Source organism: Pseudomonas sp. IB20, from assembly GCF_009707325.1.
In the GTDB taxonomy this organism is placed as follows: domain Bacteria; phylum Pseudomonadota; class Gammaproteobacteria; order Pseudomonadales; family Pseudomonadaceae; genus Aquipseudomonas.
This window is the reverse complement of record NZ_CP046103.1, coordinates 4,401,847-4,459,517: the sequence shown is the minus strand read 5'-3', so window position 1 is coordinate 4,459,517 and position 57,671 is coordinate 4,401,847. Positions and strand designations below refer to the sequence as shown.

Sequence of the window (57,671 nt, the reverse complement as noted above, 5' to 3'; positions counted from 1 at the left end):
TGAACACAAAGTGAAGATTGCCTTCCAAGGCATGTCCGAAAAGGATGGCTTCGTCGTAGTGGTGTTTATCGAATAACTCGATCAAGCGGTTCACGCCGATGGCCAGTTGCTCGACCGGGAAGGTCACGTCTTCGATGATCACCGTGGTGCCGGTTTTACGCACGGCGCCGACGGCGGGGAAGGTGTCTTTGCGGATGGCCCACAGGCGTGCGTTTTCGACCGGGTCTTCGGTGAAGTCGACCTGTTTTTCCACTGGGAAGGGCGCCAGGGCCGCCATGATCAGCGCCAGTTGCTCGTGCAGCAAGGACGACGATGCTGCGCGGGATTCGATCAATAGCGCGCAGGCATTTTCCGATAGCTGCTGTACGAAAGCAGGCATGCCCGGCTTGTCCTGTACCGAACGCATGCTGCGCCGGTCAAGCAACTCGACGGCCGAGACCGGTTGGGATTTCAACACGGTCACGGCGTTGCAGCAGGTCTCGACATCAGGGAACACGATCAGCGCCGAGGCTTTGTTCGGGTGATCGATCACCGTGTCGTAAGTCACTGCGCTGATGAATCCCAGAGTGCCTTCGGAACCCACAAGCAGGTGGCTGAGGATATCCAGCGGCTCATCGAAATCGACCAAGGCATTGAGCGACAGGCCGGTGGTGTTTTTCAGACGGTATTTGTGGCGGATTTTGGCGGCTAATTCAGCGTTTGCCCGCGTCTCGCGGCCCAGTGTTGCCAAGCGCTCAAGCAGCGCACAGTGCTGTTCACGAAAGGCAGCGACGCTGGCTGCATCTTCGGTGTCCAGGCGGCTGCCATCGGCCAGTACCAAACGGATACCCGCGAGGGTGTGATAGGTATTTTGCGCGGTGCCGCAGCACATGCCGCTGGCGTTGTTGGCGACGATGCCGCCAATTTTGCAGGCATTGATCGACGCCGGGTCCGGCCCGATCTTGCGCCCGAACGGTGCGAGCCACGCATTGGCCTGGGCGCCAATCACGCCAGGTTGCAGGCGGATCTGTGTGCCTTGCCCGCGAATCTCACGGCCGTTCCAATTGTCACCCAGCACGATCAGCACCGAGTCGCTGATGGCTTGGCCGGACAAGCTGGTGCCCGCCGCGCGGAAGGTCACGGGCACGCGATCACGCTGGGCCAGTTGCAGCAGCGCCACCACTTCGTCTTCCGACTCCACGCGAATCACCAGCTGTGGGATCAGTCGGTAAAAGCTGGCGTCGGTGCCGAAGGCGAGGGTGGAAAGTGGATCGTCGAAGCGACGATCTTTCGGGATCAGTTGTGCGGCGTCGCTCAGGAAAGCAGCAGGCAGGCTCATCGGTCCTCCAGAAATAGCTGACGCCGGCATGGTTGTCCGGCGTCGATTCTTACCCTATTACGTGCAGGTTTTTAGTGCACCAGCATACCGGTGAACCAGTAGGCCTGCGCCAGCGTGATCAGCCCGACGATAGTGGCAAAAAACAGGCTGTGCTTGAGGGTAAAGCGGAACAGATCGGATTCCTTGCCCACCAGCCCGGTGGCGGCGCAGGCGACGGCGATCGACTGCGGCGAGATCATCTTGCCGGTCACGCCGCCGCTGGTATTGGCGGCGACCAACAGCACATCGCTGACGCCGATCTGATGTGCAGTGGTGGCTTGCAGCGAGCTGAACAGTGCGTTGGACGAGGTGTCGGAACCTGTCAGGAAAACCCCCAGCCAGCCGAGGAAGGGCGAGAAGAATGGGAAGGCAGCGCCGGTGCCAGCCAACACCAACGCCATGCTCGAGGACATGCCGGAGTAGTTGGTGACGAAGGCGAACGCCAGCACCATGCCGATGGACAGGATCGGCCAGCGCAGCTCGTAGACGGTCTCTTTAAAAGTGGTCAGACCAGTTTTTATGTCGATCTTCAACACCAACATTGAAACCAGCGCGGAGAAGAAAATCGCGGTGCCGGTGGCTGAAATCGGATCCAGCTTGAACACCGCTGGAATCGCCGTCGGGTTGGTGACGATGGGGGCGACCTTGATCACCAGTTGGTCCAGGTGCGGGATCGCGAAGTTGAACACCCAGCTGTACATCGAACCGCCCGCCGCGAACATCGCCTTGAACGGCTTGAGGGTCCAGATGGTAACCAGCACGGTCAGGATCAGGAACGGCGACCAGGCTTTGAAAATCCGCCCCAGGCTGTAGGGCGACGCGACGGTTTGGCGTGGTTGACCGAAGCCGCCGACACTGGCGGTAACCGTTGTACTTGAGGTGGCGCCGGCAATCTGTGCGCCTGCGGTGCGCTTGGGCTGCCAGACTTTCAGGAACAGGGTCAGGGAAATCAGGCTGGCCAGGGCCGAGGTGATGTCCGGCAGTTCCGGGCCGATGAAGTTGGAGGTGAAGTACTGAGTGATGGCGAAGCTCAGGCCTGCCACCAGGGCTGCCGGCCAGGTTTCGCGAACGCCGCGCAGGCCGTCCATCATGAACACCAGCCAGAACGGCACGAACAGCGACAGCAGCGGTAGCTGGCGGCCGGTCATGGCGCCGATCTTGAATGCGTCAATGCCGGTGACTTGCCCGGCGACGATGATCGGGATGCCCAGCGCGCCGAAGGCGACGGGCGCGGTGTTGGCGATCAGGCACAGGCCTGCGGCGTACAGCGGGTTGAAACCCAGGCCGACCAGCAGTGCGGCAGTGATCGCAACGGGTGCACCGAAACCGGCTGCACCTTCCAGGAAGGCGCCGAAGCAAAAGCCGATCAGCAAGACCTGTAAGCGTTGGTCGTCGGTGATCGACAGGACCGAGCTGCGGATGATCTCGAACTGGCCGCTCTTGACCGTCAGTTTGTAGAGGAACACGGCCGCGACGATGATCCACGCGATAGGCCACAGGCCATAGGCAAACCCATAACCGGCGGCGGCCAGCGCCATGTCCACGGGCATTTGGAAGGCGAAGATCGCTACCAGGATCGACAGCGCCAGGGTGATGCTACCGGCGACGTGGCCTTTGAGGCGAAACACAGCCAAGGCCAGGAAGAAGAAAACGATCGGAATAACCGCGGCCAATGCGGACAGGCCGAGGCTGCCGAGAGGGCTGTAGAGCTGTTGCCAGGTTTGCATATGGGGTGGCCCCTGATTGTTGTTGTTTGGTCAGCTTGGATAATTGGTAATACCAATTTACAGTCGCTGTCGGCTAGAGTAAAAGCCTTGGATGGGGTGTGTCAATTTGCCGCTCGCGAAACTTTGGTCTTAGGTCGCGGGTGGAGTGTTCTGGTCTGATCAATCGAAGGCGTTCTGATAGGTGCCGCAAGCGCGGCGATAGGCCAGAATAGAGGGCCCGGCGAGTGGTCGGGATTGTGGAGAGTGAGTTATGGGGTTTGATCAGGTGCGTCAGCGCCGTTTGTCTGACGATATTGTCGAGCAGCTTGAGGGCATGATCCTTGAGGGTACGCTCAAGTCAGGCGAGCGCTTGCCGGCCGAGCGCGCTTTGGCTGAGCGGTTTGGCGTGTCGCGCCCGTCGTTGCGCGAGGCGATCCAGAAGCTGGCGGCCAAGGGGTTGCTGGTCAGTCGCCAGGGCGGCGGTAACTATGTGGCGGATTCCTTGGGGTCGACGTTCAGCGATCCGCTGCTGCACCTGCTGGAAAATAACCCCGAGGCCCAGCGTGATTTGTTGGAGTTTCGCCAGACCTTAGAAGCTTCGTGTGCTTACTACGCGGCGCAGCGCGCCACCGAGGTTGACCGTGAGCGGCTGACCGCCGCCTTTGAGGCGTTGCAGGATTGCTACACGCGGGTTGATGAGGTCAGCCGGGTGGAGGAGGGCGCGGCGGATGCGCGGTTTCACTTGGCCATTGCCGAGGCCAGCCATAATGCAGTGTTGCTGCACACCATTCGCGGCCTGTTTGATCTGCTCAAGCGTAACGTGGTGACCAACATCGGCGGCATGTACCAGCAGCGTACGGAAACCCGCGACATGCTGATCAGTCAGCACCGGGATTTGTACTTGGCGATTATCGAGGGGCGGGCCGAGCAGGCACGCGAAGTTTCAACACGTCACCTGCTGTATGTGCAGGAAGTGTTGGAGGAGGTGCGTCAGGAAGTTCAGCGCGTGGCGCGGGCGGAGCGACGTAAAGGCATGTAGCCTGGGGTGAGCCACCCAAGGCTACATTGTCACAAGGATTACTCTTCCTTGCCCTTGTTACGCACGGCGCGATGCAGCTCACGGTTGGAGTCGCGTTCACGCTCGGTATCGCGCTTGTCGTATTCCTTCTTGCCCTTGCCCAGTGCGATCTCGCACTTGACCAGGTGCTTGCTCCAGTACCAGGACAGGCAGATGCAGGCATAGCCTTTCTGCTGTACGGCGGCAGCGAGCTTTTCCAGTTCGCGCGCGTTGAGCAACAGCTTGCGCGTGCGCACCGGGTCGGCAATCACGTGGGTGCTCGCGGTGGTCAGCGGGGTGATATGACTGCCGAGCAGCCATGCCTCGCCATCTTTGAGCAATACGTAACTGTCGACCAGTTGCAGTTTGCTGGCGCGCAGACTTTTTACTTCCCAGCCGGCCAGGACCAGACCAGCCTCGAACCGATGTTCGATGAAGTAATCGTGTCGCGCCTTTTTATTTTGCGCGATGGTCCCTGTGGGGTGTTTCTTTTGTTTAGCCATAGGGGCGGCATTATAGGGAGTTGCGAGCGTGTCGGCTACGGTCAACCTGCGTGCTTGAGCGTGTTGGACGAATCCCGGACAATACCGGCAGTTCTTTGGTTTTTTTCTCTCGCGGATTGGGCTGTTCTTTCGCGATGTTTGCCTCAGCAGTGGAAGTAACGCTCACATGACGACGCATATTCAACGTTCGGCTTTATTGCCTTATCCGGCGCAGGCGCTCTATGACCTGGTCAACGACGTGGCGCGTTACCCGGAATTCCTGCCGTGGTGCAACACCGCCGAGGTGCTGGAGAGCAGTGATGAGCACATGGTTGCCAGTGTCGGGGTGGCCAAGGGCGGTCTTAGTCAGCATTTTGTTACGCGCAATGTGCTGGTGCCTGGGCAATCTATCGAAATGAATCTGCAGGAAGGCCCGTTTACCCAGTTGCATGGGGTGTGGGTCTTCAAGGTGTTGACTGACAAGGCCTGCAAAATCAGCCTGGACCTGTCCTTTGATTACGCGGGGCCGATTGTGCGGGCAACGTTGGGACCTTTGTTCAATCAGGCTGCCAACACCTTGGTGGACGCATTCTGTCAGCGGGCCAAACAACTGCATGGTTGAGATTGAAGTGGTGTACGCCGCCGAGGATCGCCAGGTCTTGCTGGCGGTGACGGTGCCGTCGGGTTCAAGCCTGAGGGCGGCGGTGCAGGCGTCGGGAATAGCCGCGCAATTTCCGCAGTTGGTGTTGGCTGAATGTCCATTGGGGATATTCGGCAAGGTAGTCGCCGACGCAGATGTGCGCGCTGTGCAGCCGGGTGACCGCATTGAGATTTACCGGCCCTTGCTGGCAGACCCTAAAGAGGTGCGCCGGCTGCGCGCGGCCAAGGCGGCGATGGCCAGGCAGCAAAGTTCATAAGCCTGCCAATCGGCAGGCAACAAAAAGCCCGGCACGCCGGGCTTTTTATCGAGCACCGCAAAATTACTGCGGGCTGGTGTCCAGAGGCTGAGGCGTCGGGACTGGAACGGTTTGCACGCCGTCGACGTCTTTCTGGATCTGATCCAGCAACGAACCTGGCTTGGCAGGTACTTCGGACTTCGGCTTCTGCGCTTCCTGAACAGGCGCAGTCACGTTGGTGCCGTTGTCCTTGCCCAGCAAGGCTTCATCGCGGCTTACGCCGGGCATGAAGTCGCCGGACAGGCTGACAAGCTGGTCACTGCCATTGAAGATGACACTAACGCGTTCCTGCTGGCGTTCACCGCCGCCTGGCTGGATGCTGTAGAGATAATCCCAGCGATCGGCATGAAAAGTGTCGGTCAGCAGGGGGTTACCCATAATAAACCGTACTTGCCGTCGGGTCATTCCCGGACGTAACTGGTCTATCATGTCCTGCGTGACGACATTGCCCTGCTGGATGTCGATTTTGTAAACCCCGGGGAATGAACAACCGGCGAGTGCGAGCAGTCCCACAAGGGTGAAACTGGTTAGCAAGAGCTTGGTGTTTTGCATCGGTGGGCGACTTCCACTATCTTGGCTGGGACAACGTAAACGCCGATCATACCCGTATTAAGAGAAGCTGCGAAGCAGCATCCGCGAGAAAGCTAACCATGGTTGAAAATAGCGAACTACGCAAAGCCGGTCTTAAAGTGACTCTGCCACGAGTCAAGATTCTACAAATGCTCGATTCTGCTGAGCAGCGCCACATGAGTGCCGAGGATGTTTACAAGGCACTGATGGAGTCTAACGAGGACGTTGGCCTGGCCACGGTTTACCGTGTGCTGACCCAGTTTGAAGCCGCAGGGCTGGTGGTTCGTCATAATTTCGACGGCGGTCATGCGGTGTTCGAATTGGCTGACGGTGGTCATCACGACCACATGGTTGACCTGGATACCAATGAGGTTATCGAGTTCACCAGTCCGGAAATCGAGAAGCTCCAGCACCAGATTGCTGAGGAGCATGGATTCGATTTGGTGGACCATAATCTGGTTCTTTACATCCGTAAGAAAAAGTAAAAATCGACACAGATTCGCTCTGTGAAACGATAGAAGGCGACCCTAGGGTCGCCTTCGTGCTTTCTATAAGGCAGAAAAATGCTCGATTCAGGCCTTGGCGGCCACGACCATTTTTTTCGCGTGAGCCAGGGACTCTTTCGTCAGGTCGATACCGCCCAACATCCGTGCCACTTCCTCCACGCGTTCCGATTTGTTCAGCTTGGATACGGCCGTGTGCGTCGCATCGCTGCCGCGTACTTTATGTACAAACAAATGCTGATGCCCTTGGGCGGCCACTTGCGGCAAGTGAGTCACCGTAAGCACCTGGCCGCGATCCCCGAGTCGGCGCAACAACTGGCCAACAATCTCGGCAGTCGGCCCGCCGATACCCACGTCCACTTCATCGAATACCAGTGTGGGTACCCGTGAGGTCTGGGCGGTGATTACTTGGATCGCCAGGCTGATCCGCGACAGCTCGCCACCGGACGCCACTTTCGCCAGCGCCTTGAGTGGCTGGCCAGGGTTGGCGCTGACCAGCAGTTCCACCTGTTCCAGGCCGTGTGGTTGCAGTTCGTTGCTGGTGTTGGCGTGCAGCTCGATAGTGAAGCGCCCGCCAGGCATGCCCAGGCGCTGAATCTCCTGCTCTACGGCGCTGGCCAGGCTTGTAGCCGCTTGTTGGCGCAGGTCGCTCAGTTCGCGGGCCTTTTCTTGGTAGTGCCGGGCAAACGAGGCGAGTTCGTCGCCCAGCCGCTCAATGGATTCGTCGTTGGCGTTGAGGGTTTCGATTTCATCCAGGAGTTTTTGCTGCATCGTGGCCACTTCGGTGGGCTGGATGCGGTGCTTGCGCGCCAGGGTGTAGATGGTATCTAGGCGCTCCTCTATTTCCTGCAAGCGGGCAGGGTCGGCGTCGAAGTGGTCGAGAAAGCGATTCAACTCTCCCACGGCTTCTTCGACCTGGATCTGTGCACTGGTCAGCAGGGTCGTGGCCTCGCTCAATGAGCCTGATCCACTGTTCACGCTGGACAGGCGATTGAGGCTGGCGGTCAGTGCATTGAGCACGTTGCCTGAATCACTTTCGCTGCATTGCTCCACCACCTGGCGGCAGATACCCAGCAGGGTCTCGGCGTTGGTGAGGTTCTTGTGTTCCTGCTCCAGTTGCTCCAGCTCGGTCTCGCCCAGGCCGAGGCTTTCCAGCTCTTCCAGTTGGTAGCTGAGCAGTTGATGACGGGCGCGCTGCTCATCGCCGGAATTGGAGAGGCGTTCCAGCTCCTGGCGTGTCTGCCTCCAGCGCTGGGCGGCAAGCTGTACCTGCCGGGCCAGATCGGTGGCGCCGGCGTATTCATCGAGCAGTCGGCGATGGGTGTCGGTTTTCAGCAGGGATTGGTGTTCGTGCTGGCTGTGGATATCGATCAGCAGCTCGCCCAGGGCTTTCAAGTCGCCAAGGGGGCAGGGCGTGCCGTTGATGTAGCCGCGCGAGCGCCCTTCTGCGGTGATGACGCGGCGCAGGATGCACGGGCCTTCATTATTAAGGTCGCGCTCGGCCAGCCAGGTTTCGGCTTCGGGAATGTCTGCCAGGTCGAAGGTGGCCAGGATATCGGCCTTGTCCGCCCCGGGGCGCACCACGCCGCTGTCGGCACGGTCGCCGAGCGTCAGGCCCAGCGCGTCGAGCATGATCGACTTGCCGGCACCGGTTTCGCCTGTGATTACGCTCATCCCGCGATCCAGTTCGAGGTCCAGATGTTCAACGATGGCGTAGTTATGTACAGACAGGTGCACGAGCATAGCGGCCGCTCCGAGGCGTTAGGTCTGGTTATTTATACAGTGTTTTGTTTGGAGCTGACAATCCTGGTGCTTAGCTCGATTTGCTTGATCGAATCGCTTTTTTAGCTCAGTAGGGAATGAGGGCGCAGGAATTGATCTACGGCAAGCGAAAGACTTTTGGTAACGCTTGCGCTCTTGAACCTGGAAATTGTGGCCCCATATACCGGAACAGAAGCGCGAGTTGAGTTCGCGCATGATTTTGAAAGGAGAAATCTATGGCTGACGAACAGACGCAGGATACGCAAACTCCAGACGCCAATTCGGCTGTCGGTGATGAACTGGCGACTCGTGTGCAAGTGCTCGAAGAGCAATTGGCTGCTGCGCAGGATCAGTCTTTGCGTGTTGCCGCCGATCTGCAGAACGTCCGCCGCCGCGCCGAGCAGGATGTTGAGAAGGCTCACAAGTTCGCGTTGGAAAAATTCGCCAATGACCTGCTGCCGATTATCGACAGCCTGGAGCGTGGCCTTGAATTGTCCAACCCGGACGATGAAAACATCCGCCCAATGCGCGAAGGGATTGAACTGACCCTGAAAATGTTCCAGGACACCCTGAAGCGTTATCAGCTGGAAGCCATCGATCCGCAAGGCGGCGAGCCGTTCAATGCAGAGCATCACCAAGCCATGGCCATGCAGGAAAGCCATGACCTGGAGCCCAATAGCGTATTGAAAGTGTTCCAGAAGGGTTATCAGCTCAACGGTCGTTTGTTGCGCCCGGCAATGGTGGTGGTGAGCAAAGCTCCTGCACCCGTTGCACCTTCTATTGATGAGCAGGCTTGAAATCCGCCGCAAGGCCCCCATTTATAAGTCAAGCGTTTAAGTGCTACCGCAGTTAGCCACCACTGCTGCGGCATCCAAATTAAAGTTTCGGGAGAGTAAATCATGGGCAAAATTATCGGTATCGACCTGGGGACTACCAACTCCTGCGTCTCCGTGCTGGAAAACGGTGTTGCTAAAGTTATCGAAAACGCCGAAGGCGCGCGTACCACGCCGTCGATCATTGCTTACGCCAACGACGGTGAAATCCTCGTCGGTCAGTCGGCCAAGCGTCAGGCTGTGACCAATCCGCATAACACCCTGTACGCGGTGAAGCGTCTGATCGGTCGTAAGTTCGATGAAGAAGTCGTACAGAAAGACATCAAGATGGTCCCTTACAAAATCGCCAAGGCTGACAACGGTGACGCCTGGGTTGAAGTAAACGGCCAGAAAATGTCGCCGCCGCAAATCTCGGCTGAAATCTTGAAAAAGATGAAGAAAACCGCCGAAGACTACCTCGGTGAAGCAGTGACTGAAGCGGTGATCACCGTTCCGGCCTACTTCAACGACAGCCAGCGCCAGGCGACTAAAGACGCCGGCCGCATCGCGGGCCTGGACGTAAAACGTATCATCAACGAACCCACTGCAGCTGCACTGGCTTACGGTATGGACAAGGCCAAAGGCGACCACACTGTGATCGTTTATGACCTGGGTGGCGGTACGTTCGACGTCTCCGTGATCGAGATCGCTGAAGTTGACGGCGAGCACCAGTTTGAAGTGTTGGCCACTAACGGTGACACCTTCCTGGGTGGTGAAGACTTTGACATTCGTCTGATCGACTACCTCGTTGAAGAATTCAAGAAAGAAAGCGGCATGAACCTCAAAGGTGACCCGCTGGCGATGCAGCGCCTGAAAGAAGCCGCTGAGAAAGCCAAGATCGAGCTGTCTTCCGCTCAGTCGACCGACGTGAACCTGCCGTACATCACTGCAGACGCCACCGGTCCTAAGCACTTGAACGTGAAGATCTCGCGTTCCAAGCTGGAAGCGCTGGTTGAAGACCTGGTTCAACGCACCATCGAGCCTTGCCGCATCGCGCTGAAAGACTCTGGTATCGACGTTGGCGCGATCAACGACGTGATCCTGGTTGGCGGTCAGACCCGTATGCCACTGGTTCAGAAGCTGGTTACCGAGTTCTTCGGCAAAGAAGCGCGTAAAGACGTGAACCCGGACGAAGCTGTTGCCATGGGTGCTGCTATCCAAGGTGCGGTACTGGCCGGCGACGTGAAAGACGTGCTGCTGCTGGACGTCAGCCCGCTGACCCTGGGTATCGAAACCATGGGCGGCGTGATGACCGCGCTGATCGAGAAAAACACCACGATTCCTACCAAGAAATCGCAAGTGTTCTCGACTGCCGACGACAACCAAGGCGCAGTGACTATTCACGTGCTGCAAGGTGAGCGTAAGCAAGCTGCTCAGAACAAGTCCTTGGGCAAGTTCGACCTGGCTGAGATTCCGCCAGCACCACGTGGCGTGCCACAAATTGAAGTGACCTTCGACATCGACGCCAACGGCATTCTGCACGTAGGTGCTAAAGACAAGGCCACTGGCAAAGAGCAGAAGATCACCATCAAGGCCAACTCCGGTCTGTCTGATGAAGAAATTCAACAGATGATTCGTGATGCTGAAGCCAATGCTGATGCGGATGCTAAGTTTGCTGAGCTGGCCGGCGCCCGTAACCAAGGCGATGCCCTGGTTCACTCGACGCGCAAAATGGTCTCCGAAGCGGGCGACAAAGTGACCGCTGAAGAGAAAACCGCAATCGAAGCGGCAGTGGTTGCCCTGGAAACCGCCATTAAAGGCGACGACAAGGCTGCCATCGAAGCTAAGGTTGAGGAGCTGTCGAAAGTCTCCGCACCGGTTGCTCAGAAAATGTACGCCGAACAAGGCCAGCCGGCAGAAGGCGCTGCACAACACGCAGAACCTGAAGCCAAGCACGACGACGTTGTCGATGCCGAGTTCGAAGAAGTTAAAGACCACAAGTAAGTTGGTCGCCCGGTTGACCGCTATCAAGCGGTGACTGGTAGGATGTCGCCGCGCGGGAGCTTGCTCCCGCGTTGGCGTGTCTGGGGTATGCGAATTTTTACAACATGCGACAAGGTTCGGGTGTTGGCGGTGTGACTGGGAATGCTCCTGCTTCCTGGCGGCAGTCACCGCGTTTTTGGCCGGGTCCCTGGCTAAAAGCAGTAATGACCAGGATCGTTGAATTGACGTGAGTTGGGTCCGGGCCTGTATTGGGGCTCAACGAGTTTGGCAAGGCTCAGGAGGGTCTGGCCGAACGTCCTTAAGAGTGCAAAAACTTATGGCAAAGCGTGACTATTACGAAGTATTGGGTGTGGAGCGCGGTTCCAGCGAGGCGGACCTGAAAAAGGCTTACCGTCGCCTGGCGATGAAGCACCACCCGGACCGTAATCCGGATAGCAAAGAATCCGAAGAGATGTTCAAAGAGGCCAACGAAGCCTATGAATGCCTGAGTGATCCGAACAAGCGTGCGGCCTACGACCAGTATGGCCATGCCGGTGTCGACCCAAGCATGGGTGGCGGCGGTGCCGGTTTTGGTGGTCAGAACTTCTCCGACATTTTTGGCGACGTATTCAGCGACTTCTTCGGCGGCGGTCGTGGCGGTCAGCGTGGCGGTGCCCAGCGTGGCAGCGACTTGCGCTACACGCTGGAGCTGAACCTGGAAGAAGCCGTGCGCGGCACTACCGTGAATATACGTGTGCCGACGCTGGTCAATTGCAAGCCATGCGACGGTTCGGGGGCCAAGAAGGGTTCCTCGCCGATCACATGCCCCACCTGTGGTGGTATCGGCCAGGTGCGCATGCAGCAGGGCTTCTTCTCGGTGCAGCAGACTTGCCCGCGTTGCCATGGCCAGGGCAAGATCATTTCCGATCCGTGCGACTCCTGCCATGGCGAAGGCCGCGTCGAAGAGTACAAGACCCTTTCGGTGAAAGTGCCGGCGGGTGTGGATACCGGTGATCGCATTCGCCTGTCGGGCGAAGGCGAGGCGGGGGCTCAAGGTGGCCCTACGGGCGACCTGTACGTGGTGATCAATGTGCGCGAGCATTCGATCTTCCAGCGCGACGGCAAACACCTGTTCTGCGAAGTGCCTATCAGCTTTGTCGACGCGGCCCTGGGTGGCGAGTTGGAGATTCCGACGCTGGACGGTCGAGTCAAGCTCAAGATCCCGGAAGGCACGCAGACCGGCAAACAGTTCCGTATCCGTGGCAAGGGCGTTGCGCCTGTGCGTGGTGGCGGTGCTGGCGACCTGATGTGCCGCGTAGCGGTGGAAACGCCAGTTAACTTGGGTCGCCGTCAGCGCGAACTGCTGGAAGAGTTCCGCAGCTCGTTGGAAGGCGATGACTCGCATTCGCCGAAAACCACCGGCTTTTTCGATGGTGTGAAGCGCTTCTTCGGCGACCTCTAAGGAAGTGAGTATGCGACGTATAGCCGTAATGGGCGCTGCCGGGCGCATGGGCAAGACCTTGGTTGAGGCGGTGCAGCAGGGCTCGCCGGCCTCCGGGCTAACGGCGGCGATTGTTCGCCCCGGTAGCACGTTGATCGGTGCGGACGCCGGTGAGCTGGCCTCGTTGGGGCGCATCGGTGTTTCGCTGTCGGGCAACCTTGAGCAGGTGGCTGACGAGTTCGACGTGCTGATCGATTTCACATTGCCGGAGGTGATGCTGAAAAACCTGGCGTTCTGCCGCAAGGCGGGCAAGGCCATGGTGATCGGTACTACGGGCTTGAGTGCTGAGCAGAAGCAGTTGCTGGTGGAGGCGGGCAAGGATATTCCGGTCGTCTTCGCTGCCAATTTCAGTGTCGGCGTGAACCTGTCGCTCAAGTTGCTGGACCTGGCGGCGCGTGTGCTGGGTGATGAAGCGGATATCGAGATCATCGAAACCCATCACCGGCACAAGATCGACGCGCCGTCGGGTACTGCGTTGCGCATGGGTGAGGCAATTGCCGATGCGCTGGGGCGGGACCTGTCGAAAGTCGCCGTGTATGGTCGTGAAGGCCACACCGGTGCGCGTGCACGTGACACCATCGGCTTTGCCACCGTGCGCGGTGGTGATGTGGTCGGTGATCACACTGTGCTGTTCGCCACCGAAGGCGAGCGCCTGGAGATCACGCACAAGGCATCCAGCCGCATGACGTTCGCCAAGGGTGCGGTGCGTGCCGCGCTTTGGTTGGAAGGTCGTGAGGCGGGGCTGTATGACATGCGTGATGTGCTGGATCTGCACTAATCAGTAGCTAAAACGGGGCCTCAGGATTATCCTGAGGCCCCGTTTTTACCCGCTAAGCGACGTCCTGTCGCATTCCCCTGCCTTTAAGGCTCATTAGCGGTGGACCAAAAAAGCCTTTTTCTGTAAGCTACAGCTTTAGTGTGTCCACTAAAAGCGCGCAGAATAATTCAGTGAAGAAGCGGGGTGACGTGTCCATACGTCACTCCGCTTTTTTACAACCTGCGATCGCCCTTTCAGGCTTTATTTACGGGAGGTCTTCTTGACTAAGCCAGCCATACTCGCCCTTGCTGATGGCAGCATTTTTCGCGGCGAAGCCATTGGAGCCGACGGTCAAACCGTTGGAGAGGTAGTGTTCAACACTGCCATGACCGGCTATCAGGAAATCCTTACCGATCCTTCCTACGCCCAACAGATCGTTACCCTGACCTATCCGCACATCGGCAACACCGGTACTACACCGGAAGACGTCGAGTCTGATCGTGTCTGGTCGGCCGGCCTGGTCATTCGTGACCTGCCACTGGTTGCGAGCAACTGGCGTAACACGATGTCGCTGTCCGATTACCTGAAAGCCAACAACGTTGTGGCGATCGCCGGTATCGATACGCGCCGCCTGACACGCATCCTGCGTGAAAAAGGCTCGCAGAACGGCTGCATCATGGCGGGTGACAATATTTCCGAAGCAGCGGCAATTGCCGCAGCGCAAGGCTTCCCTGGCCTGAAAGGCATGGACCTGGCGAAAGAAGTCAGCACCAAAGAGCAGTACGAGTGGCGCTCCACTGTCTGGGACTTGAAGACCGACAGCCACGAGACCATCGCTGCTGCTGACCTGCCTTACCACGTAGTCGCCTACGACTACGGCATCAAGTACAACATCCTGCGCATGCTGGTCGAGCGCGGTTGCCGCGTGACCGTGGTGCCAGCGCAAACCCCAGCCAGCGACGTGCTGGCCCTGCAGCCGGACGGTGTGTTCCTGTCCAACGGCCCGGGTGACCCGGAGCCTTGCGACTACGCCATCAAGGCGATCAAGGAAGTGCTGGAAACCGAGATCCCGGTATTCGGTATCTGCCTCGGTCACCAGCTGCTGGCCCTGGCTTCCGGTGCCAAGACCCTGAAAATGGGGCATGGCCACCACGGTGCCAACCACCCGGTGCAAGACCTGGACACTGGTGTGGTGATGATCACCAGTCAGAACCACGGCTTTGCGGTGGATGAAGCGACCTTGCCGGCTAACGTTCGCGCAATTCACAAGTCGCTGTTCGACGGTTCCTTGCAAGGCATCGAGCGCACTGACAAGAGTGCGTTCAGCTTCCAGGGCCACCCTGAAGCAAGCCCGGGCCCGAACGACGTAGCGCCGCTGTTCGACCGTTTCATCAATGAGATGGCCAAGCGACGCTGACTGAGTGGCTTGCGGGCGGCCCCGAACCTCGGTGGCCCCCGCAGGCTCTTCAAAGAGTGTTCAAGACGGCTTGCCGACTGACCTGCGGATTTGAGTGACAAACCCATGCCAAAACGTACAGACATAAAAAGCATCCTGATTCTCGGCGCTGGCCCGATCGTGATCGGCCAGGCCTGCGAGTTCGACTACTCCGGCGCCCAGGCTTGTAAAGCCCTGCGCGAAGAGGGTTACCGCGTCATCCTGGTGAACTCCAACCCGGCCACCATCATGACCGACCCGGACATGGCCGACGCCACCTACATCGAACCGATCAAGTGGCAGACCGTTGCCAAGATCATCGAGAAAGAGCGTCCGGACGCACTGCTGCCGACCATGGGCGGCCAGACTGCATTGAACTGCGCCCTGGACCTGGAGCGCGAAGGCGTCCTGGAAAAATTCGGCGTAGAGATGATCGGTGCGAATGCCGACACCATCGACAAGGCTGAAGACCGTTCGCGTTTCGACAAAGCCATGAAGTCCATCGGCCTTGACTGCCCGCGTTCCGGTATCGCCCACAGCATGGAAGAGGCCAACGCGGTTCTCGAAAAGCTCGGCTTCCCGTGCATCATTCGTCCATCCTTCACCATGGGCGGCACCGGTGGCGGTATTGCTTACAACCGTGAAGAGTTCGAAGAAATCTGCGCGCGTGGTCTGGACCTGTCGCCGACTAAAGAACTGCTGATCGACGAATCCCTGATCGGCTGGAAAGAGTACGAAATGGAGGTTGTCCGCGATAAGAAGGACAACTGCATCATCGTTTGCTCCATCGAAAACTTCGACCCGATGGGCGTGCACACGGGTGACTCGATCACCGTTGCTCCGGCACAGACCCTGACGGACAAGGAATACCAGATCATGCGTAACGCCTCGTTGGCGGTATTGCGTGAGATCGGCGTTGAAACCGGCGGTTCCAACGTTCAGTTCGGTATCTGCCCGGACACCGGTCGTATGGTTGTGATCGAGATGAACCCGCGTGTATCGCGTTCTTCGGCGCTGGCATCGAAAGCGACCGGTTTCCCGATTGCGCGCATCGCTGCCAAGCTGGCGATCGGTTACACCTTGGACGAACTGCAAAACGAAATCACTGGCGGCGCTACACCGGCCTCCTTTGAGCCGTCTATCGACTACGTTGTGACCAAGCTGCCGCGCTTTGCATTCGAGAAATTCCCGAAAGCCGACGCACGCCTGACCACTCAGATGAAGTCGGTTGGTGAAGTCATGGCCATCGGCCGGACCTTCCAGGAATCCCTGCAGAAAGCCCTGCGTGGTCTGGAAGTAGGCGTTTGCGGCCTGGACGAGAAGCTCGACCTGAGCAACCCGGAAAGCATGAGCGTGCTCAAGCGCGAGCTGACCGTGCCGGGCGCCGAGCGCATCTGGTACGTAGCCGATGCTTTCCGCGCCGGCATGACCGTCGAAGATATCTTCGGCATGAACATGATCGACCCGTGGTTCTTGGTGCAGATCGAAGATCTGATCAAGGAAGAAGAGAAGGTCAAGACCCTCGGTCTGTCCTCTATCGACCGCGACCTGATGTTCCGCCTCAAGCGCAAAGGTTTCTCCGACATGCGCTTGGCCAAGCTGCTGGGTGTGACCGAGAAGAACCTGCGCACGCATCGCCACAAGCTGGACATCTTTCCGGTCTACAAGCGCGTTGACACCTGCGCCGCCGAGTTCGCAACCGACACCGCGTACCTGTACTCCACTTACGAGGAAGAGTGCGAAGCCGCGCCGTCGGGCCGTGACAAGATCATTATCCTGGGTGGCGGTCCAAACCGTATCGGCCAAGGCATCGAGTTCGACTATTGCTGCGTACACGCCGCCCTCGCCCTGCGCGAAGACGGGTACGAGACCATCATGGTCAACTGCAACCCGGAAACTGTTTCCACTGACTACGATACTTCCGACCGTCTGTACTTCGAGCCAGTAACGCTGGAAGACGTGCTGGAAATCTGTCGCGTCGAGAAGCCTAAAGGCGTGATCGTCCAGTACGGCGGCCAAACCCCGCTGAAACTGGCTCGCGCCTTGGAAGCCGCTGGTGTGCCGATCATCGGCACCAGCCCTGACGCCATCGACCGTGCCGAAGACCGTGAGCGCTTCCAGCAAATGGTTGAACGCTTGAACCTGCGTCAGCCGCCAAACGCCACTGTGCGCAGCGAAGACGAAGCCATCCGTGCAGCCAGCAAGATCGGCTACCCGCTGGTCGTGCGTCCGTCCTACGTACTGGGCGGCCGGGCGATGGAAATCGTCTACGAAGAAGAAGAGCTCAAGCGTTACCTGCGTGATGCGGTGAAAGTGTCCAACGACAGCCCGGTGCTGCTGGACCACTTCCTCAACTGCGCCATCGAAATGGACGTGGACGCGGTGTGCGACGGTACCGACGTGGTGATCGGCGCGATCATGCAGCACATCGAACAAGCGGGCGTTCACTCCGGTGACTCCGCCTGCTCGCTGCCACCGTACTCGCTGCCGGCGCACATCCAGGACGAGATGCGTGAACAGGTCAAGAAAATGGCCCTGGAACTGGGCGTTGTCGGCCTGATGAACGTTCAGTTGGCGCTGCAAGGCGAAGACATCTACGTCATCGAAGTCAACCCGCGCGCTTCGCGTACCGTGCCATTTGTTTCCAAGTGCATCGGTGTGTCCCTGGCCATGATCGCCGCGCGCGTGATGGCGGGTAAGACCCTGAAGGAAATCGGCTTCACCAAGGAAATTATTCCGAACTTCTACAGCGTGAAAGAGGCGGTGTTCCCGTTCGCCAAATTCCCTGGTGTGGACCCGATCCTGGGCCCAGAGATGAAGTCCACCGGTGAAGTGATGGGTGTGGGCGATACCTTCGGTGAAGCGTTCGCCAAGGCGCAGATGGGTGCCAGCGAAGTGCTGCCAACCGGTGGTACCGCGTTTATCAGCGTGCGTGATGATGACAAGCCACTGGTTGCAGGCGTAGCCCGTGATCTGATCAACTTGGGCTTTGAAGTCGTGGCCACTGCCGGGACCGCTAAGCTGATCGAAGCTGCCGGCCTGAAAGTGCGTCGCGTGAACAAGGTGACGGAAGGCCGTCCGCACGTGGTCGACATGATCAAGAATGACGAAGTCACGCTGATCATCAACACCACAGAGGGTCGCCAGTCGATCGCGGACTCCTACTCCATTCGTCGTAATGCCTTGCAGCACAAGATCTACTGCACCACCACTATTGCTGCTGGCGAAGCCATCTGCGAAGCGCTCAAGTTCGGTCCAGAAAAGACCGTGCGTCGCTTGCAGGATCTACACGCAGGATTGAAGGCATGATCAAATACCCAATGACTGTCCAGGGCGCCAAGGCCCTGGAAGAGGAACACGCCCATCTGACCAAGGTCGTCCGTCCGAAGCTGAGCCAGGACATCGGTACGGCCCGCGAACTGGGTGACTTGAAGGAAAACGCTGAATACCACGCTGCTCGCGAGCAGCAGGGTATGGTCGAGGCGCGGATCCGTGACATCGAAGGCCGTATGCAGAATGCGGTGGTCATCGACGTCACGACCATCCCGAAGACCGGCAAAGTGATTTTCGGCACCACCGTGGAAATCGCCAACGTCGAGACTGATGAGCGCGTTGTTTACCACATCGTGGGTGAAGACGAAGCCGACTTCAAACTCGGCAAGATCTCTGTTGGTTCCCCACTCGCCCGTGCCTTGATTGCCAAGGAAGAGGGTGACGTGGTGGCTGTGAAAACGCCCGGTGGCGTTATCGAGTACGAGATTGTTGAAGTTCGTCACATCTGAAAGACGGCGCCCGCTTCATGCGGGCGCCATGCTTTGGCAGCTTGCCCAGATGCTTTGGGTGGGCGGCGTGTGGTTGTTACACATTGGTATATTACCGACGCTGGGCCTGATTGGCCTGGCGCCGTTGCTGATCGATGAGATCGACGGATTGCTAAGTGCGCTGCTGGTGGTTTTTGCGGCGGCGTGCGTGACGCTCCAAGTGCTGGTGCTGATCAAGGCCGAAGGCTTGGAGAGTTTGTGGCGGGATATTCGCGGCCAGCTGCTGTTGATGGCGCTGTATGCATGTGCAATGTTCTGCGTGGTGCATGTGTGGCTGCCGCAAGCGTTGCGCTGGCAGCTATTCAGCTATCTTGTGCTAGGGTTCTCCGGCCTGGTGCTGGTTATACAGCCGGCGCCTGGGTGGAGTGGCGGGGCGCGCGAAGCGCGCCCGTGACCCTTGTTGTCATTTGAAAGCTACTTGAAGCGGTGTACGTTCGACAGTTGCTTGTTGACGCTGAAGTTCTTGCGATACAGCAGCGCCATCTTGCCGATGACCTGAACCAGGTCCGCTTTGCCGACCTTGCACAGTTCTGCAATGGCGGCCAAACGCGCTTCGCGGTCAAGGATGTTGACCTTGATCTTGATCAGTTCGTGATCGCCCAATGCGCGTTCAAGTTCGGCTAACACACCTTCAGTCAAACCGTTGTCTGCCACAATCAGAACTGGTTTCAGATGGTGGCCAATGGATTTGTACTGTTTCTTCTGCTCTTGAGTGAGCGGCATAATCTGACCCCTGCGTCTGATCTTGTAAAAAGCGGCGGCCAGTTTACCCGAGCGAGTCCGGGACCGCCCAGTTAATCACGACCCGTTTTATTTTTCGAGGTGGCCCGTGGCCCGTTCCAAAACTAGTCTTAAGTGGCTGCAAGAGCATTTCAACGATCCTTACGTCAAAAAGGCGCAAAAGGACGGCTACCGTTCGCGGGCCAGCTACAAGCTGCTGGAGATCCAGGACAAGGACAAATTGATTCGTCCGGGCATGAGCGTTATTGATCTTGGCGCGGCCCCCGGTGGCTGGTCCCAAGTGACCAGTCGTCTGATTGGTGGGCAGGGCCGCTTGATTGCTTCCGACATCCTGGAAATGGACAGCATCCCGGATGTGACCTTTGTTCATGGTGACTTCACCCAGGACACCGTGCTCGCAGAGATCCTCGAAGCCGTGGGAAATTCGCAGGTAGACCTTGTGATTTCCGACATGGCCCCCAATATGAGTGGATTACCGGCCGTCGATATGCCGCGAGCGATGTTCCTTTGTGAATTGGCTCTGGATCTGGCAGGTCGGGTTTTGCGTCCTGGTGGTGATTTTCTGGTGAAAGTCTTCCAAGGCGAAGGTTTTGACGAGTACCACAAGAACATCCGCAAGCTGTTCGATAAGGTGCAGACGCGTAAACCTGACTCTTCACGGGACAGGTCTCGAGAGCAGTACCTGCTGTGCCGTGGGTTCCGCGGTGTCGAAGGCGCGGCGAGCGAAGAGCGTTTTTGAGAAATTCGAGGAGGGCGATAGGTTTTTTTATGTCGCTTTCGTCACGAAGCTTTACGAATATTGTGTAGTCAAAGTTTCACAAAGGGTTACAGACGGCGCCTGCCAGAGTTGTAGGTAATGTAGTAAGTTAGGCCGGTGAATATCATGCGAAGCGCGCGCCAGTAGCGGAGCTTGCTTCAGAGGGTAGTTAATTGAACGATATGGCAAAGAATCTGATCCTGTGGTTGATCATCGCGGCTGTCCTGGTGACGGTGATGAACAACTTCTCCAGCCCTAATGAGCCGCAGACCCTCAACTATTCCGACTTCATCCAGCAAGTTAAGGATGGCAAGGTCGAGCGCGTAGCGGTTGATGGCTACGTAATCACCGGCAAGCGCAGCGATGGCGATAGCTTCAAGACCATTCGTCCGGCAATCCAGGACAACGGTCTGATCGGCGACCTGGTGGATAACCACGTAGTCGTTGAAGGCAAGCAGCCTGAGCAGCAGAGCATCTGGACTCAACTCCTGGTGGCCAGCTTCCCGATCCTGGTGATTATCGCCGTGTTCATGTTCTTCATGCGCCAGATGCAAGGTGGTGCGGGAGGCAAGGGCGGGCCGATGAGCTTCGGCAAGAGCAAGGCGCGCCTGCTCTCCGAAGATCAGGTGAAGACCACCCTGGCTGATGTTGCAGGTTGCGATGAAGCCAAGGAAGAAGTGGGCGAGTTGGTTGAATTCCTGCGCGATCCGGGCAAGTTCCAGCGCCTGGGTGGCCGTATTCCTCGCGGTGTGCTGATGGTCGGTCCTCCGGGTACCGGTAAAACCTTGCTGGCCAAGGCAATTGCCGGCGAAGCCAAGGTGCCTTTCTTCACCATTTCCGGTTCTGACTTCGTCGAGATGTTCGTCGGTGTGGGTGCCAGCCGCGTTCGCGATATGTTCGAACAGGCCAAGAAGCACGCGCCATGCATCATCTTCATCGATGAAATCGACGCCGTTGGTCGCCATCGTGGTGCCGGCATGGGCGGTGGTCATGATGAGCGTGAACAGACCCTCAACCAGTTGCTGGTAGAGATGGACGGCTTCGAAATGAATGACGGCATCATCGTCATCGCTGCGACTAACCGTCCTGACGTACTCGACCCAGCGCTGCTGCGTCCAGGTCGTTTCGACCGTCAGGTTGTGGTTGGCCTGCCGGATATCCGTGGTCGCGAACAGATTCTGAAAGTGCACATGCGCAAAGTGCCAATGGGTGACGACGTTGCGCCGGCCGTGATTGCCCGTGGTACTCCAGGTTTCTCCGGTGCCGACCTGGCCAACTTGGTGAACGAGGCTTCGTTGTTCGCAGCCCGTACCGGCAAGCGCATCGTGGAAATGAAAGAGTTCGAGTTGGCGAAAGACAAGATCATGATGGGCGCCGAGCGCAAATCGATGGTCATGTCCGAAAAAGAGAAGCAGAACACCGCTTATCACGAAGCTGGTCACGCCATTGTGGGTCGCGTTGTGCCTGAGCATGACCCGGTCTACAAAGTGTCGATCATCCCTCGTGGTCGGGCGCTGGGTGTCACTATGTTCCTGCCGGAAGAGGACCGTTACAGCCTCTCCAAGCGTGCACTGATCAGCCAGATCTGCTCGCTGTACGGTGGTCGAATTGCTGAAGAAATGACCCTGGGCTTTGACGGTGTAACCACCGGTGCCTCCAACGACATCATGCGTGCCAGCCAGATTGCACGGAACATGGTGACCAAGTGGGGCTTGTCGGAAAAACTTGGCCCATTGATGTATGCCGAGGAAGAAGGCGAAGTGTTCCTGGGTCGTGGCGGTGGCGGTCAAGCCGCCAGCTTCTCCGGTGAGACAGCTAAGCTGATCGACTCCGAGGTGCGCAGTATCATTGACCAGTGCTACGGCACGGCCAAGCAGATCCTGACCGACAACCGCGACAAGCTGGATGCCATGGCTGATGCGCTGATGAAGTACGAAACCATTGAAGCCGACCAGATCGACGACATCATGGCAGGTCGTACACCTCGTGAGCCTCGCGATTGGGAAGGCGGTTCAGGTACTTCTGGCACTCCGCCAGTGGTTCAGAACGAACGTCCTGAAACCCCGATCGGCGGCCCGGCAGCTGACCTCTAAGGTTTGAAATGACTTCTGCGTTGTCCTCCACCCGGTTGCCTTGCGGCAACCGGGTTCTTGATTTGGCCCATGCACATGTCATGGGCATTCTTAATGTAACCCCTGATTCCTTTTCTGACGGCGGCCGTTTCAGCCAGTTGGATGCCGCATTGCGTCATGCCGAAGCGATGGTGGCGGCTGGCGCAACGTTGATTGATGTCGGCGGCGAGTCGACTCGCCCTGGCGCTCGTGTTGTTTCTCCTGTCGAGGAGCTGGAGCGCGTGGCGCCGATAGTCGAGCTTATTGCTCGCGAGTTGGACGTAATCATATCGGTCGATACATCCACCCCAGCCGTGATGCGTGAGACGGCACGTCTGGGGGCGGGGCTCATCAATGACGTCCGCTCGCTGCAGCGCGACGGCGCCCTGGATGCTGCGGCGGCAACCGGTCTGCCGGTGTGCCTGATGCATATGCTGGGAGAGCCCGGCAATATGCAGGACAGCCCGCACTACGATGACCTCGTTGGCGAAGTGAGCGGGTTCCTTGCTGAACGGATTGCTCAGTGCGTCAAGGTGGGGATTGCTGCCGAAAAGATCATCCTCGATCCCGGGTTTGGCTTCGCCAAGACCCTTCAACACAATTTAAGCCTGTTCAAGCATATGCAAGCCTTGCATGCCCTTGGTCGGCCCCTTTTGGTCGGCGTTTCGCGCAAGAGCATGATAGGGCTGGCCTTGAGCCGTCCTGTAGGTGAGCGGCTGTACGGTGGGCTGGCGCTGGCGGCGCTGGCCGTGACCAAAGGTGCGCGTATTTTGCGTGTGCATGACGTCGCCGAGACGGTCGATGTGGTGCGTATGCTTGCTGCTGTAGAATCAGCCGAATAAGAATGATGGAGCACTTATGACTAAAAAATATTTTGGCACCGACGGTATCCGTGGCCGTGTCGGCGAATTCCCGATTACTCCTGATTTCATGCTCAAGCTGGGTTGGGCGGCAGGCATGGCGTTCCGCAGCATGGGCGCGTGCCGCATCCTGGTAGGCAAAGACACCCGGATTTCGGGGTATATGTTTGAATCGGCGCTGGAGGCAGGTTTATCCGCCGCCGGTGCTGATGTAATGCTGCTGGGCCCTATGCCGACACCGGCGATCGCCTACCTGACGCGTACCTTTCACGCTGAAGCCGGTATCGTGATCAGTGCCTCGCACAATCCCCATGATGACAACGGCATCAAGTTTTTCTCGGGCCAGGGCACCAAGCTGCCGGACGAGATCGAGCTGATGATTGAAGAGCTGCTGGATGCACCGATGACCGTGGTCGAGTCCAGCAAGCTGGGTAAGGTCTCGCGCATCAACGACGCCTCTGGTCGTTATATCGAATTCTGCAAGAGCAGCGTGCCGACCAGCACCAATTTTGCCGGCCTGAAGATCGTCGTCGATTGTGCGCACGGTGCAACCTACAAGGTCGCTCCGAGTGTATTCAAAGAGCTGGGTGCCGACGTGACAGTGCTGTCGGCCCAGCCGAATGGTTTGAATATCAACGATAACTGCGGCTCCACCCATATGGAGCAACTGCAGGCGACCGTTCTGGCTGAGCATGCTGACTTGGGTATCGCCTTTGATGGCGATGGTGACCGCGTGTTGATGGTGGATCACACCGGTACTGTTGTTGATGGCGATGACTTGCTGTTTATCATTGCTCGCGATCTGCATGAGCGTAACAAGCTGCAAGGTGGTGTCGTCGGTACGCTGATGAGCAATCTTGGGCTTGAGCTGGCCTTGGCAGAGCTGGGGATCCCATTTGTTCGCGCCAATGTCGGTGACCGCTATGTAATCGCCGAGCTGCTGGAGCGTAACTGGCAGGTGGGTGGTGAGAACTCTGGGCATGTTGTCTGCTTCCAGCACACCACCACGGGCGATGCCATTATTGCTGCGCTGCAAGTGTTGCTGTCCTTGCGTCGTCGCGAAGAGAGTCTCGCTCAGGCGCGTCAGGCGCTGCGCAAGTGCCCGCAAGTTCTGCTCAATGTGCGTTTCGCCGGTGGTGAAAACCCGATCGAGCACCCTGCTGTCAAAGACGCCTGCGAGCGCGTGACCCAGGCAATGGCGGGGCGTGGGCGGGTGTTGCTGCGCAAGTCCGGCACAGAGCCTTTGGTGCGTGTCATGGTCGAAGGTGAAGACGAAGCACAGGTTCGCGGCCATGCCGAGGACCTGGCAAAACTGGTAACTGAAATTTCCGCCTGAATTCGGCTTGCCAGTGATGATGTGGTTGGGTAACATCTGCGCCCACTTTGACCGACGAGGTACAGCATGCGTCGCACTATGGTAGCTGGTAACTGGAAGATGCACGGTACCCGCGCCAGTGTCGCTGAGCTGATAAACGGCCTTCGTCACTTGGCCTTGCCTAGCGGTGTTGATGTCGCGGTTTTTCCGCCTTGCTTGCATATCAACCAGGTTGTTGATGGCTTGAAAGGTAAGTCGATTCAGGTCGGCGCGCAGAATTCTGCGGTGGAGCCCATGCAAGGTGCGTTGACCGGTGAGATTTCGCCGAGTCAGTTGGTAGATGCGGGTTGTTCCTATGTGCTTGTCGGGCACTCCGAGCGCCGTCAAATGATGGGCGAACGTGATGGGACACTCAATCGCAAGTTCGCAGCAGCACAGGCTTGTGGCCTGATTCCAGTGTTGTGCATAGGGGAGACTCTTGAGCAGCGTGAATCGGGCAAGACTCTTGAAGTTGTCTCGCGTCAGCTGGGCAGCATCATCGAGGAGTTGGGTGTTGGTGCATTTGCAAAGGCAGTAATTGCTTACGAGCCGGTCTGGGCCATTGGCACCGGGCTGACTGCTACACCGCAACAGGCGCAGGATGTGCACGCAGCCATCCGCGCGCAGTTGGCGGCAGAGAATTCTGAAATCGCACAAGGTGTGCGGCTTCTATACGGCGGCAGCGTGAAGGCGGCCAATGCGGTCGAACTGTTCGGCATGCCGGATATCGATGGGGGGCTCATTGGTGGAGCTTCCCTGAATGCAGATGAGTTCGGTGCGATCTGTCGCGCCGCGGGAAACTGAAAAAATGCTGGAAACAGTCGTAGTCGTTTTTCATCTGTTGGCTGCCCTGGGCGTAATTGCCCTGGTTTTGTTGCAACAGGGTAAAGGTGCGGATGCTGGTGCGTCTTTCGGTGCAGGTGCTTCAAATACTGTATTCGGAAGCCAAGGTTCCTCTACCTTTCTTAGTAAGTTTACTGCTATACTTGCCGCCGGTTTCTTCATAACCAGCTTGGGGTTAGGTTACTATGCTAAAGAGAAAGCTCATGTGCTGACTCAAGTAGGTCTCCCAAATCCAGCAGTGTTGGAAGTACCAAAAGCAAAACCGGCTTCTGATGATGTCCCGGTGCTTCAAGAGCAAAAGTCGGCTACTCCAGCGACTGACGTACCTCCAGCTCAAGAGCAGAAGTAAGAAGGGTTGTAAGCGCTGTATTGCCGAGGTGGTGGAATTGGTAGACACGCAACCTTGAGGTGGTTGTGCCCATAGGGTGTAGGGGTTCGAGTCCCCTTCTCGGTACCAATTATCAGGAGAGCCCGCTGTTGCGGGCTTTCTTGTAGGTGGAAGGTTACATTGACCCTGTAAAGGATCGGTCGTATACTTCCGCCCCAGCTTTGTCGCGGGGTGGAGCAGTCTGGTAGCTCGTCGGGCTCATAACCCGAAGGTCGTCGGTTCAAATCCGGCCCCCGCAACCAGTTTTAGCGGAGCCCCTTTTAAGGGGCTTTTTGTTAGCTGGACACTTTCAACGCCGCTGTTCGACGGCGTTTCAAGGATGGGCGTTTCGCCCATTTTTTTATTTTGCACAGCATGCACATACATGCACGAGGGGGTTCAGGTGTCGAGCAAGCTAGAAGAGTTGCAGGCCTTGTTGGCCCCGGTGGTCGTGGCCCTAGGCTATGAATGCTGGGGTATTGAGTTTTCGGCTCAAGGTCGCCACTCAATGTTGCGCGTTTATATCGATAAAGAGGGCGGCGTGCTGGTGGACGATTGTGCCATTGTCAGCCGTCAGATCAGCGGTGTGCTGGATGTTGAAGATCCAATCGCCGTTGAGTACACCCTTGAAGTTTCCTCGCCTGGCATGGAACGCCCACTGTTCACTATTGATCAGTTTGCAAAATTTGCCGGTGAACAAGTGAAGATCAAGCTGCGCTCTCCCTTTGAAGGGCGACGCAACTTTCAGGGCCTTCTGCGCGGTGTAGAAGAACAGGATGTCGTGGTGCAGGTAGAAGACCATGAATTCCTGTTGCCGATCGATATGATCGACAAGGCCAACATTATTCCCAGTTTTGACTGAGACGCGGATCCCGCGGATCCAATGGCTTGCGAAAGGCGAGGCGTACGATGAGCAAAGAAGTACTGCTGGTTGTTGAGTCGGTATCCAATGAAAAGGGCGTACCGGCAAACGTGATTTTTGAAGCGCTGGAGCTGGCCTTGGCCACTGCTACCAAAAAGCGTTTTGAAGACGAAGTTGATCTGCGTGTGGAAATCAACCGCCACACCGGTGCCTATGAGACTTTCCGTCGCTGGACGGTCGTCGAAGAAGCCGATCTTGATGATCCGGCCATCGAAACTTGGCCAAGCAAGGTTGCCGAAACGCATCCTGGCGCCAATGTCGGTGATGTCGTCGAAGAAAAGATCGAGTCGATCGAATTCGGCCGTATTGCTGCACAGACCGCCAAGCAGGTCATCGTGCAGAAGGTTCGCGAAGCCGAGCGCGCTCAAGTCGTTGACGCTTATCGCGAGCGCCTGGGTGAGATCATCTCCGGCACCGTGAAAAAAGTTACCCGCGACAACGTGATCGTCGACTTGGGCAATAACGCTGAAGCGTTGCTGGCCCGCGAAGACATCATTTCTCGCGAAACCTTCCGTGTCGGCGTGCGTCTGCGTGCGCTGCTCAAGGAAATCCGCACCGAGAACCGCGGCCCGCAGTTGATCCTGTCGCGTACCGCGCCGGAAATGCTGATCGAGCTGTTCCGTATCGAAGTGCCGGAAATTGCCGAAGGCCTGATCGAAGTCATGGCTGCGTCCCGCGACCCGGGTTCGCGCGCCAAGATCGCGGTCCGTTCCAAGGACAAACGCATCGACCCGCAGGGCGCTTGCATTGGTATGCGTGGTTCACGCGTCCAGGCAGTGTCGGGCGAATTGGGCGGTGAGCGTGTGGACATTGTCCTGTGGGACGATAACCCGGCGCAGTTCGTGATCAACGCCATGTCGCCAGCTGAAGTGGCGGCAATTATCGTTGACGAAGATGCCCATGCAATGGACATCGCCGTTGGCGCAGACAATCTGGCTCAGGCCATTGGTCGTGGTGGTCAGAACGTGCGTCTGGCCAGCCAACTGACCGGCTGGACCCTGAACGTGATGACCGAATCGGACATCCAGGCTAAGCAGCAAGCTGAAACCGGTGACATCCTGCGCAACTTCATCGACGAGCTGGAAGTCGACGAAGACCTGGCGCAGGTACTGGTAGATGAAGGCTTCACCAGCCTGGAAGAGATTGCCTACGTACCGTTGGAAGAAATGCTCAACATCGACGGCTTTGACGAAGACACCGTCAACGAGCTTCGCGCTCGGGCCAAGGATCGTTTGTTGACTAAAGCCATCGCTACTGAGGAAAAGCTGGCAGACGCCCATCCGGCCGAAGACCTGCTCTCGCTTGAGGGTATGGACAAGGATTTGGCGATGGAACTGGCGGTGCGCGGCGTAATTACCCGCGAAGACCTGGCCGAGCAGTCTATTGACGATCTGCTCGACATCGACGGCATTGACGATGATCGTGCCGGCAAGTTGATCATGGCCGCCCGAGCCCATTGGTTCGAGTAACTAGGCGCGGCCTGAGGAGAGAAGTGCATGACGCAAGTCACGGTGAAACAACTGGCCGATGAGGTCAAAACACCGGTAGAGCGCCTGTTGCAGCAGATGCGTGAGGCAGGTCTGCCGCACACCGCCGCCGATGAAGGTGTGAGCGATAGTGAGAAGCAGTCTTTGCTGACTCACTTGAAGAGCAGCCACAAGGCGAAAGTGGAAGAACCGCGCAAGATTACATTGCAGCGCAAAACCACCAGCACCCTGCGTGTTGCTGGTAGCAAGAGCATCAGCGTTGAAGTACGCAAGAAGAAAGTCTTCGTACAGCGCAGCCCGGAAGAAATCGAAGCCGAGCGCAAACGCGAACTGGAAGAACGTCGCGCAGTAGAAAATGCTGCTCGTCAGAAGGCTGAAGAAGAAGCCAAGCGTCGCACCGAAGAAGAAGCGCGTCGCCAGCCTACTGCTGCGCAACCTGCTGGTACTGAAGCGGTCGCCGCTCCTGTTGAAGCTGTGCGTGAGGCCGCTCCGGTTGCCGCTGCACCTGCTCCTGCAGCAGACGCTCGCAAGCGCGACGAACCTCGTCGTCCGGACAAGCCACGTGCCGACGATAACAATCGTCGCGGTGGTGGTGCTGATGGCGAGCGCAAAAACGCTCCGCATCGTGCCTCGGTCAAAGAGAAAGCGCCTGCTCCACGCGTTGCTCCACGTACTACCGACGAAGAAAGCGATGGCTTCCGTCGTGGTGGTCGCGGCAAGGCCAAGCTGAAAAAACGCAACGCCCACGGTTTCCAGAGCCCAACCGGCCCTGTCGTGCGTGATGTGCAGATCGGCGAGACCATTTCTGTTGGCGATCTCGCCAATCAGATGTCGGTCAAGGCTGCTGAAATCATCAAGTTCATGTTCAAACTGGGTACTCCAGCGACTATCAACCAGGTGCTTGATCAGGAAACTGCTCAGCTCGTGGCTGAGGAGTTGGGCCATAAAGTGACCCTGGTCAGCGACACTGCCTTGGAAGATTCCCTGGCCGAGTCCTTGAAGTTTGAAGGTGAAACCTTCTCCCGTGCGCCAGTCGTGACCGTAATGGGCCACGTTGACCATGGTAAGACTTCCCTGCTCGACTATATCCGTCGTGCCAAGGTAGCTGCTGGCGAAGCCGGCGGTATCACCCAGCACATCGGTGCCTACCACGTTGAAACCGAACGCGGCATGGTCACCTTCCTCGACACCCCAGGTCACGCCGCGTTTACCGCAATGCGTGCCCGTGGTGCCAAGGCGACTGACATCGTGATCCTGGTAGTTGCAGCGGACGACGGCGTGATGCCGCAGACCATTGAAGCTGTCCAGCACGCCAAGGCCGCAGGGGTTCCACTGGTTGTTGCAGTGAACAAAATCGACAAGCCGGGCGCTGATCTCGATCGCATCCGTAGCGAGCTGTCGGTTCACGGCGTGACTTCCGAAGAGTGGGGCGGTGATACGCCGTTCGTTTCGGTTTCGGCGAAAGTCGGTACCGGTGTAGACGAGCTGCTCGAAGCGGTTCTGCTGCAAGCTGAAGTACTCGAACTGAAAGCAACTCCATCGGCCCCGGGTCGCGGTGTTGTGGTTGAATCGCGTCTCGACAAAGGTCGTGGCCCGGTTGCAACCGTTCTGGTTCAAGACGGTACCCTGCGCCAAGGCGACATGGTGCTGGTCGGTTCGAACTACGGCCGTGTACGTGCCATGCTCGACGAGAACGGCAAGCCAATCAAAGAAGCCGGTCCTTCCATCCCTGTCGAGATTCTCGGCCTGGACGGTACCCCGGACGCTGGCGACGAGATGAGCGTGGTTGCTGACGAGAAGAAAGCCCGTGAAGTGGCTCTGTTCCGTCAAGGCAAGTTCCGCGAAGTCAAGCTGGCCCGTGCTCACGCCGGCAAGCTGGAAAACATCTTCGAAAACATGGGCCAGGCAGAGAAGAAGACGCTCAACATCGTCCTCAAATCTGACGTCCGTGGTTCGCTCGAAGCGTTGAACGGCGCCTTGAATGGCCTGGGTAACGACGAAGTGCAAGTGCGCGTTGTCGGTGGCGGTGTCGGTGGTATCACCGAGTCCGACGCCAACCTGGCACTGGCTTCCAACGCTGTACTGTTCGGCTTCAACGTGCGTGCCGATGCTGGCGCTCGCAAGATCGTCGAGCAGGAAGGCCTGGACATGCGTTACTACAACGTCATCTACGACATTATCGAAGACGTCAAGAAAGCCCTTACCGGCATGCTTGGCAGCGACGTACGGGAGAATATCCTGGGTGTTGCCGAGGTGCGTGACGTGTTCCGCTCGCCGAAATTTGGCGCGATCGCCGGTTGCATGGTTATCGAAGGTGTTGTGCACCGTAACCGTCCAATCCGTGTACTGCGTGAAGACATCGTTATCTTCGAAGGCGAGCTGGAATCCCTGCGCCGCTTCAAGGATGACGCTTCCGAAGTACGTGCCGGCATGGAATGCGGTATCGGCGTCAAGAGCTACAACGACGTCAAGGCTGGCGACAAGATCGAAGTCTACGAGAAGGTTCAGGTTGCTCGCAGCCTCTAACTCGCGCACTTCAGGAGCCACGCCGCGTGTGGGCATGCAAATGCCCCGCGCAGCGTACGGACTCTAAACGCAACGCCCGGTCTGGCTTTTGTCAGGCCGGGCGTTTGCCGCTTTCAGACCCCACGGGTTTCACCGTGTGGCAGTAACAGGTAACAAGACATGGCAAAAGAATACAGCCGTACCCAACGTATCGGCGATCAGATGCAGCGCGAGCTGGCCCAACTGATCCGTCGCGAAGTCAAAGACCCCCGTGTTGGCCTGGTGACCATCACCGCGGTTGAAGTGAGCCGCGACGTAGGTCACGCGAAGATCTTCATCACCGTGATGGGGCAGGACAGCAGCGAAGAAATCGCGCAAAGCATCAAGGTGCTCAACTCGGCAGCAGGTTTCCTGCGCATGCAGTTGGCCCGTGAAATGAAGCTGCGCAGCGTGCCTCAGTTGCACTTCCACTACGACGAAAGCGTCGTGCGTGGTGCGCACCTGTCGGCCCTGATCGAACGCGCCGTGGCTGAAGACAGCCAGCACCCGTCCACACCTGAAGACGCCAAGGAGTAAGCGGTGGCTCAGGTCAAACGTATCCGTCGCAACGTCAGCGGCATTATTCTGCTCGACAAGCCCATTGGCTTTACCTCCAATGCCGCCTTGCAGAAGGTCCGCTGGCTGCTCAATGCCGAGAAGGCCGGGCATACCGGCAGCCTCGACCCCTTGGCCACCGGTGTACTGCCGCTGTGCTTTGGTGAGGCGACCAAGTTCTCGCAATACCTGCTTGATTCCGACAAGGGTTACGAAACCCTGATGCAGCTGGGCAAGACCACTACCACGGCCGATGCCGAGGGTGATGTTTTGCAGGTTCGTGACGTGACCGTTGGTCGTGCTGATATTGAAGCTGCTTTGCCGGGTTTTCGTGGGCAAATCAGTCAGATACCGCCGATGTACTCGGCGCTCAAGCGTGATGGCCAGCCACTTTACAAGCTGGCACGTGCGGGCGAAGTAGTGGAGCGCGAACCGCGTTCTGTTACTATTACGCGCTTGGAATTGCTCGCCTGTGAAGGCGACACTGCCCGCTTGGCCGTGGACTGCAGCAAAGGCACCTATATCCGTACCCTGGTGGAAGATATTGGTGAAAAGCTCGGTTGCGGCGCGTACGTTGCAGAACTGCGACGTACCCAGGCAGGGCCCTTCAGCCTGGCCCAGACGGTCACGCTGGAAGAGTTGGAGGCCGTACACGCCGAAGGCGGCAATGAAGCAGTTGATCGCTTCCTGATGCCATCGGACAGCGGTTTGCTGGATTGGCCATTGCTGCACTTCTCGGAGCACAGCGCGTTCTACTGGCTCAACGGCCAGCCGGTACGTGCCCCGGATGCTCCGAAGTTCGGCATGGTGCGGGTACAGGATCATAACGGTCGCTTCATCGGTATCGGTGAAGTGAGCGAAGACGGGCGTATAGCGCCGCGTCGACTGATTCGGTCAGAATGACCGGACGAGTGTGGCTGTTAACAGGCACGGTCAACACTCATTTTTAGATACAGGGATTTGTCCCTGGCCTGTTGAGACTGCCCTTTGGGTGGTTTCCTGAAAAAAGGATTGCCTCATGGCTCTCGACGTTCAAGAAAAAGCACAAATCGTAGCTGACTATCAGCAAGCTGTTGGTGACACTGGTTCGCCAGAAGTGCAAGTTGCACTGCTGACCCACAACATCAACAAGCTGCAAGGTCACTTCAAGGCCAACGGTAAAGATCACCACTCCCGTCGTGGTCTGATCCGCATGGTAAACCAGCGCCGTAAGCTGCTGGACTACCTGAAAGGCAAGGATCTGGGTCGTTATCAGGCTCTGATCGGTCGCCTGGGTCTGCGTCGCTAATCAGCGATTGCGCTAGAGGTTGGTTGTCTGCCGTGTGTCAGTGGGATTCCCGCTGGCCCATGGCAGGCTCCCAGCCTCAAGTTTTATCTGGATACACGTTTTGCCCTGGACCAGGCTCGGGCCGATTCCCGACATTGCCCAAGAATTTCGCAAGAAGACAAGTTCCCCAAGAGCCACAAAGAAGGTAGGACACCGTGAACCCGGTTATCAAAAAATTCCAGTTCGGTCAGTCGACCGTTACCCTCGAGACAGGCCGTATCGCCCGTCAAGCCTCCGGCGCAGTGCTGGTCACCGTTGACGACGACGTCACCGTATTGGTGACCGTTGTTGGCGCCAAGACCGCTGACCCAAGCAAAGGCTTCTTCCCTCTTTCCGTTCACTACCAGGAAAAGACTTACGCTGCCGGTAAGATCCCTGGCGGTTTCTTCAAGCGCGAAGGCCGTCCTTCCGAAAAAGAAACCCTGACTTCCCGACTGATCGACCGTCCGATCCGTCCGCTGTTCCCAGAAGGCTTCATGAACGAAGTGCAGGTCGTCTGCACCGTCGTTTCCACCAGCAAGAAGACCGATCCGGACATCGCTGCGATGATCGGCACCTCGGCTGCCCTGGCCATCTCCGGTATTCCTTTCGATGGCCCGATCGGCGCAGCTCGCGTTGCTTTCCACGAAAGCACCGGCTACCTGCTGAACCCGACTTACGAACAACAGAAAGCTTCGAGCCTGGACATGGTCGTTGCCGGTACTTCGGAAGCCGTGTTGATGGTTGAATCGGAAGCCAAAGAGCTCACCGAAGACCAGATGCTGGGTGCGGTACTGTTTGCTCACGACGAGTTCCAGGTTGTGATCAACGCTGTTAAAGAACTGGCTGCTGAAGCTGCCAAGCCAACCTGGACCTGGGCCCCACAGCCTGAAGCCACTGCTCTGCTGGGCGCTATCCGTGCCGAGTTCGGCGACGCGATCTCCCAGGCTTACACCATCACCATCAAGGCCGATCGTTACGCTCGCCTGGGTGAGCTGAAAGACCAGGTTGTTGCCAAGCTGTCCGGTGAAGAAGGCCAGCCTTCTTCCAGCGAAGTCAAAGCAGCTTTCGGCGAAATCGAATACCGCACCGTTCGCGAAAACATCGTAAACGGCAAGCCACGTATCGACGGCCGCGACACCAAAACTGTACGCCCTCTGAACATCGAAGTCGGTGTTCTGCCTAAGACCCACGGTTCGGCTCTGTTCACCCGTGGCGAAACCCAGGCCCTGGTTGTTGCAACACTGGGCACCGCCCGTGACGCACAGCTGCTGGACACCCTGGAAGGCGAGAAAAAAGACCCGTTCATGCTGCACTACAACTTCCCTCCGTTCTCGGTAGGTGAGTGTGGTCGCATGGGTGGTGCTGGTCGTCGTGAAATCGGTCACGGCCGTCTGGCCCGTCGTTCGATTGCAGCCATGCTGCCTGCCGCCGACGTGTTCCCGTACACCATTCGTGTGGTGTCGGAAATCACCGAGTCCAACGGTTCCAGCTCCATGGCTTCCGTTTGCGGTGCTTCCCTGGCACTGATGGACGCTGGTGTGCCGATGAAGGCGCCGGTTGCCGGTATCGCCATGGGCTTGGTTAAAGAAGGCGAGAAGTTCGCCATCCTGACCGACATCCTGGGTGACGAAGACCACCTGGGCGACATGGACTTCAAGGTAGCCGGTACCGCTAAAGGTGTTACCGCGCTGCAGATGGACATCAAGATCAAGGGCATCACCGAAGAGATCATGGAAATCGCTCTGGGCCAAGCCCTGGACGCGCGCCTGAACATCCTCGGTCAGATGAACCAGATCATTGGTCAGTCCCGTACCGAACTGTCGGAAAATGCTCCGACCATGATCGCGATGAAAATCGACACCGACAAAATCCGTGATGTTATCGGTAAAGGCGGCGCGACTATTCGTGCGATCTGCGAAGAGACCAAGGCTTCGATCGACATCGAAGACGACGGCTCGATCAAGATCTTCGGCGAAACCAAAGAAGCCGCAGAAGCTGCGCGTCAGCGCGTTCTGGGCATCACCGCTGAAGCCGAGATCGGCAAGATCTACGTGGGTAAGGTTGAGCGCATCGTCGACTTCGGCGCATTCGTCAACATCCTGCCGGGCAAAGACGGTCTGGTTCACATCTCCATGTTGAGCGACGCTCGCGTTGAGAAAGTGACCGACATTCTGAAAGAAGGCCAGGAAGTGGAAGTGCTGGTACTGGACGTGGACAACCGCGGCCGTATCAAGCTGTCCATCAAGGACGTAGCAGCAGCCAAGGCTTCGGGCGTTTAAACACCCGTAGGCTTAAGCTGAAAAAAAGGACCCTTCGCAGACTGTGTGAAAACCTAGCAATCTGCGCAGCGCTCAAAGAAATACAAAAGCCGCAACTTGCATGCAGGCAGGGTCCTCTTCATGCAAGTTGCACGATTCCGGATTTTTTAATATTTCATAACTCATTGTTTTAAAAGGATTTATATCGTATCTGTGAGTTGGCACAGTGTCTGCAATATCCCTGTTAACGCTGCAGCATCAAGGTTTACCCACTGCAGACTTTCAATAAAACAGGAGTTACTCGTATGAAGAAGTTCGCTCTCGCTACTGCTACCGCTCTGACCCTGGCCATGGGTGCTAACGTGGCCTTTGCTCAGACTTCCCAAGCTCCAATGACCCTGGCCGCTGGCGAAGTGACCAAAGCCAAAGAGTCCACTTCGGATACTTGGATCACCACCAAAGTCAAAGCTGACCTGCTGACTGAAAAAGGTATTCCTGGCTCGGACATCAAGGTTGAAACCAACAAAGGCGTGGTTTCGCTGTCCTCGACAGTTGCTATCTCTGACTCGCAGAAAGCCACTGCCGTAGCGATCACCAAGAAAATCAAAGGTGTTACCGCTGTTTCCGCTGACGGCCTGCTGGCTGGTGGCGCAACTAAGGCCGACAACATCGACACAAAGGCGCCCTGATACCTGGATTACCACCAAAGTGAAAGCTGACCTGGTAACCGAGAAAGGCATTCCTGGCACCGACATTAAAGTCGAAACCAACAAAGGTGTAGTGTCCCTGTCCTCTTCCGTCGCAGTGACTGAAGCGCAGAAAACTACCGCGGTAAATATCACTAAGAAAATCAAAGGCGTTAAAGCTGTATCGGCCGATGGCCTGAAAGCAGAGTAACGCTTAACGTCTCGTCTGAACTGTAAAGCGGCGGCTTAGGGTGAGTTAGATATCCACCCGGTGCACCTCTGGAGTTCATGCGACCGACCACACGGATGTGGTCATTACAGGCCCCGGCACTTGTGTCGGGGCCTGTTCTATTCTGAGCAGAAACAAAATCTCCAGGCCGACCCAAAACAAACGTGGGAGCTGGCTTGCCTGCGATAGCAACACCTCGATTCAACTGAATGACCGAGGTGTCTGCATCGCAGGCAAGCCAGCTCCCACATTTGCATGGTGCCGCTCAGGTGTTACTCAGCATCCAGATGCATCGGCGTCACCACCCGACCATCCTTCTGCGCCTGCCCCAGGTTGGCATCAATGAAGTACACCCGGTCATCTTCCAACTGGCCTTTGTCCACCAGGTAGTCCTTGATAGCACTGGCACGGTCTTGCCCCAGTTGGCGCAGCAAGACGTCACTGGCGCCCCAGAACTTGATCAACCCATCACGCAGCTTCGCAGTGCGATCATCGCTGCCCAGGTCTTTCCATTCGGCCGGTGGTTGTTGTTTCAGGCGTGTACGGTAGATGCCTTCAAGCAGCGGCGCCTTTTCCTTCTCCGGTACGACAAGCAACGAAGCCTGGGCCGGGACTTTATCGCCACGGCGCTGGAGTATCTTGTAGTAGTTATATTGGTATTCACGTTCCAGACGCTCTGCGGCGAGGAACGGCCCGTCACTGCTGGCAGCGGCCGTGCCTTCGATTTCCAGGCGCAGGGTAGGGCGCTCTTTCAGCGCCTTGGCCAGGGTGTTCAGCGCGCCTTCGGCGTCTTTGTTCAATTCGCTGGAGCCTGCGGCGAACGACACATTGCCCAGGTCTTCAGAGCCCCCGCCAGTCACCAGCCCGCCGATAAACTTGAACGGCGCCGTCGCCGCGCGCACCACTAGGTTACGCAGGGTCTGCCACACAATCGGCATCACGCTGAATTGCGGGTTGTTCAGGTCGCCCGTCACCGGCAGCTCGATGGAGATCTTGCCGTCAGAGTCCTTGAGCAGGGCGATTGCCAGGCGAATTGGCAAGTCCACGGCATCGGCGCTGTCGACTTTCTCTCCCAGTTGCAGCTGTTCAACCACCACTTTGTTTTCAGCCTTCAACTGGCCCTTGGTGATCACATAGTGCAGGTCGAGATTAAGGCGGCCCTTGCGGATGCGGAACCCGGCGAACTTGCCGGAGTACGGCGTCAATGTGGTCAGCTCGACGCGCTTGAAGCTGGTGGCGATATCCAGCGCCGCCATCGGATCAAACGGGTTCACGCTGCCCTTGATGGTCACTGGCGCATAGCGATCCACCTTGCCCTTGATATCGACGGTGGCCGGTTTGGCCTGGCGACTGTCAATAGTGCCGATCTGCCCGTTGAGCTGCTGGATGGCCGTGGCGAAGTTGGGTGTGAGGCTGAAGTCGGCGAAGTTGGCCGAGCCGTCATTGATCGCGATCTGGCCGATATGAATGCCCAACGGCTTGTCTTTACTCGCCGCGGGCTTGGCCGCTGATTTGGCGCCACTGTCGGCGGGCTGCGGGATCAGCAAGTCGTCGATGTTGGTGGTGCGGTCATCGTTGATCATGAAACGCGCGTACGGCTGCAGCAGGTTGACCTTGTCGATCGACAGGCTGTCGCCGTGCTGATAGTTCACACCTTCCAGCACCAGGCGCTGCCATTTGAGGAAGTCGCGGGTCTTGAGGGTGTCCAGAGTGTGTAACTGATCGACCTGAGCGCGGCCGGTGATCTGGAGCGCCAATGGCTCAGTGCTTTTAAGGTTCACATCCAAGTTACTGCCGAGCATGCCGCTGCGCAGTTCCAGGCGAATGAACGGGCTGATATAGGACTGGGCGACCCGCAGGTCGATGTCCTGGGTATTCACTTTGAGTTTGGCGCTGATCGGGTTGAGGTTGACCTGGCCGGTTGCCTGGATCTTGCCTTGCTTGCCCAGGCCGGTATCGACTTTCAAGGTAAAGGGGCTTTGGTTCAGGCTGTCGAAGTTCTGCACGTCGACATTCAACGGGCCCAGCTCCAGCGCTACCGCAGGTTTGACCTGGCGGTCCGCCAGGTGCACCTGATAGTTACGCAGTTGCACATCCTTGAGCAGCACTTGCCAAGGTTTGCTGGGTGCTGTTGGCTGCGCCTTTGGCGAGTCGGCTGTCGCCGGTGCGGTGGCAGGTTCCGGCGCCTTGGCCGGTTTGCTCGGTTGGCTGGCGAACAGTTTCTGCCAGTCCAACTGCCCATCGGCTTCGCGGGCGGCCCAGGTTTCCAGCTTGTTGCTGCGAATCTTGCCGACCACTACCTGCTGCTTGGCCAGGTCCACCGTGGTTTCGCTGACGTCCAGGCGTTCCAGGCGCACCAATGGGCGGCCATCCGGTGCCTTGATTGCAAACGGCGCGATGCTGGCGGCGGTGTTGGTCAGGTTCAGTTCGGTTTCTTTGGCCAGGCTGAATTTGTAGTCGGTGCTGAAATTCAGCACGCCATCTTCCAGCACCAATGGCAACGCGTCTCGCACGTATGGCCACCAGGCTTTCATCTTGCCATCGGTGACTTTCAGCGTGCCCTCGGAGGTGATCGGTATCAGGCTGAAATTGCCTTTCCAGTCGATCTGCCCACCTTGAGGGCCGGCGGCCACCAAGGTCATGTTGGCATTGTCTTCCGGCAGCGTGCTGAGGTTTTTCAGCTCAAAGTCGAGTTTGTCGTAAAGGAATTCGATCGGTTCGCTGGGGCGCAAATCTTGAAAGTGCACATAGCCGCCGGCCAGCTTGATGCTGTCGATGCGCAGCGGGAACGGCTTGGCGTTAGGGTCAGTCGGCGTGGGCTCGCTCGGCGGCAGCTTGAACAACTGCGCAAGGTTCAGTTGGCCGGACTTGTCGAACAGCAGCTCGGTCTTGGGCTGGTCCAGCTGCACATCGGCCAGGTGCAGCGCACGGGTCCAGAGACTATCGATCTGCAGGTTGGCGTAGAGACGCTCGAAACCCACCTGCTCCTTGCCCGGTTCGCCGATCTTCAAGCCCCATGCCGTAACTTCCAGGCTGAACGGGTTGAGCTCGATTCGCTCGATGCGTGCCGGCACCGTGGCGTAATTGGCCAACTGTTGGTTGGCAATGCGAAGGGCGATGCCCGGCAGAATCAGAAAGCCCAGCAAGCTGTACAGAGCCAGGGCGGTCAACAAGGCGCCAGCGGCGCGGATCAATCCTTTGGGCATGAGTGACGCCATCTATGTAGAACAAGAGTGCCTTGGAGTATGGCACGGGATTTCGGTTCCGAAGTACCGGGCTGCTTGGGAAAAGTACTACAACTGAAGGATCAGGGTTTTCAGAGGCGGCTGCTGATCCTGAGACGGGAAGTCGGCTCCCGGCGCCATGATTTGCCAGTCGCGTACCGGGCGCCCGGCTTTTTCGGCGCAACGCAGCACCTGTTCGCGCCAATCATCCATGCTGACTTTCGCCAAGTTGTTGCAGCAAATCAGCACGCCATTGTCGGCGGTAGCGAGCAGTGCAGGCTTGAGCAGGCTCTGGTAGTCGCGCAGCAGGTCGACGGTGCCGAACGCGCTCTTGGCCCAGGCCGGTGGGTCGAGCAGCACCAGGTCATATTGGCGTTGCTCAAGGCGCGGATAGCTCGGCAGCTTGTGGCCGCGGCGCTGAGTGATCGGCAAGCCCGCCAGTTGGCGAATCGCCGGAAAGTAGTCGGATTGCACGAAACCCATGGTCGGCAATTGCGGGTTGAGCACACCGTTTTCGCGGCCCACCGCCAGGTTGCCCTCGGCGAAGTCCAGGTTGCACACCTCGCGGGCGCCACCGGCTGCCGCGCTCAGGCCCACGCCACAGGTGTAGGCAAATAGGTTGAGCACACGTTTGCCGGCGCTGTGTTCCTTGACCCAGCCACGGGTGTTGCGCAGGTCGAGAAACAGCAGCGGGTCCTGCCCTGCATGGCGCCCGCGCACGCGGTAATTGAGGCCCCATTCGTGGCCGACCAAGTCTTCCAGTGCCGCCGGTTGGGCGCGGTACACCGTGTCTTCACGGTCGATCCGCGAATTGCCACGCGAGCGGTCGTTGTACACCAGCAGCAATTCCAGGCCCATGAACTGGTTGATCAGTTCATGCAGGTTCAACAGCTCGGCTGTTTCCAGGGACTGGTGAAAACTCTGCACCAGCAGTTGCGGGCCATAACGGTCAATGGTCAAGCCGCCGGCGCCTTCCTGGCTGCCGTGGAACAGCCGGTAGCAGTCGGTGCCCTGGGCATGCAGCGTGTTGATCAGGTCTTGGCGTTGATCGAGGGCGGCGCGCAGCGCCTGATTCAAGGGAGTCATGGAGCGCGCCTTGCTTGCGAGTCAATATGGGCGCGGAGTTTAACAGCTATGAGCCGCCGCCTACATCAGCCCCATTCGCCGATGGGCGCGCTGCACCGAACCATTGCGCATCGCCCAGCGCAGCAACGGTGCACTGCGCTTGACCCCGGCGCGGATCAGCTGGCGCTGCAACGGGCTCTGGTGCTGTTCGAGCAGGCTGCTTGCCCAGTCTGGCAGCAGGTCGATCCCGGCCTGCATCATCAAGCTGCCAAAGGGTTTGGCCAAGGTGCTGGGTGCGGGTGCATTGAGCAGCAGGCGCAGCACTTCGCGGCTGCGCTCGTCGCACAGCAGTTGCGGACGAATGCGTGCCAGGTAATCCGAAACTTCCTGCCGTGAACGCGGAACATGCCGAGCGCCCAAGCGCTCGGCGACCAAGGCGATTTCACTGTAGTAACGGTCCTGATCCCGGCCCGAAAGACCCGGGTTGCAATAGCGCAGGTGCGACGCCAGAAAGTTGCTGACCTCCGCCACGTGCACCCACGTCAGCAGTTCCGGATCGCTGGCCGCGTAAGGCCGCCCGTCCGGGGCATGCCCGGTCACTTGCAGGTGGATGGTGCGCACTTTTTCGATCAGCCATTCGGCGTCTTTGCGCGAACCGAAGGTGGTGCCGGAAATAAACTGCGAGGTGCGCCGCAAGCGCCCGAGCATGTCCTGGCGAAAATTGGAGTGGTCCCACACGCCGGCCAGGGCCAGCGGGTGCAAGGCTTGCAGCATCAAGGCGCTGATGCCGCCAATGAGCATGCTGCTGAAGTCGCCATGCACTTGCCAACTGACCGAGTCCGGCCCGAACAGGCCGGGATCGCCCTTGGGGTTTTCCAGGTCCAGCTGGCCCAGTGACAAGCCGGTAAGGCTCATCAACTGGGTTTCGATACGGCTGCGGATAAATTCCATGGCGACTTCAGAGGTTCCTAGCGGTTCAGGCGTTTGTCGATCAGCCCGTCTACCACGCTGGGGTCGGCCAGGGTCGAGGTATCACCGAGGCTGTCCAGTTCGTTGCAGGCGATCTTGCGCAAAATCCGCCGCATGATCTTGCCTGAGCGGGTTTTCGGCAGGGCGGGTGCCCATTGGATCAGTTCCGGCTTGGCAAAGCTGCCGATTTCCTTGCTGACCAGCGCCAGCAGGTGTTTTTTCAGCTCATCGCTGGGCTCGACGCCATTCATTGGCGTGACGAAGGCATAAATCCCCTGGCCTTTGACGTCGTGGGGATAGCCGACCACGGCAGCCTCGGCCACCTGATCATGCAGCACCAGAGCGCTTTCGACCTCGGCGGTGCCGATACGGTGGCCCGAGACGTTGATCACATCATCGATGCGCCCGGTGATCCAGTAGTCGCCGTCTTCATCGCGCCGTGCGCCGTCGCCGGTGAAGTAGTAGCCGGGGTAGGGTTTGAAATACGTGTCGATCATGCGCTGCGGGTCGCCGTAGATGCTGCGAATCTGGCCCGGCCAGTTGGCTTTGATCACCAGCACGCCACTGCCGGCACCGCTGATTTCCTTGCCTTGCTCATCCAGCAGCACGGGCTGTACGCCAAACATCGGCTGGGTCGCGCAGCCTGGTTTGATACGCTGGGCGCTGACCAGTGGGCTGAGCATGATGCCGCCGGTTTCGGTCTGCCACCAGGTATCGACAATCGGGCAGCGTTGTTCGCCCACGGCGTTGAAGTACCAGTCCCAGGCTTCCGGGTTGATCGGCTCGCCGACGCTACCCAGCAAACGCAGGCTGGCGCGGGACGTGTTCTGCAGCGGCCCGTGGCCCTCACGCATCAAGGCGCGCAGCGCGGTGGGCGCGGTGTAGAAGATATTCACCTGATGTTTATCGATCACTTGCCAGAAGCGCGAGCTGTCCGGGTAGCTCGGTACGCCTTCGAACATCAGCGAGGTAGCGCCATTGGCCAGCGGGCCATACACGATGTAGCTGTGGCCGGTGACCCAGCCCACATCGGCGGTGCACCAGAACACTTCGCCGTCACGGTAATCGAGCACGTACTTGAAGGTCATCGCCGCCTGCAGCAGGTAGCCACCGGTGGTGTGCAGCACACCTTTGGGTTTGCCGGTGCTGCCGGACGTGTAGAGGATAAACAGCGGGTCTTCGGCGTCCATCGGCTCGGGCGGGCAGTCGTCGCTGGCGGCGTCCAGGGCTTGCTGGTAGTTGAGGTCGCGGTCTTTGACCCAGATAAGGTCGGCCCCCGTGCGTTGCACCACCAGCACCGTGCTGACGTTCGGGCAACTGGCCAGGGCCTTGTCGACATTCTTTTTCAACGCCACCGGCTTGCCGCCGCGCACGCCTTCATCGGCAGTGATCACGGTGCGACAGTCGGCGTCGAGAATGCGGTCGCGCAGGGCGTCCGGTGAGAACCCACCAAACACCACCGAGTGCACCGCGCCAATTCGCGTACAGGCCAGCATCGCGTAGGCCGCTTCCGGGATCATCGGCATGTAGATGCACACTCGGTCGCCTTTCTTTACGCCACGGCTTTTCAGCACATTGGCCAGGCGGCTGACGTTTTGGTGCAGTTGGCGGTAGGAGATTTTGGAAGATTTTGCAGGATCATCGCCTTCCCAGATGAAGGCCGGCTGATCGGCGCGTTGCGCCAGGTGACGGTCAATGCAGTTGTAACTGACGTTGAGTTGGCCGCCGGCAAACCATTGGGCGGCGCCAGTCTTGATGTCTGACTGTTGGACGGTGTGCCAGGGTGTTATCCAGTCGAGAAAGCCCTTGGCCTGTTCGGCCCAGAAGGTGTCAGGTTGCTCAATGGATTGGCGATAGAGGCGCTGGTACTCGGCTTGACTGAGCTGCGCGGCAAGGCGGACGGCATCGGCGGCGGGAAACGTGCTGATATCGAACATGAGCGGTCCTTATTCTTGTTTTCGGGACAAGGCATAAAGATGCACGCTGTGGGGAGAGGGTTCAAGGCCAACGTCCAAACGGACGTTGGCCTTGGTGTACCGGCTTCAGCCGCGGTGACGACCGCGGAAGTAGTTGATCAGGCCTTGTGTCGACGCATCGTCAGCCAGGGTTTCTTCGGCGCCGGTCAGGCGGTTGTAAACGCCCTTGCCCAGCTCCTTGCCCAGCTCAACGCCCCATTGGTCAAAGGCGTTGATGCCCCAGATCATGCTTTGCACGAACACCTTGTGCTCATACATGGCCACCAGTGCGCCGAGGCGACGTGGGCTGATGCGCTCCACCACAAGGGTGTTGCTCGGGCGGTTGCCCGGGATCACCTTGTGTGGTGCCAGTTTCTGCACTTCGGCTTCCGCCAGGCCTTTCTCGCGCAGTTCGGCTTCGGCTTCGCTGCGGGTCTTGCCGAGCATCAGTGCCTGGCTTTGGGACAGGCAGTTGGCGTACAGCCACTGGTGGTGGTCGGACACCGGGTTAAAGCTGACGATCGGCACGATGAAGTCGGCTGGGATCAGTTGGGTCCCTTGGTGCAGCAACTGGTGGTAGGCGTGCTGACCGTTGCAGCCGACGCCGCCCCAGATGACCGGGCCGGTGTCGGTGGACACTGGCGTGCCGTCCTGGCGCACGCTTTTGCCGTTGGATTCCATGTCCAGCTGTTGCAAGTGCTTGGTGATGTTACGCAGGTAATGGTCGTACGGCAGGATCGCATGGCTCTGCGCACCCCAGAAGTTGCCGTACCACACGCCCAGCAAGCCCAGCAGCACGGGCATGTTCTGTTCAAACGGGGCGTTCTGGAAATGCTGGTCCATGGTGTAGGCACCGGACAGCAGTTCCTTGAAATTGGACATGCCGATGGCCAGGGCGATTGGCAAGCCGATGGCTGACCACAGCGAGTAACGGCCGCCGACCCAGTCCCACATCGGGAAGATGTTTTCTTCGCGGATACCGAAGGCCACAGCTGCCGCGTTGTTACTCGATACGGCGATGAAGTGGCGGTACAGCTCGGCTTCCGAGCCACCTTGGGCCAAGTACCAGGCGCGGGCGGCCTGGGCGTTTTTCAGGGTTTCCAGGGTGTTGAAGGATTTCGACGAGACGATAAACAGCGTGGTCTCGGCGCGCAACTTCATGGTCAGCTCGTGGAATTCGCTGCCGTCGATGTTCGCCAAGTAGTGGCAGCGCACGCCTTTATGGGCGTAGGACAACAGTGCCTCAGAGACCAGCTCCGGGCCGAGGAACGAGCCACCGATGCCGATGTTCACCACGTCAGTGATCGGCTTCTCGGTGTAGCCACGCCACAGGCCATCGTGGATACGGCCCACGAGGTCGGTGATCTGGTTCAGCACTTTGTGCACGTCCGGCATGATGTTCACGCCGTTGACCGATAGCTTGTCACCCACGGGGCGGCGCAAGGCGGTGTGCAGAGCCGGGCGGCCTTCGGAGGAGTTGACCGGTTCGCCGGCGTAGAGCGCGTCGATCGCAGCTTTAAGGTCGACTTCCTTGGCCAGCCCTACCAGCAGGTCGCGTGTTTCGGTCGTGATCAGGTTTTTCGAGTAATCGAGGAAAAGCCCGCAACTGCTCAAGGTGAACTCGGAAAAGCGCTGGGGATCGGCATTGAACGCGTCGCGCATGCTGAAATCCTGCATGGCTTGGCGATGTTTATTGAGCGCTTGCCAAGCGGGCAGAGCGGTAACGTCATGAGGAGTGCGGTAATACGCCATCGCTGCGGGTTTCCTTTTTATTACGGGGACTTGCCTTTAGGACACTTCTAAATCCGGAACGTCCAGTCTTTCATCAGGCGTTGGGTGCCGGTCAGCGCCAACAATGGCGCAGGGCGATTACATTAAACCTAGCGTGTCGATATGTCTTGGCTTTGTCTGCGCTGTGGCCGGTACTTTTTTATACCGGCACAGCGGGGAGGGCAACAGGTGCGGTGTTTTTTCAATGAGAAAAGGCGGGGGTGGTCAGGCCAGGTTCAGGTGCAAGTTATCGATCAGGCGAGTCGCCCCCAGATACGCTGCAACCAGGATCACCACATCGCGATCCTCACCCGTGGCCGGGCGCAAATGCACGCCTTGGCGCACTTCGAGGTAATCCATGCGCAAGCCGGCGGCTTCAATGTGCTGGATTTGCTCGGCACGCAGCTTGGCGAAATCGTGGTCACCGGCTTTGATCGCCGTGGCAATCTGGCTGAGGCTGCGGTACAGCACCGGGGCGATGGCACGCTGCTCGTCGGTGAGGTAGCCGTTGCGCGATGACAGCGCGAGGCCGTCAGCGGCACGTACGGTCGGCTCGCCGATGATCTGGATCGGCATGTTCAGGTCATGCACCATGGCGCGGATCACCGCCAGTTGCTGGTAATCCTTCTGGCCAAACACGGCCATGTCCGGCTGGACCATATTGAACAGCTTGCTCACCACTGTGGCCACGCCTTCGAAGTGCCCGGGGCGGCTGGCGCCGCATAGGCCTTCGGACAGTTGCGGAACACTGACGCGGGTCTGGCCGGTCATGCCGCCGGGGTACATTTCTTCGACGGTCGGCGCGAACAGCAGGTTGCAACCGGCTTGCAGCAGCTTTTCCTGATCCGCCGCCAGCGTGCGAGGGTACTTGTCCAAATCTTCGCCTGCGCCGAATTGCAGCGGGTTGACGAAGATGCTCGCCACCACAAAATCCGACTGCTGCGCGGCCTTGGTCACCAACGTGGCGTGACCGCTGTGCAGGTTGCCCATCGTGGGCACAAAGCCGATGCGTTTGCCGGCGCTGCGCGCGTGGGCGACGGCGGCGCGCAGTTCTCGTACGGTTTTAACGGTGTTCATGCAGAGAATCCGTGTTCAGCGCTTGGGAAAGTAACGGCTTTGACTTCGTTGACGTAAGCGCTCAACGCGGCCTGGATACTCTCTTGGCCGGCCATGAAGTTCTTCACGAATTTCGGCGCACGGCCGGTCAGCGACAGGCCGAGCATGTCGTGCAACACCAGAACCTGGCCATCGGTATCGGCACCTGCGCCAATGCCGATCACCGGCACTTTGACGGCCTGCGTGATCTCAGCAGCCAGTTCGCTCGGCACGCACTCCAGCACGATCATCGCAGCCCCGGCTTGTTCCAGGGCGATGGCATCCGCTCGCATCTGGCGCGCCTGGGCTTCATTACGGCCTTGTACTTTGTAGCCGCCGAGGATGTTCACCGACTGCGGTGTCAGGCCCATGTGCGCACACACCGGCACACCGCGCTCAGCCAGCAAACGGATCGGCTCGGCGAGCCACACGGCACCTTCGACTTTGATCATGTGCGCACCGGCTTGCATCAGTTTGCCGGCGTTTTGAAAGGTCTGTTCGAGGGTGGCGTAACCCATGAACGGCAGGTCAGCGATGATGAAGGCGCCGTCGTTACCGCGCTTGACGCTGGCCGTGTGGTAGGCGAGTTCATCAGTGGTGACGGGCAGGGTGCTGTCATTCCCTTGCAAAACCATGCCGAGGGAGTCACCCACCAGCAGCACCTCGACGCCGGCCTGGCAACAGGCCTGGGCGAAGGTGGCGTCATAGCAGGTCAGCATGGCGATTTTTTCACCTTTGAGCTTGAGGCTCTGCAAGGTGGTCAGGGTAATGTCTGGCATGAAAAGGGTCCTCGTTCAGGCGCTTGGAAACAGCGAGTAACGCGCGTGAGTCTTCGTTTATACAGGCGCACTGTCTTGAGAGCAGTGCTTATAAGGCCTGGATTGCGCCCTTCAGCGCCGGGTTGGCGGCAGCGGGACGCCTATAGTCGTGATGAGGGCTCGGTAAGTCAATTGGATGTGTTACCGCATTGTTACGAGTGCGGTGTTACCGCTGTTACGGGTGGGCGCTGGCTTGCCTGCGATGCAGGCGACTCGGTTCGGCGTAGGGCGCGGCTGCCTGCGATGCAGGCGACTCGGTTCGGCAGTCATGCTATCGCAGGCACGCCAGCTCCCACCGGGACCGGATCAGACTTTAGGGAGGCGTTCCAGCCCGACAAACGGGCAGGCCGTCAGCAGCGCTTTGAGCGTACGGCCGTCGGGCAACTGCAGGTCGGCCGGCGCCAGCTCAGCCAGCGGGTACAACACAAACGCGCGCAAGTGCATCTGATAGTGAGGCACCGTCAGGCGTGGCTCGTCGATCAAGCGATCGCCAAACAGCAGGATATCCAGGTCCAAAGTACGCGGGCCCCAACGCTCGAGGCGCTCGCGGCCCTGGTCGTTCTCGATGGCTTGCAGCGCATCGAGCAGTGCCAGTGGCGCGAGGTTGCTGTCCAGGGCCGCGACCGCATTGGTGTAGCGCGGTTGGCCCGGGAGCAGCGAATCACTTTGATAGAAGGCGGACACGCCTGCGAGGGTGGTGCCGGGCAGCAATGCCAGCGCCTGGGCGGCGCTGCGCAATTGCTGGTCCGGGGCAGCCAGGTTGCTGCCCATGCCGATGTAGATACGTTCCACGTTTATTCGCCTGCGGCGCCCGAGGCATCGGCAGACGTGCGTTTGCGCTTGCTGGAACTGCGACGACGCTTCTTCGGCCCATCGCCAGCGCCATCGCCTTTGCTGCCGAGGTCACGAATCATGTCGCGGCGTTGGCTGTCATTGGCGTCCTGGTAATCGGTCCACCATTCGCCCAGGCCGTCGGTCTGCTCGCCGGCGCTTTCGCGCAGCAGCAGGAAGTCGTAGCCGGCACGGAAGCGCGGGTTGTCCAGTAGCAGGTCGGCGCGTTTGCCGCTGCGGCGTGGCAGGCGCTCCTGCATGTCCCAGATCTCGCGGATCGGCATGGTGAAGCGTTTCGGGATAGCGATGCGCTGGCACTGCTCGGCGATCAGCTCGTGTGCGGCTTCCTGCATGGCCGGAATCGCAGGCATGCCACGGTCCTGCAGGCGCATTACGCGTTTTGGAAGCGCTGGCCACAACAAGGCGGCAAACAGGAACGCCGGGGTCACCGGTTTGTTCTGTTTGATGCGCAAGTCTGTGTTGATCAAGGCTTCGCTGATCAGCGTGTGCGTGTAGGTCGGGTTGTATTCCAATGCCTCGGCGCTGGCCGGGAACAATGGGTCGAACAACTGCAGGTCCACCAGCATTTCGAAGGTGTCGGCGGCATACCCCGAGAGGAACAGCTTGAGCACTTCTTCAAACAGGCGCGCTGAAGGAATTTCCCGCAGCATCGGCGCCAGCTCACGAATCGGCGCGGCAGTGTGTTTCTCGATACCGAAGTTCAGCTTGGCGGCGAAACGCACCGCTCGCAGCATGCGCACCGGGTCTTCCTGGTAGCGCTGCGTCGGGTCGCCGATCAAGCGGATCAGGTTGTTGCGAATGTCGTGTACGCCATTGGCGTAATCGAGGATGCGCTCGCTGACCGGGTCGTAATACAAGGCATTGATGGTGAAGTCGCGGCGTTGCGCGTCTTCTTCCAAGGTGCCGTAAACGTTGTCGCGCAGGATGCGCCCGCTCTCGTTGCGGGAAGACTGGTTGGTGTCTTCCTCTTCATCGTTTTGCGGGTGGCCGGCGCGGAAGGTCGCGACCTCGATGATTTCGCGTCCAAAGTGGATGTGCACCAATTTGAAGCGGCGACCGATGATTCGCGCATTGCGAAATTCGGCACGCACTTGTTCGGGCGTGGCGCTGGTGGCGACGTCGAAATCCTTGGGCGTGATATTAAGCAACATGTCGCGCACGCAACCACCCACCAGGTAAGCCTGGTAGCCGGCGTTCTGCAAACGTTCGACGATGTTCACTGCATAACGGCTGAATTGAGCGCGCTGCAATGAATGCTGATTGCTGTTAAGCACTTCAGGCGTGCTGCGAATGTGTTGCGTACGACGCAAGGGGGAACGGAATGACTGGAACAACTTCTTCAGCATGGGATGCACTGTTTGAAGGAATGTTCGGCCATAACGAAGAATGACCGCATGATGGGCCGGGATTCTAGCATTTAGTCGGGGGATGGTGTAGGAACAAGCTGCAAGGCTTGAGCCAGAAGCTTAAAAGAAGGATTGGCAGGTACCAAATTGCGGAAACTACAAGGGGAGCCGAAGCTCCCCCAGAAGTAGTTGCGTGCTCTATTTTTATTATTGATTGCGGGCTTCTTGTTTTTGTTGATCGCCCTCGCCGTGAAGTTTTACCTTCATGACACTCCCAATCGGGAGTCAAGAGCAAACGGATTGCTTTGGTCGCTGTGTTGCTGATCTACGATCCAACCAGTTCAGGCTCTGCCTTAGGGCAGTTTTTGTTGTTCTCGGCCTGGTTGCGGGGCAAGCCCCAAATGCAACGCCTCTCCAAAAGAATCAGTTAGCTGCGCCTCCGCCGTGTTGTTTTTATTATGCGTGAGTCGATTCGTCTTATTTTTATTGTCTGGTACTGAGCTTGTTATTGTTTTTGTACTAAGCATATAGCAGGGTGCGTGCCAACTTTTGTGCCGCCCAGCAAAATCGGGGGGTTGAGGTGGTTTCGGGTTTTTTGAGGGCCAAAAAAAGCCGGGGCTTCGTTACCGTAAGCCCCGGCTTTTGTTACGCGAAAAAGCAGCGGTAACAGTTTTTTCACATCTGAGAGTGTTACCTGTGGGGGCACACCCTCAACTTTCGCTGGCCACCCCGGTCTTGCGCCGTGGAATACCCAGGCGCTGGCGCCGTTCCCACAGGCACTTGCGGCTCACGCCCAGCTTGCGAGCCAGTTCGGTCTCGGTCATGTGGTCCTGATGCTCAAGGACGAAGTGCTGGAAGTAATCTTCCAATGACAAATCTTCCGTCGGCTCATGGCTGGTATTGCTACTGCCCTGTTGTGGGGCCAGGCCGATGAAGTCGTCGTCTTCCAGGTCACTGAGCTCGATATCGATGCCCAGCAGCTCGGCGGAAATTTCCGGGCTCTCCGACAGGATCACCGCTCGCTCGACCGCATTCTCCAGTTCCCGCACGTTACCCGGCCAAGAGTAATGCCGAATCGCCTGCTCAGCGTCCGGTGCGAACTTGAGATCGGTGCGGTTGATGCGCGCGCTCTGGCGCAGCAGAAAGGCACTGGCGATCTCGTTGACGTCGGCGCCGCGCTCACGCAGGGCCGGCAACTTGAGGGCGATCACGTGCAGGCGGTAATACAAGTCTTCACGGAACTGGCCGATCTTGGCCAGGCTCTTGAGGTCACGGTGGGTCGCTGCGATCAGGCGAACATCGACCTTCTGTGATTGCACCGAGCCTACGCGGCGAATCTCGCCTTCCTGCAACACGCGCAGCAAGCGCGCCTGGGCTTCCAGGGGTAGCTCGCCGATTTCGTCGAGAAATAACGTGCCGCCGTCCGCCGCTTCCACCAGGCCCGCACGCCCGGCGCTGGCGCCGGTAAACGCGCCTTTTTCGTGGCCGAACAGTTCGGACTCGATCAGGGATTCGGGGATCGCTGCGCAGTTCACCGAAATCATCGGTGCCTTGGCGCGCTTGGACAGGTTGTGCAGGGCGCGGGCCACCAGTTCTTTACCGGTGCCCGACTCGCCCTGGATCAATACATTGGAGTCGGTGGGCGCCACTTTGCGGATCTTGCTGTAAAGATCCTGCATGGGCGGGCAGGAGCCGATGATGCCGATCTCGCCATTGCTGTTGTCGACGCCTGGCTTGTCCGCACCATTGGCAGCCTTGCCGGCGGGGCGCTGTTCGGCGGGCGCGCTGCTGGCCGACTGACGGTCGCGCAGAATGCGGGCCACGGCCTGGAGCATTTCGTCGTGGTCGAAAGGCTTGGCGATGTAGTCCACCGCGCCCATCTTCATCGAGTCCACTGCCGAGCGCAGGCTGGCGTAGCTGGTCATGATCAGCACCGGGGTGCCCTGGCCAAGCTTGATCAGCTCGGTACCGGGCGCGCCCGGCAGGCGCAGGTCGCTGACAATCAGGTCGAACGTGGGAATGCTGAATCGCTCTTGGGCTTCCTGCACCGAGCCGGCTTCGCTGACCTGGTACTGATTACGTTCAAGCAGGCGACGCAAGGCAGAGCGGATAATTGTTTCGTCTTCGACGATCAAAATGTGCGGCATTGATTCAATTCTCTCGACGGTCTCAGTTCACAGCGGACGTCGCTTCGACATGACGCGGCAAGGTCACCCGAATACGGGTGCCGCGTTGGCTTTCGGTGTCAGCCGGGCTGTCGATGGTGATTTGTCCATAATGCTCTTCAACGATGGAATAGACCAGTGCAAGGCCCAGACCGGTACCTTCACCGGGGTCCTTGGTGGTGAAGAAAGGTTCGAACAATCGGTCCATGATGTTCTGTGGAATACCGCTGCCTTCGTCTTCCACGATCAGATCGACCGTGTGCTCGAAAGCCTCGCTCTTGACGCGTACCGCGCTGTGCGGCGGGGAGGCGTCGCGGGCGTTGGACAGCAGGTTGATCAGCACCTGCGCCAAGCGTTGGGAATCGCCGTCGACCCAGTGGTCCGGGTCGCACAGATTGAAGAACTGTACTTCGAAATTGCGCCGGTTCAAGGCCAGTAGCCCAATGGCATCCTGCGCCACTTCGGCCAGACACACCGCTTCGTCCTGATTCTGATGGGCGCCGGAATGGGCGAAGCTCATCAGCGATTGCACGATGCGCGAAACGCGCTTGGTCTGTTCGAGGATCTGCCCGCTGATTTCGGTGATTTCGCCGTCTTCTTCGCGCTCCTCGCGCAGGTTCTGCGCCAGGCACGCGATACCGGTGATCGGGTTGCCAATTTCGTGGGCCACGCCCGCCGCCAGACGGCCAATGCTGGCCAGTCGCTCGGAGTGCACCAGCTTGTCTTCGAGCATTTGCGTGTCGGTCAAGTCTTCAACCAGCAGCACCAGGCCGCTGTTACCGGGCGCCAGCGGCTCGTCGATGGCGGCTTTGTGCAGGTTGAGCCAGCGGGTCTGGCCGTCGAGCGCCAGGTGCTGCTTGTGCAAATGCTCGTCGGGCAGGTTGATAAAGCCTTGCAGCAGTTCTTTCCATGGGTCGCCCAGGGTGTTCAGGCGTGAGCCCACCACCCGCTGCGCCGCGATGCCGGTCAGTTCTTCCATGGCCTTGTTCCACATCAGGATCTCTTGATCCTTGGCCAGGGAACACACGCCCATCGGCAATTCTTGCAGGGTTTGGCGGTGGTAACGGCGCAGCGCATCGAGTTCGGCGGCAAGGCCGGTGAGGCGTGAGTGGTAGTCCTCCAGCCGGCTCTCGATGAAATGGATATCTTCGGTCACATAGTTTTCGCCGCCGGCCTTATAGGGCAGGAAGGTTTCGACCATGTCCTGGGACACGCTCGGCCCCATCAACCCGGACAGGTTGGCCTCGATGCGGTCGCGCAAGCGGCGCAGGGCGTACGGGCGGCGCTCGTCGAACGGCAGGTACAGATCGCGCAGCGCCTGCTCGACTTCCTTCTGCGCAGCCTTGGCGCCCAACGGCTTGGCCAGTTGCGTGGCGAATTCCTGGGGCGAGGCAGCATGCAGTTCGCGGCGTTGCGGGCGGCGCACGTTGTCCACTGCGCAGGCTTCGGCGGCGCTGGTTTCTTCGGGGCTGGCGTTGGTGAACAACGAGATCAGGGTGAACATCAGCACGTTGGCCGCCAGCGAGGCGATGGCCGCCATGTGCCAGCTGGTGTCATCGAGCACGTAAATCATGTTCAGCAACGGAATGTAGAAGCCCTGCAAGTTACCGACCAGCGGTAGCAGCATGGTGACGATCCACACCAGAATCCCCGCCAGCAGCCCGGCGATAAACCCACGGCGATTGGCCGTCGGCCAGTACAGCACCGACAACACGCCCGGCAGGAACTGCAAGGTGGCGACGAACGCGACGATGCCGAGGTTGGCCAAGTCTTGCCCGGCGCCCAGCAGCAGGTAGAAACCATAGCCGGCCATGATGATTGCGACGATCAGCGCGCGGCGCGTCCATTTCAGCCAGCGGTAAATGTTGCCTTCGGCCGGCGGCTGATACAGCGGCAGCACCAAGTGATTGAGCGCCATGCCCGACAGTGCCAGCGTGGTGACGATGATTAAGCCACTGGCCGCTGACAAACCGCCGACGTAAGCCAGCAACGCCAGGGATTTGCTATTGGCGGCAATGCCGACGCCGAGGGTGAAGTATTCCGGGTTGGTGGTCGCCCCCAGCTTGAGGCCGGCCCATAGAATCAACGGCACCGCCAGGCTCATCAGCAACAGGAACAGCGGCAGGCCCCAGCTGGCGCTGACCAGGGAGCGCGGGTTGAGGTTTTCGGTGAACGTCATGTGGTACATGTGCGGCATCACAATCGCCGAGGCGAAGAACACCAGCAACAGCGTGCGCCATGGGCCTTCCTGCAACGGTGTGTGCAGGGCGGCGAGGGCGGTCTGGTTTTGCAGCAGCCACAGTTCCAGCTGTTGCGGGCCGTCGAACACACCATAGAGTGCATACAGGCCGACACCGCCGATGGCGATCAGCTTGATCACCGACTCAAAGGCAATCGCGAACACCAGGCCTTCGTGTTTTTCACGGGTGGCGATATGGCGTGAACCGAAGAAAATCGTGAACAGCGTGATCAGCGCGCAGAAGGCCAGGGCGACGCGATGCTGCACCGGCTCGCGGGTGAGGATGCTGATGGAATCCGCCACGGCCTGGATTTGCAGGGCCAGCAGCGGCAACACGCCGAGCAGCATGAAAATCGTGGTCAGCGCGCCGGCCCAGGTGCTACGAAAGCGGAAGGCAAACAGGTCCGCCAGGGACGACAGCTGGTAGGTGCGGGTGATTTTCAGGATCGGGTACAGCAACACCGGCGCCAGCAGGAACGCGCCGGACACCCCAAGGTAACTGGAAAGAAAGCCGTAGCCGTACTGATAGGCCAGGCCCACGGTGCCATAAAACGCCCAGGCGCTGGCGTAGACGCCCAAGGACAAGGTGTAGGTCAACGGATGGCGAATGATCGCCCGCGGAATCATTCCGCGCTCACTGATCCAGGCCACGGCGAACAGCGCAGCCAGGTAGGCGGCGCTGATCAGCAGCATCTGGGTGAGGCTAAAGCTCATCGGCATCTTTTTGGCTCTGCAGGATAAAGGTCACGACGATCAGGATCAGCCACAGCAGATAAGGGCGATACCAGGCGCCTGTGGCGTCGATCCACCAATCCATGATGGCGGGGGAAAACAGGTAGATCCCGACGACCAGCAGCAGGACCAATCGATAGATGTACATGTTGGCCTCTGATTAAAAAACTGCGGCGATGGTAACGGATGGCTGGCAACCTGCAAGCGCCTTCAGCTCAATTGCGCTTCGGCCAGCGTGAGTGTGCGCGGGATCCGGGTTGCATCCCAGTGCGCAATGCCCCAATCCAGCAGTTCCCGTGGGCTGGCGTGCAGCAGTTCTGCGCCGGCCGGCTGGCCGAGGGCGCGCAATGCCCTTAACAGCAAAGGCGTGGCTTGGTCGGGTGTCAACGGCGGGGAACGGTAGGATTTGCCCAACTTATTACCGTCCGGCTGCACGATCAACGGCACGTGCAGGTAGCGCGGCTGGCGCAGGCCCAGCAGTTCTTGCAGGTACAGCTGGCGCGGCGTGGAATCGAGCAGGTCGGCGCCGCGCACGATATCGGTCACACCTTGCCAGGCATCGTCGAGCACCACGGCCAGTTGATAGGCATACAGGCCGTCGCGGCGCCGGATGACGAAATCGCCTACATCGCGGCCCAAGTGCTGTCGGAATTCGCCTTGTACGCGGTCGGTAAAGTGGTATTCCAGCTCAGGCACGCGCAGGCGGATCGCAGCATCTTGCTGGTCATGCCCGGCATTGCGGCACAAACCCGGGTAAATCCCGTGGTAGGGCTCCAGTTGTTTGCGCGAACAGGTGCAGGCGTAGGCCAGGCCGTGGTTGAACAGGCCGTTGAGGACTTCGGCGTAGGCGTCATGCCGTTCGCTTTGTCGGACCAGTTCACCGTCCCATTCAAAGCCATAGCTTTCCAAGGCGTGCAGGATCGCTGCCTGGGCGCCGGGCTCTTCGCGGGGTGGGTCGAGGTCTTCCATGCGCATTAGCCAGCGGCCTTGATTGGCGCGGGCATCAAGGTAGGAGGCGAGGGCGGCAACCAGCGAGCCGAAGTGCAAATGGCCGCTGGGCGTGGGGGCGAAACGCCCGATATAGGTAGAGGCTGTCATGGGCCGGATACTACTGGAAAATCGGCAAACGCCAGAAACAAAAATGGGGCGTTTGCACGCCCCATTCGTTCAGCCCGGCAGGATTACTTGCCGACCTGTTTTTCCTTGATTTCAGCCAAGGTCTTGCAGTCTACGCACAGGTCCGCGGTTGGGCGGGCTTCCAGGCGGCGAATACCAATCTCGACGCCGCAGGATTCGCACCAGCCATATTCCTCGTCTTCGATCAGTTGCAGCGTTTTGTCGATTTTCTTGATCAGCTTGCGTTCACGATCACGGGCTCGCAGTTCGAGGGCGAATTCCTCTTCCTGGCTGGCACGGTCTGCCGGGTCCGGGAAGTTGGCGGCTTCGTCCTTCATGTGGTCAACGGTGCGGTCGACCTCTTGCATCAAGTCCTGCTTCCACTTCTGCAGGATCTTGGTGAAGTGCTGGCGCATGGGCTTGCCCATGTACTCCTCACCTTTCGCTTCGACGTAAGGTGTGAAGCCACTGAGGCTCTGCTGCTGTTGCTTTGCTTGGGTGGACATGAATAGACCGCCTCTCACTCTTCTAATCCATTGCGCAGGATTGCAACGTCACCGACACCTGCCGGCCCTGCGGCTGCAAGCGGGCGAACTTACCAGATAGATTCGGGGTGCGCCACTCCCGGTTGTCGAGGCCCAATACGGCGGGGTTGCAAACAGCAGCAGCCCGCCATGGCTGGGTATAGCTTGCCTCGAATGTTGATTTTAGTCGTTTTGCAAGCGCGTGCTGGGTTCATCGTCGACGGCCGAGCAGGCAATAGAGCATGTTTTACCGCGAGGGTTCGGTAGAATCCTGATTTTGTCCTCACCGTTAAGGAAGGCTAATGGCTCAGCCCTACAGTGCGCGCAGTCGCGCCATCGAACCCTTTCATGTCATGGCGCTGCTGGCGCGAGCCAATGAGCTGCAGGCGGCCGGCCATGATGTGATCCATTTGGAAATCGGCGAGCCGGACTTCACCACGGCCGAGCCGATCATCCAGGCCGGCCAGGCAGCGTTGGCCAACGGCAAAACCCGCTACACCGCGGCCCGTGGGCTGCCCGAGTTGCGCGAGGCCATCAGCGGGTTTTACCAGCAGCGCTACGGGCTAAGCATTGATCCTGAGCGCATCCTGATCACTCCGGGCGGCTCCGGCGCCTTGCTGCTAGCGAGCAGCCTGCTGGTCGACCCGGGCAAACATTGGTTGCTCGCCGATCCAGGCTACCCGTGCAACCGACATTTCCTGCGCTTGGTGGAAGGCGCGGCGCAACTGGTGCCGGTCGGCCCGGACGTGCGCTACCAATTGACCGCCGACCTGGTGGCCAAACATTGGGACCAGGACAGCGTGGGCGCGCTGGTCGCGTCGCCGGCCAACCCCACCGGCACGATCCTCACGCGGGACGAATTGGCGGGGTTGTCGAGCGCAATCAAGGCGCGTAACGGTCACTTGGTGGTAGACGAGATCTATCACGGCCTTACTTACGGCACCGACGCCGCCAGCGTGCTGGAAGTCGACGACGACGCGTTTGTCCTAAATAGTTTTTCGAAGTATTTCGGCATGACCGGCTGGCGCCTCGGTTGGCTGGTGGCGCCGCCCGCTGCGGTAAGCGAATTGGAGAAGCTGGCGCAAAACCTCTATATCAGTGCGCCGAGCATGGCCCAGTACGCGGCGTTGGCCTGCTTTACCCCGCAAACCCTGAGCATTCTGGAAGAGCGCCGCGCCGAATTCGGTCGCCGGCGGGACTTCCTACTGCCCGCCCTGCGCGAGCTGGGCTTCGGCATTGCGGTAGAACCGGAAGGCGCGTTCTACTTGTACGCCGATATCAGCGCGTTCGGCGGCGATGCCTTCGCGTTCTGCCGTTATTTCCTCGAAACCGAACACGTAGCCTTCACGCCGGGGCTGGATTTCGGCCGCTATCAAGCCGGTCATCATGTGCGTTTTGCCTACACGCAAAACCTCGATCGGCTACAGGAGGCGGTGGAGCGCATCGCCCGTGGTTTGCGGAGCTGGCAAGGCTGATGCGTTTTCATCCTCCCCTCGAAGAAGCGCGGCTGATTCGCCGCTACAAGCGTTTTCTCACCGATATCGAAACCGTTACCGGCGAGTTGCTGACGATTCACTGCCCGAACACCGGTTCGATGTTCAATTGCATGGTGGAGGGCGGCCAGGTCTGGTTCAGTCGCTCCACCGACCCCAAGCGTAAATTGCCAGGCACCTGGGAGATCGCCGAAACGCCTCAGGGCCGGCTGGCGTGCGTCAACACCGCGCGCGCCAATCAGCTGGTTGAGGAGGCGTTGAATGCCGGGGTCATTACCGAGCTCAACGGCTTTACCGCGTTGAAGCGCGAAGTGCCTTACGGCCAGGAAAAAAGCCGCATCGATTTTCGCCTGGATTACCCACAGGGCGCGGCGTTTGTCGAAGTCAAAAGTGTCACCTTGGGCTTTGACGGCACGGCAGTGGCAGCCTTTCCCGATGCCGTGACCCTGCGCGGCGCCAAGCACTTACGCGAGTTGGCGCACCTGGCGCGTGAGGGTGTGCGGGCGGTGCAGTTGTATTGCGTCAACCTGTCGGGCATCGAGGCGGTGCGCCCGGCGGTGGAAATCGACGCCGGCTACGCTGCG

The 57,671-nt window shown here is 58.8% G+C and carries 48 protein-coding genes, 2 tRNA genes and 1 pseudogene (2 of these 51 only partly in view); 31 read left to right on the top strand and 20 right to left on the bottom strand.

Annotated elements, in window-relative coordinates:
- Together GJU48_RS20780 and GJU48_RS20775 are read right to left on the bottom strand one after the other, a co-directional pair.
- A protein-coding gene (locus GJU48_RS20780) for an FAD-binding and (Fe-S)-binding domain-containing protein (protein WP_094951695.1) crosses the window boundary here: on the bottom strand, positions 1–1,318 show its 5' end (the start). Its footprint begins 1,493 nt before the window's first position; 1,318 of the gene's 2,811 nt are visible here — the first part of the coding sequence; the start codon lies at positions 1,316–1,318; its stop codon lies beyond the left edge, outside the window.
- Positions 1,319–1,389: 71 nt separating this feature from the next.
- Positions 1,390–3,084 carry a lactate permease LctP family transporter gene (locus GJU48_RS20775; RefSeq protein ID WP_094951696.1) on the bottom strand — a complete coding sequence of 565 codons (1,695 nt, stop codon included), beginning with the start codon at positions 3,082–3,084 and terminating at the stop codon, positions 1,390–1,392.
- Between the two features lie 250 nt (positions 3,085–3,334).
- Here GJU48_RS20775 and GJU48_RS20770 point away from each other — a divergent pair, with 250 nt between their 5' ends.
- Positions 3,335–4,102 (top strand): FCD domain-containing protein, encoded by a 768-nt coding sequence (locus GJU48_RS20770; RefSeq protein ID WP_094951697.1) that lies wholly within the window; start codon positions 3,335–3,337, stop codon positions 4,100–4,102.
- A 38-nt stretch (positions 4,103–4,140) separates the two neighbouring features.
- Here the strand turns inward: GJU48_RS20770 and smpB are convergent, their stop codons facing one another.
- The gene (smpB, locus tag GJU48_RS20765) at positions 4,141–4,623 is read right to left on the bottom strand and encodes an SsrA-binding protein SmpB (protein ID WP_003176160.1); all 483 of its coding nucleotides are present in this window, start codon (positions 4,621–4,623) and stop codon (positions 4,141–4,143) included.
- Positions 4,624–4,789: 166 nt separating this feature from the next.
- Here smpB and GJU48_RS20760 point away from each other — a divergent pair, with 166 nt between their 5' ends.
- Positions 4,790–5,224 (top strand): type II toxin-antitoxin system RatA family toxin, encoded by a 435-nt coding sequence (locus GJU48_RS20760; RefSeq protein WP_094951698.1) that lies wholly within the window; start codon positions 4,790–4,792, stop codon positions 5,222–5,224.
- Positions 5,217–5,519 (top strand): RnfH family protein, encoded by a 303-nt coding sequence (locus GJU48_RS20755; RefSeq protein WP_094951699.1) that lies wholly within the window; start codon positions 5,217–5,219, stop codon positions 5,517–5,519. The genes GJU48_RS20760 and GJU48_RS20755 overlap by 8 nt, the downstream gene beginning before the upstream one ends.
- Before the next feature lie 63 nt (positions 5,520–5,582).
- On the opposite strand, the gene GJU48_RS20750 is transcribed toward GJU48_RS20755, so the two are convergent.
- Positions 5,583–6,110, bottom strand: a complete 528-nt coding sequence (locus GJU48_RS20750; protein WP_094951700.1) for an outer membrane protein assembly factor BamE — start codon at positions 6,108–6,110, stop codon at positions 5,583–5,585.
- A 98-nt stretch (positions 6,111–6,208) separates the two neighbouring features.
- Here GJU48_RS20750 and fur point away from each other — a divergent pair, with 98 nt between their 5' ends.
- Positions 6,209–6,613 carry a ferric iron uptake transcriptional regulator gene (fur, locus tag GJU48_RS20745; protein WP_083360362.1) on the top strand — a complete coding sequence of 135 codons (405 nt, stop codon included), beginning with the start codon at positions 6,209–6,211 and terminating at the stop codon, positions 6,611–6,613.
- Positions 6,614–6,700: 87 nt separating this feature from the next.
- Here the strand turns inward: fur and recN are convergent, their stop codons facing one another.
- Positions 6,701–8,374 carry a DNA repair protein RecN gene (gene recN, locus GJU48_RS20740; protein WP_094951701.1) on the bottom strand — a complete coding sequence of 558 codons (1,674 nt, stop codon included), beginning with the start codon at positions 8,372–8,374 and terminating at the stop codon, positions 6,701–6,703.
- A gap of 254 nt (positions 8,375–8,628) precedes the next feature.
- Between recN and grpE the strand changes: the two genes are divergently transcribed.
- The 8 genes from grpE (at position 8,629) to GJU48_RS20700 (ending at position 19,095) form a co-directional block, all read left to right on the top strand.
- Complete coding sequence (grpE, locus tag GJU48_RS20735; protein ID WP_094951702.1) at positions 8,629–9,189, top strand: nucleotide exchange factor GrpE; 561 nt, start codon at positions 8,629–8,631, stop codon at positions 9,187–9,189.
- 102 nt (positions 9,190–9,291) lie between these two features.
- Positions 9,292–11,208 carry a molecular chaperone DnaK gene (gene dnaK / locus GJU48_RS20730; protein ID WP_094951703.1) on the top strand — a complete coding sequence of 639 codons (1,917 nt, stop codon included), beginning with the start codon at positions 9,292–9,294 and terminating at the stop codon, positions 11,206–11,208.
- A 316-nt stretch (positions 11,209–11,524) separates the two neighbouring features.
- Positions 11,525–12,649, top strand: a complete 1,125-nt coding sequence (dnaJ, locus tag GJU48_RS20725; RefSeq protein WP_094951704.1) for a molecular chaperone DnaJ — start codon at positions 11,525–11,527, stop codon at positions 12,647–12,649.
- A 10-nt stretch (positions 12,650–12,659) separates the two neighbouring features.
- Positions 12,660–13,466, top strand: a complete 807-nt coding sequence (gene dapB, locus GJU48_RS20720) for a 4-hydroxy-tetrahydrodipicolinate reductase (RefSeq protein WP_094951705.1) — start codon at positions 12,660–12,662, stop codon at positions 13,464–13,466.
- A gap of 259 nt (positions 13,467–13,725) precedes the next feature.
- On the top strand, positions 13,726–14,862 hold the full coding sequence (gene carA / locus GJU48_RS20715; RefSeq protein ID WP_094951706.1) for a glutamine-hydrolyzing carbamoyl-phosphate synthase small subunit: 1,137 nt from the start codon (positions 13,726–13,728) through the stop codon (positions 14,860–14,862).
- Positions 14,863–14,967: 105 nt separating this feature from the next.
- Entirely contained in the window at positions 14,968–18,189 is a 3,222-nt protein-coding gene (gene carB, locus GJU48_RS20710) for a carbamoyl-phosphate synthase large subunit (RefSeq protein ID WP_094951707.1), read from the top strand.
- The gene (gene greA / locus GJU48_RS20705) at positions 18,186–18,662 is read left to right on the top strand and encodes a transcription elongation factor GreA (protein ID WP_094951708.1); all 477 of its coding nucleotides are present in this window, start codon (positions 18,186–18,188) and stop codon (positions 18,660–18,662) included. The genes carB and greA overlap by 4 nt, the downstream gene beginning before the upstream one ends.
- Positions 18,663–18,690: 28 nt before the next feature.
- Complete coding sequence (locus GJU48_RS20700) at positions 18,691–19,095, top strand: MFS transporter (RefSeq protein ID WP_094951709.1); 405 nt, start codon at positions 18,691–18,693, stop codon at positions 19,093–19,095.
- Positions 19,096–19,115: 20 nt separating this feature from the next.
- Here GJU48_RS20700 and GJU48_RS20695 read toward each other — a convergent pair whose 3' ends face one another.
- Complete coding sequence (locus GJU48_RS20695; RefSeq protein WP_017139256.1) at positions 19,116–19,424, bottom strand: YhbY family RNA-binding protein; 309 nt, start codon at positions 19,422–19,424, stop codon at positions 19,116–19,118.
- A gap of 106 nt (positions 19,425–19,530) precedes the next feature.
- On the opposite strand from GJU48_RS20695, the gene rlmE reads away from it, so the two are divergent.
- The 17 genes and pseudogenes from rlmE to GJU48_RS20610 all read left to right on the top strand — a co-directional run.
- The gene (rlmE, locus tag GJU48_RS20690; protein WP_065892263.1) at positions 19,531–20,181 is read left to right on the top strand and encodes a 23S rRNA (uridine(2552)-2'-O)-methyltransferase RlmE; all 651 of its coding nucleotides are present in this window, start codon (positions 19,531–19,533) and stop codon (positions 20,179–20,181) included.
- A gap of 200 nt (positions 20,182–20,381) precedes the next feature.
- Positions 20,382–22,292: an ATP-dependent zinc metalloprotease FtsH gene (gene ftsH, locus GJU48_RS20685; RefSeq protein ID WP_094951710.1), complete on the top strand. Its 1,911-nt coding sequence runs from the start codon at positions 20,382–20,384 to the stop codon at positions 22,290–22,292.
- 8 nt (positions 22,293–22,300) lie between these two features.
- On the top strand, positions 22,301–23,152 hold the full coding sequence (gene folP / locus GJU48_RS20680) for a dihydropteroate synthase (RefSeq protein ID WP_094951711.1): 852 nt from the start codon (positions 22,301–22,303) through the stop codon (positions 23,150–23,152).
- Between the two features lie 16 nt (positions 23,153–23,168).
- Positions 23,169–24,506 (top strand): phosphoglucosamine mutase, encoded by a 1,338-nt coding sequence (gene glmM, locus GJU48_RS20675; RefSeq protein ID WP_094951712.1) that lies wholly within the window; start codon positions 23,169–23,171, stop codon positions 24,504–24,506.
- Positions 24,507–24,572: 66 nt separating this feature from the next.
- The gene (gene tpiA / locus GJU48_RS20670; RefSeq protein WP_083356722.1) at positions 24,573–25,328 is read left to right on the top strand and encodes a triose-phosphate isomerase; all 756 of its coding nucleotides are present in this window, start codon (positions 24,573–24,575) and stop codon (positions 25,326–25,328) included.
- Positions 25,329–25,332: 4 nt separating this feature from the next.
- Positions 25,333–25,716, top strand: a complete 384-nt coding sequence (gene secG / locus GJU48_RS20665) for a preprotein translocase subunit SecG (RefSeq protein WP_083356723.1) — start codon at positions 25,333–25,335, stop codon at positions 25,714–25,716.
- A gap of 22 nt (positions 25,717–25,738) precedes the next feature.
- A tRNA-Leu gene (locus GJU48_RS20660) sits at positions 25,739–25,824 on the top strand.
- A gap of 96 nt (positions 25,825–25,920) precedes the next feature.
- Positions 25,921–25,997 (top strand) — tRNA-Met (locus tag GJU48_RS20655).
- 140 nt (positions 25,998–26,137) lie between these two features.
- On the top strand, positions 26,138–26,596 hold the full coding sequence (gene rimP / locus GJU48_RS20650; protein ID WP_032865935.1) for a ribosome maturation factor RimP: 459 nt from the start codon (positions 26,138–26,140) through the stop codon (positions 26,594–26,596).
- A 47-nt stretch (positions 26,597–26,643) separates the two neighbouring features.
- Positions 26,644–28,125 (top strand): transcription termination factor NusA, encoded by a 1,482-nt coding sequence (gene nusA / locus GJU48_RS20645; protein WP_078739144.1) that lies wholly within the window; start codon positions 26,644–26,646, stop codon positions 28,123–28,125.
- Between the two features lie 27 nt (positions 28,126–28,152).
- Positions 28,153–30,669, top strand: a complete 2,517-nt coding sequence (gene infB / locus GJU48_RS20640) for a translation initiation factor IF-2 (RefSeq protein WP_094951713.1) — start codon at positions 28,153–28,155, stop codon at positions 30,667–30,669.
- Positions 30,670–30,828: 159 nt separating this feature from the next.
- A complete protein-coding gene (rbfA, locus tag GJU48_RS20635; protein ID WP_016973761.1) occupies positions 30,829–31,224 on the top strand; it encodes a 30S ribosome-binding factor RbfA in 396 nt (131 codons plus the stop codon).
- Positions 31,225–31,227: 3 nt separating this feature from the next.
- Positions 31,228–32,145: a tRNA pseudouridine(55) synthase TruB gene (truB, locus tag GJU48_RS20630; RefSeq protein ID WP_094951714.1), complete on the top strand. Its 918-nt coding sequence runs from the start codon at positions 31,228–31,230 to the stop codon at positions 32,143–32,145.
- A gap of 115 nt (positions 32,146–32,260) precedes the next feature.
- Positions 32,261–32,530, top strand: a complete 270-nt coding sequence (gene rpsO, locus GJU48_RS20625; RefSeq protein ID WP_003176135.1) for a 30S ribosomal protein S15 — start codon at positions 32,261–32,263, stop codon at positions 32,528–32,530.
- A 194-nt stretch (positions 32,531–32,724) separates the two neighbouring features.
- On the top strand, positions 32,725–34,830 hold the full coding sequence (gene pnp, locus GJU48_RS20620; protein ID WP_094951715.1) for a polyribonucleotide nucleotidyltransferase: 2,106 nt from the start codon (positions 32,725–32,727) through the stop codon (positions 34,828–34,830).
- Between the two features lie 284 nt (positions 34,831–35,114).
- Positions 35,115–35,498 carry a BON domain-containing protein gene (locus GJU48_RS20615; protein ID WP_155296076.1) on the top strand — a complete coding sequence of 128 codons (384 nt, stop codon included), beginning with the start codon at positions 35,115–35,117 and terminating at the stop codon, positions 35,496–35,498.
- Positions 35,494–35,706 (top strand): annotated as a pseudogene (locus GJU48_RS20610) (BON domain-containing protein); the annotation flags it as partial. The gene GJU48_RS20615 and the pseudogene GJU48_RS20610, both read left to right, overlap by 5 nt.
- A 290-nt stretch (positions 35,707–35,996) precedes the next feature.
- Here GJU48_RS20610 and GJU48_RS20605 read toward each other — a convergent pair.
- From GJU48_RS20605 to dksA, 14 genes are all read right to left on the bottom strand, one after another.
- The gene (locus tag GJU48_RS20605) at positions 35,997–38,930 is read right to left on the bottom strand and encodes a DUF748 domain-containing protein (protein WP_094950188.1); all 2,934 of its coding nucleotides are present in this window, start codon (positions 38,928–38,930) and stop codon (positions 35,997–35,999) included.
- An 87-nt stretch (positions 38,931–39,017) separates the two neighbouring features.
- The gene (locus GJU48_RS20600; RefSeq protein WP_094950187.1) at positions 39,018–40,034 is read right to left on the bottom strand and encodes a class I SAM-dependent rRNA methyltransferase; all 1,017 of its coding nucleotides are present in this window, start codon (positions 40,032–40,034) and stop codon (positions 39,018–39,020) included.
- Positions 40,035–40,094: 60 nt separating this feature from the next.
- A complete protein-coding gene (locus tag GJU48_RS20595) occupies positions 40,095–40,964 on the bottom strand; it encodes an oxygenase MpaB family protein (RefSeq protein WP_094950186.1) in 870 nt (289 codons plus the stop codon).
- Positions 40,965–40,981: 17 nt separating this feature from the next.
- Positions 40,982–42,919 carry an acetate--CoA ligase gene (gene acs / locus GJU48_RS20590; RefSeq protein WP_094950185.1) on the bottom strand — a complete coding sequence of 646 codons (1,938 nt, stop codon included), beginning with the start codon at positions 42,917–42,919 and terminating at the stop codon, positions 40,982–40,984.
- 105 nt (positions 42,920–43,024) lie between these two features.
- Entirely contained in the window at positions 43,025–44,689 is a 1,665-nt protein-coding gene (pgi, locus tag GJU48_RS20585; RefSeq protein WP_094950184.1) for a glucose-6-phosphate isomerase, read from the bottom strand.
- A 243-nt stretch (positions 44,690–44,932) separates the two neighbouring features.
- On the bottom strand, positions 44,933–45,784 hold the full coding sequence (gene panC, locus GJU48_RS20580; protein ID WP_094950183.1) for a pantoate--beta-alanine ligase: 852 nt from the start codon (positions 45,782–45,784) through the stop codon (positions 44,933–44,935).
- Positions 45,781–46,581 (bottom strand): 3-methyl-2-oxobutanoate hydroxymethyltransferase, encoded by an 801-nt coding sequence (gene panB / locus GJU48_RS20575; protein WP_094950182.1) that lies wholly within the window; start codon positions 46,579–46,581, stop codon positions 45,781–45,783. Before panB ends, panC begins: the two co-directional genes overlap by 4 nt.
- A gap of 345 nt (positions 46,582–46,926) precedes the next feature.
- Complete coding sequence (folK, locus tag GJU48_RS20570) at positions 46,927–47,412, bottom strand: 2-amino-4-hydroxy-6-hydroxymethyldihydropteridine diphosphokinase (protein ID WP_094950181.1); 486 nt, start codon at positions 47,410–47,412, stop codon at positions 46,927–46,929.
- Positions 47,413–47,414: 2 nt separating this feature from the next.
- Complete coding sequence (locus GJU48_RS20565) at positions 47,415–48,818, bottom strand: polynucleotide adenylyltransferase PcnB (protein WP_094950180.1); 1,404 nt, start codon at positions 48,816–48,818, stop codon at positions 47,415–47,417.
- A gap of 710 nt (positions 48,819–49,528) precedes the next feature.
- Positions 49,529–50,965, bottom strand: coding sequence for a sigma-54-dependent transcriptional regulator (locus GJU48_RS20560; protein WP_094950179.1), 1,437 nt, complete (start codon positions 50,963–50,965; stop codon positions 49,529–49,531).
- Between the two features lie 22 nt (positions 50,966–50,987).
- Positions 50,988–53,942: a sensor histidine kinase gene (locus tag GJU48_RS20555; RefSeq protein ID WP_176462918.1), complete on the bottom strand. Its 2,955-nt coding sequence runs from the start codon at positions 53,940–53,942 to the stop codon at positions 50,988–50,990.
- Positions 53,926–54,102 (bottom strand): hypothetical protein, encoded by a 177-nt coding sequence (locus GJU48_RS20550; protein ID WP_003176118.1) that lies wholly within the window; start codon positions 54,100–54,102, stop codon positions 53,926–53,928. The genes GJU48_RS20555 and GJU48_RS20550 overlap by 17 nt, the downstream gene beginning before the upstream one ends.
- Before the next feature lie 62 nt (positions 54,103–54,164).
- Positions 54,165–55,052, bottom strand: a complete 888-nt coding sequence (gene gluQRS, locus GJU48_RS20545; protein ID WP_094950177.1) for a tRNA glutamyl-Q(34) synthetase GluQRS — start codon at positions 55,050–55,052, stop codon at positions 54,165–54,167.
- Positions 55,053–55,135: 83 nt separating this feature from the next.
- A complete protein-coding gene (dksA, locus tag GJU48_RS20540; RefSeq protein WP_026083092.1) occupies positions 55,136–55,576 on the bottom strand; it encodes an RNA polymerase-binding protein DksA in 441 nt (146 codons plus the stop codon).
- Between the two features lie 320 nt (positions 55,577–55,896).
- Here dksA and GJU48_RS20535 point away from each other — a divergent pair, with 320 nt between their 5' ends.
- Together GJU48_RS20535 and sfsA are read left to right on the top strand one after the other, a co-directional pair.
- Entirely contained in the window at positions 55,897–57,069 is a 1,173-nt protein-coding gene (locus GJU48_RS20535) for a pyridoxal phosphate-dependent aminotransferase (protein WP_094950176.1), read from the top strand.
- Positions 57,069–57,671 carry the 5' portion of a DNA/RNA nuclease SfsA gene (gene sfsA, locus GJU48_RS20530; protein ID WP_094950175.1) on the top strand. The gene runs 111 nt beyond the window's last position, so only the first 603 of its 714 coding nucleotides appear in the window; the start codon lies at positions 57,069–57,071; the stop codon falls past the right edge of the window. Before GJU48_RS20535 ends, sfsA begins: the two co-directional genes overlap by 1 nt.

Excerpts from the sequence above, each read along its gene's own strand:
- GJU48_RS20775 (WP_094951696.1), bottom strand. The coding sequence starts at position 3,084 with ATGCAAACCTGGCAACAGCTCTACAGCCCTCTCGGCAGCCTCGGCCTG.
- GJU48_RS20770 (WP_094951697.1), top strand. The coding sequence starts at position 3,335 with ATGGGGTTTGATCAGGTGCGTCAGCGCCGTTTGTCTGACGATATTGTC.
- smpB (WP_003176160.1), bottom strand. The coding sequence starts at position 4,623 with ATGGCTAAACAAAAGAAACACCCCACAGGGACCATCGCGCAAAATAAA.
- GJU48_RS20760 (WP_094951698.1), top strand. The coding sequence starts at position 4,790 with ATGACGACGCATATTCAACGTTCGGCTTTATTGCCTTATCCGGCGCAG.
- GJU48_RS20755 (WP_094951699.1), top strand. The coding sequence starts at position 5,217 with ATGGTTGAGATTGAAGTGGTGTACGCCGCCGAGGATCGCCAGGTCTTG.
- GJU48_RS20750 (WP_094951700.1), bottom strand. The coding sequence starts at position 6,110 with ATGCAAAACACCAAGCTCTTGCTAACCAGTTTCACCCTTGTGGGACTG.
- fur (WP_083360362.1), top strand. The coding sequence starts at position 6,209 with ATGGTTGAAAATAGCGAACTACGCAAAGCCGGTCTTAAAGTGACTCTG.
- recN (WP_094951701.1), bottom strand. The coding sequence starts at position 8,374 with ATGCTCGTGCACCTGTCTGTACATAACTACGCCATCGTTGAACATCTG.
- grpE (WP_094951702.1), top strand. The coding sequence starts at position 8,629 with ATGGCTGACGAACAGACGCAGGATACGCAAACTCCAGACGCCAATTCG.
- dnaK (WP_094951703.1), top strand. The coding sequence starts at position 9,292 with ATGGGCAAAATTATCGGTATCGACCTGGGGACTACCAACTCCTGCGTC.
- dnaJ (WP_094951704.1), top strand. The coding sequence starts at position 11,525 with ATGGCAAAGCGTGACTATTACGAAGTATTGGGTGTGGAGCGCGGTTCC.
- dapB (WP_094951705.1), top strand. The coding sequence starts at position 12,660 with ATGCGACGTATAGCCGTAATGGGCGCTGCCGGGCGCATGGGCAAGACC.
- carB (WP_094951707.1), top strand. The coding sequence starts at position 14,968 with ATGCCAAAACGTACAGACATAAAAAGCATCCTGATTCTCGGCGCTGGC.
- greA (WP_094951708.1), top strand. The coding sequence starts at position 18,186 with ATGATCAAATACCCAATGACTGTCCAGGGCGCCAAGGCCCTGGAAGAG.
- GJU48_RS20700 (WP_094951709.1), top strand. The coding sequence starts at position 18,691 with ATGCTTTGGCAGCTTGCCCAGATGCTTTGGGTGGGCGGCGTGTGGTTG.
- GJU48_RS20695 (WP_017139256.1), bottom strand. The coding sequence starts at position 19,424 with ATGCCGCTCACTCAAGAGCAGAAGAAACAGTACAAATCCATTGGCCAC.
- ftsH (WP_094951710.1), top strand. The coding sequence starts at position 20,382 with ATGGCAAAGAATCTGATCCTGTGGTTGATCATCGCGGCTGTCCTGGTG.
- folP (WP_094951711.1), top strand. The coding sequence starts at position 22,301 with ATGACTTCTGCGTTGTCCTCCACCCGGTTGCCTTGCGGCAACCGGGTT.
- glmM (WP_094951712.1), top strand. The coding sequence starts at position 23,169 with ATGACTAAAAAATATTTTGGCACCGACGGTATCCGTGGCCGTGTCGGC.
- tpiA (WP_083356722.1), top strand. The coding sequence starts at position 24,573 with ATGCGTCGCACTATGGTAGCTGGTAACTGGAAGATGCACGGTACCCGC.
- secG (WP_083356723.1), top strand. The coding sequence starts at position 25,333 with ATGCTGGAAACAGTCGTAGTCGTTTTTCATCTGTTGGCTGCCCTGGGC.
- nusA (WP_078739144.1), top strand. The coding sequence starts at position 26,644 with ATGAGCAAAGAAGTACTGCTGGTTGTTGAGTCGGTATCCAATGAAAAG.
- infB (WP_094951713.1), top strand. The coding sequence starts at position 28,153 with ATGACGCAAGTCACGGTGAAACAACTGGCCGATGAGGTCAAAACACCG.
- rbfA (WP_016973761.1), top strand. The coding sequence starts at position 30,829 with ATGGCAAAAGAATACAGCCGTACCCAACGTATCGGCGATCAGATGCAG.
- rpsO (WP_003176135.1), top strand. The coding sequence starts at position 32,261 with ATGGCTCTCGACGTTCAAGAAAAAGCACAAATCGTAGCTGACTATCAG.
- GJU48_RS20615 (WP_155296076.1), top strand. The coding sequence starts at position 35,115 with ATGAAGAAGTTCGCTCTCGCTACTGCTACCGCTCTGACCCTGGCCATG.
- GJU48_RS20605 (WP_094950188.1), bottom strand. The coding sequence starts at position 38,930 with ATGCCCAAAGGATTGATCCGCGCCGCTGGCGCCTTGTTGACCGCCCTG.
- GJU48_RS20600 (WP_094950187.1), bottom strand. The coding sequence starts at position 40,034 with ATGACTCCCTTGAATCAGGCGCTGCGCGCCGCCCTCGATCAACGCCAA.
- GJU48_RS20595 (WP_094950186.1), bottom strand. The coding sequence starts at position 40,964 with ATGGAATTTATCCGCAGCCGTATCGAAACCCAGTTGATGAGCCTTACC.
- acs (WP_094950185.1), bottom strand. The coding sequence starts at position 42,919 with ATGTTCGATATCAGCACGTTTCCCGCCGCCGATGCCGTCCGCCTTGCC.
- pgi (WP_094950184.1), bottom strand. The coding sequence starts at position 44,689 with ATGGCGTATTACCGCACTCCTCATGACGTTACCGCTCTGCCCGCTTGG.
- panC (WP_094950183.1), bottom strand. The coding sequence starts at position 45,784 with ATGAACACCGTTAAAACCGTACGAGAACTGCGCGCCGCCGTCGCCCAC.
- panB (WP_094950182.1), bottom strand. The coding sequence starts at position 46,581 with ATGCCAGACATTACCCTGACCACCTTGCAGAGCCTCAAGCTCAAAGGT.
- GJU48_RS20565 (WP_094950180.1), bottom strand. The coding sequence starts at position 48,818 with ATGCTGAAGAAGTTGTTCCAGTCATTCCGTTCCCCCTTGCGTCGTACG.
- GJU48_RS20560 (WP_094950179.1), bottom strand. The coding sequence starts at position 50,965 with ATGCCGCACATTTTGATCGTCGAAGACGAAACAATTATCCGCTCTGCC.
- GJU48_RS20555 (WP_176462918.1), bottom strand. The coding sequence starts at position 53,942 with ATGCCGATGAGCTTTAGCCTCACCCAGATGCTGCTGATCAGCGCCGCC.
- GJU48_RS20550 (WP_003176118.1), bottom strand. The coding sequence starts at position 54,102 with ATGTACATCTATCGATTGGTCCTGCTGCTGGTCGTCGGGATCTACCTG.
- gluQRS (WP_094950177.1), bottom strand. The coding sequence starts at position 55,052 with ATGACAGCCTCTACCTATATCGGGCGTTTCGCCCCCACGCCCAGCGGC.
- dksA (WP_026083092.1), bottom strand. The coding sequence starts at position 55,576 with ATGTCCACCCAAGCAAAGCAACAGCAGCAGAGCCTCAGTGGCTTCACA.
- GJU48_RS20535 (WP_094950176.1), top strand. The coding sequence starts at position 55,897 with ATGGCTCAGCCCTACAGTGCGCGCAGTCGCGCCATCGAACCCTTTCAT.